Genomic DNA, 56,399 nt, shown 5'->3' with positions numbered 1-56,399 from the left:
TCCGCCGCCGAGCTTCCGCAAGGTCGAGCCGCGCGACGATCTCGAATTCGCCGAATCGCCGCCGCCGCGTCCGACGCCACCCCCGGCATCCTATGCGCCCGTGGACTTCGATGCGCCGCCACTGCCGCCCCAACAGCCGATCCTGGCGCAATCGACGGTCTCGGCGGTCGAATCCGCCTTCAATTCCCTGGCCCACACGGTGCTCAGCAGCAATGCGCGAACGCTGGAGGATCTGGTCAAGGAGATGCTGCGTCCGATGTTGAAGTCCTGGCTCGACGACAATTTGCCGGGCCTCGTAGAACGCATCGTGAAGGCCGAAATCGAGCGGGTATCGCGCGGCGGCAGGTAGATCGGGCCGCAGAGCCCTCATAAAGCCCTGCTTGTGCATCATATTCGGCCTCTCGACCGGACTGGAGAGCCCTGTTGCCGCCTGGCTCTCCTTTGACCTTTCCGTTGACTTGGACCCCGCGCGCGGCTTTCTAGCAGCCCCATGATCGAGAAAAATTACCAGCCCGCCGATATCGAAGCCCGCATGTCCGTCGTGTGGGAGGACAGCCTTGCCTTCAAGGCCGGCCGCCCCGACCGCCGCGACGCTGTGCCCTTTACCATCGTGATCCCGCCGCCGAACGTGACGGGCTCGCTGCACATGGGCCACGCCCTCAACAACACGCTCCAGGACATCCTGTGCCGCTTCGAGCGCATGCGCGGCCGCGACGTGCTGTGGCAGCCTGGCACCGACCATGCCGGCATCGCCACCCAGATGGTGGTCGAGCGGCAGCTGATGGAGCGCCAGCAGCCCGGGCGCCGCGAGATGGGCCGCGAGAAGTTCCTGGAGCGGGTCTGGCAGTGGAAGGCCGAGAGCGGCGACACCATCATCAACCAGCTCAAGCGGCTCGGCGCGTCCTGCGACTGGTCGCGCGAACGCTTCACCATGGACGAGGGCCTGTCCAAGGCCGTGGTCAAGGTGTTCGTCGAGCTGCACCGCGACGGCCTGATCTACAAGGACAAGCGGCTGGTGAACTGGGACACCAAGCTGCTCACCGCGATCTCCGATCTCGAAGTGCAGCAGACCGAGGTCAAGGGCAGCCTCTGGTACCTGCGCTATCCGATCGAGGGCAAGATTTTCAGCCCCGACGATCCCTCGAGCTTCATCGTCGTCGCCACCACGCGCCCGGAGACCATGCTCGGCGATACCGGCGTCGCCGTGCATCCCGATGACGAGCGCTATCAGAAGCTGGTCGGCAAGAACGTGATCCTGCCGCTGGTCGGCCGCAAGATCCGGATCGTCGCCGACGACTATTCCGATCCGGAGAAGGGCTCGGGCGCGGTCAAGGTGACGCCGGCGCACGACTTCAACGACTTCGAAGTCGGCAATCGCCACGGCCTCGCCCGGATCAGCGTCATCGACAAGGAAGGTTGCCTCGATCTCCTCGACAACGAGGATTATCTGCGCGACCTGCCGGAGGGTGCCTCGCAGTTCGCCGAGGAGTTCAACAAGCTCGATCGCTTCGCAGCGCGCAAGCGCATCGTCGAGCGGCTGGAATCGTTCGGCTTCGTCGAGCGGATCGAGCCCCACACCCACATGGTGCCGCATGGCGACCGCTCCGGCACGGTAATCGAGCCCTATCTCACCGACCAATGGTATGTCGACGCCAAGACGCTGGCGAAGCCCGCGATGGCCGCGGTGCGTTCGGGCGAAACCACCTTCGTGCCGAAGAACTGGGAAAAGACCTATTTCGAGTGGATGGAGAACATCCAGCCCTGGTGCATCTCGCGCCAGCTCTGGTGGGGTCACCAGATCCCGGCCTGGTACGGTCCTGATGGCAAGGTGTTCGTCGCCGAGACCGAGGAGGAGGCCGTCAGCCACGCCCTCGGCTATTACGTCGAGCAGGAAGTCATCACGATCGAGCAGGGCCGCGAGATGGCGCTCGATCGTAACAAGCGTGACGGCTTCATCACGCGTGACGAGGACGTGCTCGACACCTGGTTCTCCTCGGCGCTGTGGCCGTTCTCGACCCTCGGCTGGCCCGCAGACGCGCCGGAAGTGCAGCGCTACTACCCGACCAACGCGCTGGTGACCGGCTTCGACATCATCTTCTTCTGGGTCGCCCGCATGATGATGATGGGCCTGCACTTCATGAAGGAGGTGCCGTTCTCGACGATCTACATCCACGCCCTCGTCCGCGACGAGAAGGGCGCCAAGATGTCGAAGTCGAAGGGCAACGTCATCGATCCGCTCAGCCTGATCGACCAATATGGTGCGGACGCGCTGCGCTTCACGCTGGCCGCGATGGCCGCGCAGGGGCGCGACATCAAGCTCGCCACGAGCCGGGTCGAGGGCTATCGCAATTTCGCGACAAAGCTCTGGAATGCGTCGCGCTTCGCGGAGATGAACCACTGCGCCGTGCCCGAGGGGTTCGAGCCGGCGAAGGTCAAGGAGACACTGAACCGCTGGATCGCGCATGAGAGCGCGCACACCACGCGCGAGGTGACCGAGGCGATCGAGGCCTATCGCTTCAACGATGCCGCAGGCAGCATCTATCGCTTCGTCTGGAACGTCTATTGCGACTGGTATGTCGAGCTCGCAAAACCACTGCTGCTCGGTCCCGACAGCCCCGCCAAGGCCGAGACCCGCGCCATGGTGGCATGGGCGCGCGACGAGATCCTGAAACTGCTGCACCCCTTCATGCCCTTCATCACCGAGGAGCTGTGGGAGGTGACGGCCAAGCGCGACGGTCTGCTTGCGCTGGCACCGTGGCCGCTGAAGCCGGCCGCGCCGACGCCGGAGCAGCTTGCGATGCTCGCGGCCACGACGGGGCCGACCGATGCGCTCGTCTCGCCGGTTTGGGTGCTGCCGATCTTCGACCATGCGGACTTCACCGATCCCGCGGCCGAGGCCGAGATCGGCTGGGTGATCGACCTTGTCACGCAGATCCGTTCGGTGCGCGCCGAGATGAACATCCCGCCGGCGACGCTGACGGCACTGGTGCTCGCAAGCGCCTCGGCCGAGACCAAGGAGCGCGCGCCTCGCTGGAGCGACGTCATCAAGCGCATGGCGCGGCTGTCGGACATCGCGTTCGCCGACCGTGCGCCCGACGGCGCGGTCCAGCTCCTGGTGCGAGGCGAGGTGGCTGCGCTGCCGCTGAAGGGCGTGATCGACGTCGCCGCCGAGCGCACGCGTCTCGACAAGGAGATCGGGAAGGCCGACGCCGACATCAAGCGCGCCGAGTCCAAGCTGGCGAACGAGAAATTCGTCGCCAACGCGGCCGAGGAGGTCGTCGAGGAGGAGCGCGAAAAGCGTGAGGCTGCGCTCGCCCGCAAGGCCAAGCTGCTGGAGGCGCTGGAGCGGCTGAAGCAGGCCTCTTAGGCCTATTTCGGAAACGGCTTGCTGAGGAATTTCGAACCCCGGACGCCATAGCGCCAGGGCAGCTCCACGGCCTTGGTGATGCCGATCCGGATTCCGGCCACCACCTCCAAATCCTCCGTCCGCGCATGCAGCGCGATCGGGGGACGGTCCAGCGGCAGGGCATTGTGCGCGATGGTGATGCCGAGCGCTTCGGTCAGCTTGCCCGGGCCCGAGCACAACGCGTGCAAATCCTGGAGATGGCGCCGCCGACGCATCGCGGCCAAGCCGTGGGTCGGCTCCAGCGCGCGGATCAGCACGGCAGCTGCCGAGCCTTCCTCCTCGCAAACGAAGTTCACGCACCAGTGGATGCCGTAGGAGCGGTAGACATAGGCAAAGCCGGGCGGGCCGAACATCACCTGGTTCCGCGGCGTGGGGCCATTGTAGGAATGCGCCGCCGGCTCGGTATGATGATAGGCCTCGACTTCGACAATGAGGCCGCCGACGCCGTCGACCAGCATGGTCGCACCGATCAAGTCGTGCGCGACCTCGCGGACGCTGCGCGCGAAAAAGGCACGCTTCAGGGCTTTGCCGAGCCGGGGAGTAGAGGTCTTCGAGACTGGAGCCATTCGAGGTGAGAATCGCCAGAGAACAGAGCAGGATATTGCCCATATCTGCCATGTTCCCTGAAGCGGGGCGAGCCGGGTTGCGATGCGTGGCGAGACCGACTAGGTAGGACCTGATCAGACCGGACATCCCATGGTCGTTATTGTCGATACCATCTCGAACCCGCTGCGCCCACGTCACCCCGAAAAGGTGAACCGGCCCGATTCCGCTTCGCCGCCGAAGCCGGACTGGATCCGCGTCCGCGCGCCCAACACCCGCGGCTATGCCGACACCCGCAACATCGTGCGCGCCAACGGCCTGCACACGGTGTGCGAGGAGGCGGGCTGCCCGAATATCGGCGAGTGCTGGGACAAGAAGCACGCGACCTTCATGATCATGGGTGACACCTGCACCCGCGCCTGCGCGTTCTGCAACGTCAAGACCGGGATGCCGAACGCGCTCGACGCGGCCGAGCCGCGGAACGTCGGCGAGGCCGTGGCCAAGCTCGGCCTTGCCCATGTCGTCATCACGTCCGTCGACCGCGACGATCTCACGGATGGCGGCGCCGAGCATTTCGCCCAGACCATCCGCGCGATCCGCGCTGCATGCCCCTCGACCACGATCGAGATCCTGACGCCCGACTTCCTGCGCAAGGAGGGGGCGCTGGAAATCGTCGTCGCGGCGAGGCCCGACGTGTTCAACCACAATCTCGAGACCGTGCCGTCGTGCTATCTCACGGTGCGGCCGGGCGCGCGCTATTTCCATTCGATCCGGCTGTTGCAGCGGGTCAAGGAGCTCGATCCCACCATCTTCACCAAGTCCGGCATCATGGTCGGCCTCGGCGAGGAGCGCCACGAGGTGCAGCAGGTGATGGACGATCTGCGTTCCGCCGACGTCGATTTCCTGACCATCGGGCAATATCTCCAGCCGACCCGCAAGCATCACGCCGTGATGCGCTACGTGCCGCCGGACGAGTTTTCGTCCTACGAGAAGGTCGCCTACACCAAGGGCTTCCTGATGGTGTCGGCGAGCCCGCTCACCCGTTCGTCGCACCATGCCGGCGAGGATTTTGCGAGACTGAAGGCCGCGCGGGCCGCGACGGCCCGCTGAACCGCCATGCCCAAATTTTCGAGCAAGCGCCGTGTCGATCACAGCGCGTCCGAGATGTTTGATCTGGTCGCCGACGTCGAGCGCTACCCGGAATTCGTGCCGTTGTGCAGCGCGCTGAAGGTCCGTCAGCGCATGGCGAAACCCGACGGCACCGAGGTGCTGGTCGCCGACATGACGGTGTCGTTCAAGCTGATCAAGGAAACCTTCACCAGCCGCGTGACGCTCGACCGCGCCAATTTGAAGATCCTGGTCGAATATCTGCAAGGTCCCTTCAGCAATCTGGAAAATCGTTGGACGTTCGAGCCCAAAGGCCAAGACAAAGGCCAAGGGGAGGGCAGTGGCGTCTGCGACGTCGGTTTCTTCCTCGCCTACGAGTTCAAGAGCCGCATGCTGGCGCTGCTGATGGGCTCGATGTTCGACGCCGCGTTCGCGCGATTTTCCATCGCGTTCGAGAAGCGGGCGGACGCGATCTACGGACGGCGGAAGCTGGCGTCGTCGTAAGGATCGTTACTCCAATGTTCCGGACGCGGTGCGCGCGTAGCGCTGCTCCGCAGAGCCGGGACCCAAGCCGCACGAACGCCTCGGAAGCATGGGCCCCGGCTCTGCAGCGCACCGCCGAAGGAGCGCTGCGCTGCGTCCGGGGCACGAACTCCTCACTTCAATCCACCGCCTTCACGACATCCGGCGGCTGCGAGGCGTAATACGCCGCGGCCTGCTCGATCTCCTGCGGCGTCATCGCACGCGCAATGTTGCGCATCTGTTGGCTGATGTCGTTGCGGCGCTCGCCTGCGGCGAAGGCCTGCAGCTGCGCCTTCAAGTAGACCTCGGACTGGCCTTCGAGCCACGGGCTGCCGGTCTTGTTGTCGAGACTGCCGTGGCATGCGCCGCAGGGCGCGATGCCGCGCATCGGTGCGCCGTAGATCACGATGTTTGGCTTGGGCAATTGCGGCGTCGGGTGATAGGCCGGCAGCCGCGGCAGGTAAGCGTAATAGTTCGAGATATCTGCGATCTCCTGGTCCGTCAGATTGACGGCGAACGGCGACATCACGGCATTGGTGCGCGCGCCCGAGCGGAAATCGTGCAGCTCCTTGTAGATCACGGCGGCATACTGGCCTGCGAGATTGGGCGAGTCCGCACGGCTGATACCGGTCGGGCCATGACAGATCGCGCAGCGCTGCGCCAGCGTGGCGCCGCGGCCGATCGCCTCCTGGCTCGGGCGTGACAGCGTGCGTGAGGTCAGCACGACCTCCGACAGCCGTCTTGTCTGTTCGGGTGCCGTGACGGTTGCTGCGCGCTGCGGCACGCCGGCGGCGCTGCAGATCGCGTCCCAGACGTTTGCGAACTGAACCCAGGGCTGTGCGAAGGGCAGCACGATGAAGCCGGCGACAATCGTCACGATCAGCATGCCGGCGATGACGCCGACGCCGACAGTGAAATGCCGATTGCGGAACGTGAAGAGGTCGCGCGTGCTCATCACTGCGCTCCCACATAGACGGCCGGCACCGACGTGCCCTCGCTCAGCGCCAGCGTCAGGATCGGGTAGCCGTAATTGGTGAGGGTGAGCGCGATCATCAGCGCCACCCACAGCGCGTGGGTGTTGAGCGCGACCGGCACGGTCGCCGGCTGGTGCACGGCCAGCGCAAAGCGATAGGGGCCGGCGTCGACCTGTGGCGCACGCATGCCGCGGGCCAGGATAACGATGAACATGATGCCCGACGCCAGCAGGATGAAGCCGCCGATCGCGGAGAGGGTGACCGAGAGGGCCTGCGGCGCGATCGCGGGGTCGCCGAAGTCGAAATAGGCCATGCGGCGCGGCATGCCGAGAATGCCGACCCAGTGCCAGGGAAAGGTCGTGACAATCATGCCGACGAACCACAGCCAGAGCTGGGTGCGGATCAGGCGGACATCGATCAGCTCGCGTCCGGTCAGATGCGGCCACAGATCGTAGGCGATCGCAAAATACATGATCACGATGGCGCCGCCGAAGATCAGGTGGAAATGGCCGGTGATCCACTGCGTGTTGTGGATCGACGCATCGAGCTGATAGCTCATGTTGATGAGGCCGCCGGCGCCGCCGAAGCCGAGCATGACGAAGGAAAAGGCGAGGGCCAGCATCATCGGGTTGTCCCAGGGCAGGGCCCTGATCCAGCCGAACATGCCGCAGCCCCCGCGCAGGCGCGCCGCGATCTCGACGGAGGCGCAGATCGTGAACACCGTCAGCAGTGTCGGTAGCGCGACCAGCGCGGTGAAGGCCGAATGAATGAACTTGAAGCCGGCGCCGACCTGCGGATCGGCGAAGGTGTGGTGCATGCCGATTGGCATCGCGACCACCAGGAACAGGATGAAGGAGATCCGCGCCATGCTGTCGGAATAGACGCGGCCGCCGATCGCGCGCGGCACGATGGTGTAATAGGCGATGTAGGTCGGCATCAGCCAGAAATAGACGATGGCGTGCAGCGTCCAGGAGAAGAACACGCGCGCAAGGCCGGCGTCGATGGTGGCCTTCAGCCCGGCCGCGACCGGAATGATCTGCAGCAGCAGCTCGAGCGCGGCGCCGACCGCGGTCCAGGCCCACAGATACGAGCCCGCCACATTGGCGAACATCGCCAGCGGCACCGGCGCGCCGGGATGGGCCTTCCGCCAGACGCGCAGATTGACCGACATCAGCGCAACCCAGATCCAGGAGCCGACCACGACCAGCACGACGCCGAGGTAGTAGAAGACGTTGCCGATCAGCGGCGGATAGAAGGTGTAGAGCACGGAGGCGCGGCCCAGCGCGATCGGGATCACCGCCATGATGCTGCCGGCGACGATCAGCCAGAATCCGGCCCAGGCCCAACGCACGCCGACAAGACGTTGCTCCAGCGCGGACTCGCTGATGGCATAGCCGAAGCTCATCGCGACCAGGGTCGGGAAGACGTAGCCCATCACCGTGCCGTGCGCGGTCAGCGAGCGGTAATAGAGCTCGGGATTGGACAGCCAGGTGCCGATCGGGCTGCGGATGAACATCTGCCAGGCGCCGAGCGTGAGTGCGAGGCCGAACACGGCGAAGGCCAGCCAGAAATGGGCGAGGATGAGCTTCCTATTGACCAACACAGCTCAGCCTCCCGCCACCCTTCGCGCGGTTCGCGAATTCGGTCCTGTCGATCACCTTGACCTTGCCCCACATGCCCTCGTGGCCGAAGCTGCAAAACTCCTGGCAGGGCATCAGATAGTCGCCCGCCCTGGTAAAGCGCATGAGCTGCTCGGAGATGTAGCCCGGCACCAGCATGGTGTTGACGTTGGTGCCCTGGATCAGGATGCCGTGGACGACGTCGGCGCTGGTGGCGCGCAGCGTGATCGGCGTGTCCACGGGCACCACGATGCAGGCCGGCGTGAAGGAATATTGCTGCCCGATCGCGCGCACGGTCACATTGCCATTGGCCTCGAGCACGCTGCCGAGATTGCTCTCGACGAACTCGCCCGAGAGGTGCAGCCGCGACGGATCGGTGGTCTCGACACGCGCCTGCGGCATGGTCGCACGATGGATACCGGCGAACGCCGCCAGCAGCGCCATCATCACGATGATGATCACGGCGATAGTGGCCCAGCGCCGCTCGACGCGGGCGGCGACCTCGGCGCTGGCGCTGCCGTTGCCGTGGGTTTGCTCTGCGCTCATTGCAGCGACCCGCGCGGCAGGAACACGAACAGATAGAAGGCGAGCCACATCGCGACCACGCAGGCCGTGGCGATGCCGGCGAGCACGATCGCGCCCGATGGTCCCTGGGCAACGACCTCCTCGACGGCCTGGTCGGCGGCGGCTGGGCTGGTCGGCGGATCGGAATTGAACATGGCGGCCCTCAGTTCAGCGGTGCCGAGCGCAGCTCGTTGGCCTCGCGCGCCGAGACCGGCGTGCCGCGATTGCCCCAGGCGGTGCGGATGTAGGAGACGACGGCGGCGACCTCGTTGTCGGAGAGAAGGCCGGCGAAGGGCGGCATGCCGTAGGGCATCGGATTGCCCTTGGTGCCCGGAGGATAGCCGCCATTGAGCACCATGCGGATCGGGTTGACCGCCGACTGCATCTCGATCGACTGGTTGTTGGCGAGCGGCGGCCAGTGCGGTGGCTTGCCTTCGCCCTGGGTGCCATGACAGCTCGCGCAATTCTTGTCGTAGACGGTCTTGCCGAGGCTGATCAGCAGGCTGCTCTCGGTGGTCGACAGTGCCGAGCTCGCCGCCGGCGGAGGCGAGGGCTCCGCGATACCCTTGAGGTAGACCGCCATCGCCCTGGTGTCCTCGTCGTTGAGATATTGCAGGCTGTTGTGCACAACCTCGGCCATCGGGCCGTAAACCACGCCGCGCATGGAGACGCCGGTCTGGAGCAAATCCGTGATGTCCTTGATGCTCCAGTCGCCGAGCCCGGCCTCGCGGTTCGAGGTCAGCGAGGGCGCGTACCAGTTCTGCATCGGGATCAGGCCGCCTTTGAACGCGTCCGATTGCGAGGTGCCGCCGAGCGCGTTGATCGGCGAATGGCACATGCCGCAATGGCCGAGGCCCTCGACCAGATAGGCGCCGCGATTCCATTCCGCCGATTTTTTCGGATCGGGCTTGAACTCGCCCTCGCTGAAGAACAGCGTACGCCAGCCGAGGATGAGCTGGCGGTTGTCGTAAGGGAAACGCAACTCGTGCGGCTTGTTCTTCTGGTTCACCGGCGCAATCGAGCGCAGATAGGCGAAGATCGCGTCGCTGTCGGCGCGCGTGACCTTGGTGTAGGACGCAAACGGCATCGCCGGGTAGAGCAACCCGCCGTCCGGGAAACGGCCGTTGTGCATGGTCTTGTAGAAGTCGTCGGCGCTCCACTTGCCGATGCCGGTCTCCGGATCGGGCGTGACGTTGGAGGTGTAGAGCGTGCCGAACGGGGTCGGCATGGCACGGCCGCCGGCAAACAGACGGCCTTCCGGCGCGGTGTGGCAGGCGGTGCAGTCGCCTGCACGGGCAAGATACTCGCCGCGCGCGATGATATCGCCAGTCTTGTCTTTGTCCTGCGCTGCTGCTGCCGTGGTGAACGCGGCGAGGGCGAGCAACTGGATGGATAAGAGTGTGATCGACAGTTTCGAGCCCATCATCCGCCTCGTCAGTTGGGCTGGCTACCGCAGCCGAATGGCAGCGCGTAGGTGCCTTTCGGCACGGGGGCCGGGTTGGCGGGGGCGGGACGCGTCGCAAGCCAGGCGGCGACGGCCGTGACGTCCGCCTCGGTCAGGTGCCCGGCGACGAGCTGCATGCAATCAGGCGATTTCGCGGTGCGGGTGCCATAACGCCAGCCGCCGAGCTGGGCGCTGATATAATTGGCGCGCAGGCCCAGCAGGCCGGGGATGCCCGGCTGCATGCCCGTCAGTCCCGGGCCATGGCAGCTCACGCAGGCCGGAATGTTGCGGCCGGCATCGCCGCTGGTGGCGAGCAGCTCGCCCTGCGCCAGCACGTCCTTGCTGACCTCGCTCGGCGCGGGCTGCGGCAGCGGCGGGTGCTCGCTGGCAAAATATTCCGCCATCGCCTCCAGGTAGGGATCGGGCAGAAACTCCAGCAGATAGTTCATCGGCGGGTATTTGCGCCGGCCGCTGCGGAAGGCGAGGAGCTGGTTGTAGAGATAGCCGGCGGGCTTGCCTGCGAGACGTGGAAAGTAGACGTCGCTGGTGCCTTCGCCCTTGTTGCCGTGACAGGGCGTGCAAGCCTCCACCCGCGCCGCCATCGTATCCGGCGGCTGATTGACGGTTTGCGCGGCCGCACCGTCGACGGCGACCAAGGTGGCCAAAATGGCAATGGCGATTGCTGGTGCGGTGTAGCGAGCGAACACTCTCGTCGCCCTCCAGGAGGTTGGGCCGGGTTGATTCCCGGTCACAACGTAGAGCGGCATTATTGCGCCAATATAGTCGCGCGCAAGACGGGAAGGGACCGATGACGTTTGGTCGCGGTTGCACATTTGCGATCCCGATCGGTTTCGACAAAATTTGCGTGCATTTTGAAAAGCAAACACAGGTTTGCAGTCTCGCGACGCATCTTCGCCCGAGCTTTGCTTTGTCTCGACACCCTCCTGTCAGAGGGCGCAGGGAAGACCGGGTGCCGGCTGGCCCCCCCGGTCCACTGTGCGAAGGTTGCGCTACAAGAGGCTGCACAGCGGCATACAGATGAAGCCAAACAACCGGCCTTCCCTGCGCAGTGGTTTTACGGCTTATGCCGAGCTCTCCCCGGGGAGCGATGCACTATTGCCCCCGTCGCCTCATGGATCGCTGATGCGCGTGCCCGGTCGGGCCGCCCGCATCACCACAAGACTTGACGCACAGACCCCGGGCGTCAGGACGACACGGTTTTGCCGTACGCGAGAGCCGCACCGGTCGTGCGCGCGACGCCTTCGCTCACGGTTTCCCGCCCTGCGAAATCTGCCGCGCCGATGGGACTAGCGTCCACCGCAGCTCATCCCGCGTTTCGTGACGATCGCGATACGCCCCTCTGACAGGGATGAGGTGGCAGGATGATGCGATAAATCAGAATTTCTGTAAAGGCGAATATTTTCGCCGGCCGTGATTGACCGAGCCCCGGCGTATTTTGCCCGACGGGCAACGCAAGGTCTTGTGGCTCGGATGCGCTTCGCTCCATCCGGGCTGCGGGACCGTTCGCGTGGAATGCCGCTCGCGGCCGCGTGAAGGGCTTGGTTTCCCAATCTGGGATATCGTACAAGCGACCTCAACAGGAGACCTCAACAGGAGACCTCAACAGGAGACATGGGCAACATGGTGGGCGACACAAACGTTCGGGCTGGCCAGTGCCATTGCGGAGCGGTGCATTCGAGGTGACGCTCAGTGAGGGCTTCAATTCGATCCGCCGCTGCACTTGCTCTTACTGCCGCATGCGCGGCGCCGTCGTTGTCATGGCGGAAATGGGCGGGATCAAGTTCCTTCAGGGCGAGGATGCGCTCACAAGCTACCGCTTCCATACCGGATCAGCGCAGCACTTCTTCTGCTCCCGCTGCGGAATCTACACGCACCATCAGCGACGATCCGACCAATCTCTCTATGCCGTCAACGTCGCCTGCCTGGACGGGGCAAGCCCGTTCGATTTCACCGAGGTGCCGGTCATGGATGGCATCAATCACACCAACGACACTGGTCAGCCGACGCGGCGGGCCGGCACGCTCCGCTTCATTCCGGCTGACTGACGGTGGCGGTTGCCTGGCTCAACCCCGCGGCGACCGCGGCGTCCTGCGCTTTGCGGCATGCCGGCGCGGCGAGCGGGTGACGCGGGGGCGAAGGCGGGTTGCGGCGGCGGCGCGTTTCGGCTTGGCCTGGGCTGGGCCGCGGGCGAGATCCATCAGCATGCGCAGCGCCTCGACGACCGAGCGCTGACGCACGGCGGTGCGGCCGATGGCGCCGAAGCGATGCTCGCGGTGAACGATGCGACCGTCGCGCGCGGCGGCGGCGAAGTGGACGAGGCCGACCGGCTTGCCAGGCGTGGCGCCGCCGGGGCCGGCAATGCCGGTGATGGCGACCGCAAGATCGACGCCGGCACGCTCCAGCGCGCCGACTGCCATCGCCGTTGCCGTCTCCTTGCTGACGGCGCCGAAATTCGTCAGCGTGCTCGCCTCGACCCCTAACATCGCGCGCTTGGCGTCATTGGAATAGGTGACGAAGCCGCGATCGATGACATCGGACGAGCCGGGGATGTCGGTCAGCGCGCCGGCAACCAGGCCGCCGGTGCAGGACTCCGCGGTCGCGATCGTCAGCTTGCGCATCCGGCACAGATCGAGCAGCGAGCGGGAGAGGGCGCGTGCGTCGCTGCCGGCCATGGCCTAGACACTCCAGGGCAAGCGGATGGTGGCGCTCGCGGTGGCCGCGATGCCTTCCTCGCGGCCGGTGAAGCCGAGCCGCTCGCTGGTCGTCGCCTTCACGGCGACGCGGGAGACGTCGACGCCGGAAATCTCGGCGATGCGCGCGCGCATGGTGTCGCGCAAGGGGCCGATCTTCGGCCGCTCGCAGATCATCGTCACCTCGAGATTGGCGATGCGGCCGCCACGCTGGGTGACGCGCTCGATGGCGTATTTCAAAAACTGGTCGGAGGAGGCGCCCTTCCACTTCGCGTCGCTGGGCGGAAAGTGCGACCCGATGTCGCCGTCGGCGAGCGCGCCGAGGATGGCGTCGACCAGCGCATGCAGGCCGACATCGCCGTCGGAATGGGCCAGGAAGCCCTTGGTGTGCGGCACGCGCACGCCGCAGATCATGAGGTGGTCGCCTTCGCCGAAGGCGTGCACGTCGTAGCCCGTGCCGGTCCTGATGTCGCCGAGCAGGCTGGCCAGCCGCGCTTCCTCGCGCACGAAATCCTCGGGAGTGGTGAGCTTCATATTGGCAACATCGCCTTCAAAGGTTGCAACGGTCAATCCCGCCCATTCGGCAATCGCGGCATCGTCGGTGAAATCGCTGCGCCCGTCCTTGGCCGCGCGACGATGCGCTTCGAGGATGACGTCGAAACGAAAGGATTGCGGCGTCTGTGCGATTCGCAACCGCGCCCGGTCCGGCGTGTCCTCGACATTGCCGTTCGCGCCGGTGACCTTGATGGTGTCGGTGACGGGAACGGCGGGGATCGCGGCGCCGGTGCGGCTGGCCGCATCGATCGCGCGGGTGATCACGCCTTCCGAGACGAAGGGGCGTGCGGCGTCGTGGATCAGGACGATGTCGGGCTTGTGCCTGGCGAGCGCTTCAAGACCGGCGAGCACCGAGGCCTGCCGGGTCGCGCCGCCGCTGGTCGGCGGCTCGTGGCTGAGCCCTGCGACCGCTGCCGTGAACATGGCGCTGTCGTCGGGGTTCACGACCGGCTGAACCGCGAACACATCCGCGTGGCGGCTGAAGGCCTCCATGGCGCGATAGATCACCGGCACACCGCCGATTTCGCGATATTGCTTGGGACCACCGGCGCCTGCGCGCAGGCCGCGTCCGGCCGCGACGAGAACAACTGCGGTGCGCTGTGATTTCGCCATAGGACTCAAATACTCATTTGGTGATGAAGAGAGCCGGGGAGTGGGGTGATTGCCGCATGCCTCTAGCACGGCAGGCCCGCAAAAAAAGGGGGTTTCCCCGGATTGTGGGAAACAGCATTTTGTTGCACTGCACTTGAAAGATTTGCAGAACTGTCTAAACTGTAGGCATGACGCTTGACTGCACAAGAATTGTGCGCAAGATAGGTCATGGCAGGCGCGATGAGGCCCTGCCTACGCAACGAGACCCCTGTGACCGGCTCGGCAGTATCAGGCTCTAAGCCGTTGAAAATTGGCGATATTGATGTCGCCACCCCGGTCTTCCTGGCGCCGATGTCGGGGGTGACGGACTCGCCCGTCCGCCGGCTGGCCGCCGAGCTGGGCGCCGGTCTCGTCGTTTCCGAAATGACGGCCAGCGACGAACTCGCCAACGGCCATCGGATGTCCCGGTTGCGCTGCGAAGCCACCGGAATCGGTCCGCACGTGGTCCAGCTCGCCGGTTGCGAGACGCATTGGATGGCGGAGGGCGCCCGGATCGCCGAAGCCGAGGGCGCCGACATCATCGACATCAACATGGGCTGTCCGGCCCGTCACATCACCGGCGGCCAGTCCGGTTCCGCCTTGATGCGCGACCTCGACCACGCCGTCGGCCTGATCGAAGCGACGATCGCGGCGGTGAAGGTGCCGGTGACGCTGAAGATGCGGCTCGGCTGGGACGACCGCACCCGCAACGCGCCGGAACTGGCGCGGCGCGCGGAAGCATCGGGCATCAAGCTCGTCACCGTGCACGGCCGCACCCGCTGCCAGTTCTACAAGGGCGAGGCCGATTGGGACGCGATCCGCGCCGTGCGCGAGGCGATCTCCATTCCGCTCGTCGTCAATGGCGACATCACGACTTACGAGAAGGCGCTCGCGGCGCTCGAAGCCTCCGGCGCCGATGCCGTGATGATCGGCCGCGGCGCGCAGGGCCGGCCCTGGCTGCCCGGCCAGATCGGCCGCCGCCTCAAGGGCGGGGCGGCGGAAGCCACGCCGTCGCTCGAGACCCAGCTGCATTATGTCCGCACTCTTTATGAAGGCGTCTGCACGCTCTACGGCCTGCGCGTCGGTCTGCGGCACGCGCGAAAACATCTCGGCTGGGCGCTCGACGTCGCGGGCGATGTGAGCCGTGCGCCGGCCGAGAAGCTGAAATCCTGGCGCCAGAAGATCCTCACCTCGGAGGATCCGCGCCTCGTCCACCAGTCACTGCAAGATGCCTTCGACGACTTCGCATGGAGCGCTGCTGCATGAGCTCAGCCGCTGAACATCGTCGGCCGGTTCCGTCCGACAGCGATGCCATCCTGGACGCGCTTCCCAATCCCGTGCTCATGATCGGGCCGGACGGCAAGATCGTCGCCGCCAACATCGCAACCGAAGCCTTCTTCGATATCTCGACGCAATTTTTGAAGCGGCAGTCGCTGAAAGAGCTGGTGCCGTTCGGCAGCCCCTTGCTGGCGCTGATCGACCAGGTGCGTTCGTCGAACGCACCTGTCAACGAATACAAGGTCGATCTGGGCACGCCGCGCATGGGCGGAGACCGCCAGGTCGATCTGCACGTTGCCCCGATCACGGAACGGCCCGGCCATATCGTGGTGATGCTTCAGGAGCGCTCCATCGCCGACAAGATGGACCGGCAGCTCACCCATCGCAGCGCCGCGCGCTCGGTGATCGCGCTCGCCGCGATGCTGGCGCACGAGATCAAGAACCCGCTCTCGGGCATCCGCGGCGCGGCACAGCTCCTGGAGCAGCAGGCCTCCTCGGAAGACCGCATGCTGACGCGGCTGATCTGCGACGAGGCCGACCGCATCGTGACGCTGGTCGACCGCATGGAGGTGTTCGGCGACGAGCGCCCCGTGGTGCGCGGCCCCGTCAACATCCATTCGGTGCTCGATCACGTCAAACGGCTGGCGCAGTCCGGCTTTGCCCGCAACATCCGCTTCGTCGAAGACTACGATCCCTCGCTGCCGCCGGTGCTGGCGAACCAGGACCAGCTGATCCAGGTGTTCCTCAACCTCGTGAAGAACGCCGCTGAAGCGCTGATCGACGTTCCCGACGGCGAAATCCAGCTCACCACCGCGTTTCGTCCCGGCGTGCGCCTGTCAGTCCCCGGTCAAAAATCCCGTGTATCCCTGCCGCTCGAATTCTGCGTGAAGGACAACGGACCAGGCGTGCCTGACGATCTTCTGCCCAACCTGTTCGATCCCTTCGTGACCACCAAGCAGACCGGCTCGGGTCTGGGCCTCGCGCTGGTCGCAAAGATCATCGGGGATCACGGGGGCATCATCGAATGCGAATCTCAGCCGCGGAAGACCACCTTCCGCGTGCTGATGCCGATGTATTCCACATCGGTGAAACATGCCGATCAAAGCAGTCGCGACGGCTCTGCCGGGAAGTCGTCGTCTGCGTCACAGGGGGCAAAATGAGGATTAACGATGCCCGCAGGTAGCATTCTCGTTGCTGATGACGACACCGCCATCCGCACCGTACTCAATCAGGCACTATCGCGCGCCGGCTACGAAGTGCGGCTGACCGGCAATGCCGCGACGCTGTGGCGCTGGGTCAGCCAGGGGGAGGGCGATCTCGTCATCACCGACGTGGTGATGCCCGACGAGAACGCGTTCGACCTGTTGCCGCGGATCAAGAAGATGCGGCCGAATTTGCCGGTCATCGTCATGAGCGCGCAAAACACCTTCATGACGGCGATCCGCGCCTCCGAGCGCGGGGCATACGAATATCTGCCAAAGCCCTTCGACCTGAAGGAGCTGATCGCCATCGTCGGCCGCGCGCTGGCCGAGCCGAAGGAGCGGGTCTCGACGCCGAACGAGGACGCCGAGATGGAGGCGATCCCGCTGGTCGGCCGCTCGCCGGCGATGCAGGAGATCTATCGCGTGCTGGCGCGCCTGATGCAGACCGACCTCACCGTGATGATCACGGGCGAGTCGGGTACCGGCAAGGAGCTGGTGGCGCGCGCGCTGCACGACTACGGCAAGCGCCGCAACGGCCCGTTCGTCGCGGTCAACATGGCGGCGATCCCGCGTGACCTGATCGAGTCGGAACTGTTCGGCCATGAGCGCGGCGCCTTCACCGGCGCCAACACCCGCGCCTCCGGCCGGTTCGAGCAGGCCGAAGGCGGCACGCTGTTCCTGGACGAGATCGGCGACATGCCGATGGAGGCGCAGACCCGCCTGCTGCGCGTGCTTCAACAGGGCGAATACACCACGGTCGGCGGCCGCACCCCGATCAAGACCGACGTGCGCATCGTCGCGGCTTCCAACAAGGATCTGCGCGTCCTGATCCAGCAGGGCCTGTTCCGCGAAGATCTGTTCTTCCGCCTCAACGTCGTGCCGCTGCGGCTGCCGCCCTTGCGCGAGCGCATCGAGGATCTGCCGGATCTCATCCGTCATTTCTTTGCGCTTGCCGAGAAGGACGGCCTGCCGCCGAAAAAGCTCGACACGCTGGCGCTGGAGCGGATGAAGCAGCACCGCTGGCCGGGCAACGTGCGCGAGCTCGAGAACCTCGCCCGTCGCCTCGCGGCACTCTATCCGCAGGACGTGATCACGGGCTCCGTCATCGACGGCGAGCTGGCGCCGCCCACGGTCAGCCCGGGTGCCGCAGTCCAGCATGGCGTCGACAATCTCGGCGGCGCGGTGGAGGCGTATCTCTCCTCGCATTTCCAGGGCTTCCCGAACGGCGTGCCGCCGCCGGGCCTCTATCACCGCATCCTGAAGGAGATCGAGGTGCCGCTGCTCACGGCCGCGCTCGCCGCCACCCGCGGCAACCAGATCCGCGCGGCCGATCTGCTCGGCCTCAACCGCAACACGCTGCGGAAGAAGATCCGGGATCTCGACATCCAGGTGTATCGGAGCGGGGGCTAGCCTTCGCGGAACGAACGGTGGCTCAGCTCCCCCTACCAAAGCGGAGCTGAGCCTGTCCGGATCGCGCTGGCCTTTGTGGCTGACGCGGTGAGCAGAAGTCCCGATCGGACTGAAATGTTCCGATGGAACATTAAAAATGGTCATTCAGCCGCGGGACGCGGCCTCACACCTATCTGACAAATCGGCCTGACACCGGCATCGTGCTGGCGATGTTGGCCATCGGCTCCTGCAAGCCCGGTCCGTTGACCAGCAGGTCCGCGGCCACGATCAGCAGCAGCACGGCCGACACCATCATTGCGAGAAAGAATCTGTCCATGCCCGTCAAGCCGCCGGGGTGGGTATCCGTTCCCGCCATCCGGCATGTCGCTGTGGATGCGCCGGTCGGTCGCGGCGGGGACGCCGCGGAATTGTCGCAATTTGGCAACAATGTGGTACGAATACATCAGTATCCGCCCGCCGCGGCCCCCGTTTTTCAGCACCCATTGTCGGAATGACCAGCGCAGACACCTCGGCCGCATCCTTTGACACGGCCCCAGCGGAAGAGCCCCGGCGTTGGTCGACGCGACGCTGGCTGGCGCCGTTCGCCGTGGCGCTGGCACTGCTGTCGGCCTTCCTGACCTTCATGGTCCTGACCGGCCTCACGTCGATCGAGCCGACGCCGTCGGTTGTCCGTTCGTTCTATCTGATCAATGCGGGAACGATCCTGCTGCTGGTCGGCATCATCATCCGCGAGCTCTGGCAGCTGATCCTGGCGCGACGGCGGGGCAGGGCGGCGGCGCGGCTCCATGTCCAGATCGTCAGCCTGTTCTCGATCGTGGCGGTGCTGCCGGCGGTGCTGGTCGCCGTCGTCGCCAACGTCACCATCGAGCGCGGCCTCGACCGCCTGTTCTCCGGCCCGACCAAGGAGGTGATCCAGAACTCGCTGACGATCGCGCGGGCCTACATGCAGGACCACGCGCAGCTGATCCGCGGCGACATTCTCGGCATGGCCAACGACATCGCCCACGCGCGGCCGCTCTACGACCAGGATCGCCGCTCGTTTCGCGAGTTGCTGACGTCCAGCGCCGCCTCCCGCAACCTGCCGGGCGCGATGATCATCGACAAGAACACCAACATTCTCGAATCCGCCGACACCGGCATGCGGCTGGCCTATTCGCCGCCGGCGCCGGACTTCCTCAGCAACGTCAACGAATCCGAGCCCGAGATCGCGGTGCTGCCCGATGCGAGCTTCGTCGCCGCGGTGGTCCGCTTGCGCGCCTTCAGCGACACCTTCCTCTACGTCGCGCGGCCGCTCGATCCGAATGTCGTCAACCAGCTCAAGCAGACCGAGGTCAGCGTCGCCGAATACGCCCAGATCGAGTCGCGCCGGCTCGGCATCCAGGTCGCGTTCGCGCTGATGTTCGCGGTGATCGCGCTGACCATCCTGATGGCCTCGGTGCTGATCGGCCTCAACTTCGCCAACTCGCTGGTCTCGCCGATCCGGCGGCTGATGAACGCGGCCCAGACGGTCTCGACCGGCGATCTCCATGTGAAAGTGCCGGTGCACCAGTCGGAAGGCGACCTCGCCCAGCTGGGTGAGACCTTCAACAAGATGACGGAGGAGTTGCGCAGCCAGCGCGACGAGCTCGTCAACGCCAGCGACCTCATCGACAGCCGTCGCCGCTTCATCGAGGCGGTGCTGTCGTCCGCAAGCGCCGGCATCATCGGCGTCGATACCTCGGGCAGCGTCGGCATCCTCAACCGTTCCGCCGAAAAGCTGATCGGGCACTCCGAAGCCGAGACGCTCGGCCATCCGCTCTCCGACGTGCTGCCCGAGCTCGAAGAGATGATGAAGACGGCGCGGGAAGGGACCCAGCGCCTGGTGCAGGGGCAGATCACGATCACGCGGGACGGGCAGGAACGCAATCTGTCGGTCCGCGTCAGCGCCGAGAAGACCAGCCAGCCGCACGACAGCTACATCATCACGCTCGACGACATCACCGAGCTGGTCTCGGCGCAGCGCACCTCGGCCTGGGGCGACGTCGCGCGCCGCATCGCGCATGAGATCAAGAACCCGCTGACCCCGATCCAGCTCTCCGCCGAGCGCATTCGCCGCAAATTCGGCAAGGACATCACCGAGGGCAAGGACAAGCAGATCTTCGAACAGTGCACCGACACCATCGTGCGCCAGGTCGACGATATCCGCCGCATGGTCGACGAATTCTCGCGCTTTGCGCGGATGCCGAAGCCGGTGATGGAGGGCGAGGACGTCGTGGACACCGTGCGGCAGGCGGTGTTCCTGATGAAGGTCGCCCACCCCGAGATCGATATCGAGGCCGAGTTCAAGGAAGACCCGCTGCGTGCCCAGTTCGACCGGCGGCTGATCTCGCAGGCGGTCACCAACATCGTCAAGAACGCCACCGAGGCGATCGAGCAGGTCCCCCTGGAGGAGCTCGGCAAGGGCCGGATCGACGTCATGGTCTCGCGCGAGGGCGAGGACGTGCTGATCGACGTCGTCGACAACGGCATCGGCCTGCCCAAGGTGGCACGCTCGCGCCTCCTCGAGCCCTATGTGACAACACGGGCCAAGGGCACCGGCCTTGGGCTCGCGATCGTCGGCCGCGTGCTGGAAGACCATGGCGGGCGCATCGAACTGAAGGACGCCTCCGACTTCCGCGAGGGCCAGCGCGGCGCCTGGATGAGGATGCGTTTTGCGATCTCCGGCGCTCCCGCGAAAAGCGAGGAGGCCGAACCGGCGGCCGAGGCAACGACCAAGCCGGAAATCAGCGAAACCGCCACGCAGTCCGTCAAGCATCCGGAAACAAAAGAGGCAGCCGCCGAAACCAAAGAGCCGGCTGAAAAGACCAATGATTCAACGAAGATCGAAGCCTCAACAGGCAGCTGAGAAAACAGGCGCGACCCATGGCAAGTGAAATTCTGATTGTCGATGATGAGGCCGATATTCGGGATCTCGTTGCGGGCATCCTCGAAGACGAGGGTTTCGTGACCCGGACCGCGCGCGACAGCGATACGGCGCTCGCCGAGATCGCCAACCGCAGGCCGCATCTGGTGTTCCTCGACATCTGGCTGCAGGGCTCCAAGCTCGACGGCTTGCAGCTGCTGGAGCAGGTCAAGAAGGACAACCCCGATCTGCCGGTCGTGATGATCTCCGGCCACGGCAACATCGAGACCGCGGTCGCCGCGATCAAGCGTGGCGCCTACGACTTCATCGAGAAGCCGTTCAAGACCGACCGGCTGATCCTGGTCGCGAACCGTGCACTGGAGAACTCGCGGCTCAAGCGCGAGGTCAAGGAGCTGAAGCAGCTCGCGCCGAGCGCAAGCTCGCTGGTCGGCCGTTCGCCCAGCATGAACCAGCTGCGCCAGACCATCGAGCGCGCGGCCAAGGCCAACAGCCGCATCCTAATCGTCGGCCCCGCCGGTGCCGGCAAGGAACTGACCGCGCGCACGTTGCACACGGCCTCGGGCCGCGCCGACGGCCCCTTCGTCGTCATCAATGCCGCTGCGATCACGCCCGAGCGGATGGAGCACGAGCTGTTCGGCATCGAGCAGTCCAACGGTGAGCACGCGCGCAAGCCCGGCGCGCTCGAAGAGGCCCACGGCGGCACGCTGTTCATCGACGAGATCGCGGACATGCCGCGCGAGACCCAGAACAAGATCTTGCGCGTGCTGGTCGAGCAGTCGTTCCAGCGCGTCGGCGGCAACGGCAAGGTGCAGGTCGACGTCCGCATCATCTCCTCCACTGCGCGCAATCTGGAAGAGGAGATCGCGGCCGGCCATTTCCGCGAGGACCTCTATCATCGCCTCTCGGTGGTGCCGATCCGCGTGCCCGCGCTGTCGGAGCGGCGTGAGGACATCCCGGAATTGATCGACTACTTCATGGAGCAGATCTCGGCGGGCAGCGGCCTGCCCAAGCGACAGATCGGTCAGGACGCGATGGCGGTGCTGCAGTCGCATGTCTGGCCGGGCAATGTGCGCCAGCTCCGCAACAACGTTGAGAGAGTCATGATTCTGGCCGCGGGCGGGCCGGAGGTCATCATCACTGCCGACATGCTGCCGCAGGACGTCGGCTCCATGGTGCCGGCGATGCCGACCAGCAACAATGGTGAGCACATCATGGGCCTGCCGCTGCGCGAAGCGCGCGAAGTGTTCGAGCGCGACTATTTGATTGCACAGATCAGCCGTTTTTCAGGAAATATTTCTCGCACGGCCGAGTTTGTTGGCATGGAACGTTCGGCGTTGCATCGGAAACTGAAGGCGCTCGGTGTCGGCTAGGGCCGCGACGTCGCGGGGATAGGCGAGGAAAATCATCGATTTCCGTAGTTTTTCGGGGCAATACGGCGTCGGCTGCCGCGTGAAGCGGCTTGCCTAATAAGCCCACCTGTCCTCTAATTGAACCGCTGTCCCTTCGAGGGGGATCTCATGAGGGACGGCAACCGGACGAGGACCCCGAATTTTCAAAAGAGGGCCGCAACCGGCGCAATAAAAAGAAACTCAAAGCGAGAAAAAAACAATGGCGGCAGACCGCGCACAAAACCTGCAGGACACCTTCCTTAATCACGTTCGCAAAACCAAAACGCCACTGACGATCTTTCTGGTCAACGGAGTGAAGCTCCAGGGCATCGTGACCTGGTTCGACAATTTCTGTTTGCTGCTTCGGCGCGACGGTCACTCGCAGCTCGTCTACAAGCATGCGATCTCGACCATCATGCCGGGCGCTCCGATCCAGCTGTTCGAAGGCGGCGAGGATCAGCCGGCTTGAGAGTGATCTGATTGGAACCCCGGAATTTCGACGGGGAGGCCGACCGTCCGCGGTCGGCAGGAGGCAAGCAGACGGGGCGGGTGCTTGTCATCGGTCCCTATTTGCGGGTGCGCGCAGGCGGTGCCGACGCGCAGTCGGAAGCTCATGTCCTGCGTGACGTAGAAGCCCGGCTCGACGAAGCCGCCGGCCTCGCGCGCGCGATCGATCTCGTCGTTGCCGACGCCATCATCGCGCCGATCAGCCAGATCCGCCCCGCGACCTATATCGGCAAGGGCAAGGTCGAGGAGATCGCGGGGCTCGCCAAGAGCCTCGACGTCGAGCTCGTGGTGATGGATTGCGCGCTTGCGCCGATCCAGCAGCGCAATCTCGAGAAGGAGTTGCAGGCAAAGGTGCTCGATCGCACCGGGCTCATCCTGGAAATCTTCGGCCGCCGCGCCAAGACCAAGGAAGGCTCGCTCCAGGTCGAGCTCGCGCACCTCAACTACCAACGTTCGCGCCTGGTGCGCTCGTGGACCCATCTCGAACGCCAGCGCGGCGGCTTTGGATTCATGGGCGGTCCCGGCGAGACGCAGATCGAAGCCGACCGCCGCCTGATCCAGGAGCGCATCTCGAAGCTCGAGGGCGAGCTGAAGAAGGTGCAGGCGACGCGGCGCCTGCACCGCGCGGGACGCCAGCGCGTGCCGTACCGCGTCGTGGCGCTGGTCGGCTACACCAATGCCGGCAAGTCGACGCTGTTCAACCGCCTGACCCGCGCCGACGTGCAGGCCGCCGACATGCTGTTCGCCACGCTGGATCCGACCCTGCGCGCGCTCACCCTGCCGCATGGCGGCAAGGCGATGCTGTCGGACACCGTCGGTTTCATCTCCAATTTGCCGACGCAGCTCGTCGCCGCCTTCCGGGCCACGCTGGAGGAGGTGCTGGAGGCTGACGTCATCCTGCATGTGCGCGACATCTCGCACGACGACGCCGAGGCGCAGCAGAGCGACGTCGACGCCGTGCTGCGCCAGCTCGGCATCAATCCCGATGACTCAGGCCGCATCATCGAGGTCTGGAACAAGGTCGACCGCTATGATGCCGAACAGCGCGAAAATCTGCTGAACATCGCGGCGCGCAGGCCGGAGGATCATCCGGCGATGCTGGTCTCCGCCGTGTCAGGCGAGGGGATCGACGCACTGCTCGCTACAATCGAGGAGCGGCTCGCTGCCAAGCGCCACACGCTCGATCTCTCGATCGACGCCGCCGACGGCGCCGGGATCAGCTGGCTGCACCGCAATTCCGAGGTGCTGGTCAAGGAGCTCCACGACGGCCGCTTCGACATGACGGTGCGGGTGGACGAGACCAAGCGGGATATCGTGGTGAACCGGTTCGACGCCGTGCCGCGCGTGGCGTGATATCGCCCTATGTCGTCCCGGCGAAGGCCGGGACCCATACCGCGTGATCCATCGAGGAGGGGCGGTCGTCGTACCGACGAACAAATAACTCCGGGTCTTCGCCAAACTCCAGCCTGTGGTTATGGGTCCCGGCCTTCGCCGGGACGACAGCGGAATTAGTGGTGAGCTTGATTGCGCCCCTCTGAGGCCGGCTTTTCGTCCCCCTTGGCCGCATTCCACAACGCGTCCATCTCCGCCAGCGACGCCTGCTCCAGCGTACGCCCCTGCGCTTCCAGCGCCCGTTCGATATAGGCAAAGCGCCGCTCGAACTTCGCGTTGGTCGCGCGAAGCGCGGCTTCCGGATCGGCATCGACATGGCGGGCGAGGTTGACCAGAGCGAACATCAGGTCGCCGGTCTCTTCCGCCAGGCCCTCGCTGTCGTTGCGGTCGAGTGCGGCCTCGATCTCGTCGGCTTCCTCGCGGATTTTTGCCAGCACCGCGCGCGGATCGTTCCAGTCGAAGCCGACGGTGGAGGCCTTGCGCTGCAGCTCCATGGCGCGCGTCAGCGCGGGCTGGCCGGCCTTCACGCCTGACAACAGCGATTTGTGCGAAATCTCTTCCGGCGGCCGGCGCGCGGCGCGCTCGGCTTTCTCGTCGGCCTTGATGCGGTCCCAGACTTCCTTGACGTGGGAGGCGGCAAGATTGCCGTCCTTGTCGGCGAAGACGTGAGGATGGCGCCGGATCATCTTGCGGGTGATGGCCTCGACGACATCGCCAAAAGCGAAAGCGTTCTGCTCCTCGGCCATCTGAGCGTGGAACACCACCTGCAACAGAAGGTCGCCGAGCTCCTCGCAGAGGTCGTCGAGGTCGCCGCGGCTGATGGCCTCGACCACCTCATAGGCTTCCTCGATCGTGTAGGGCGCGATGGTCGCAAAATTCTGCTCGAGGTCCCAGGGGCAGCCGGTCACCGGCGTGCGCAGCGCCGCCATGATCTCGATCAGGCGGGAAATGTCGCGGGAAGGGGTCATTGCGGGGCGGTCTCCTGGCTCTCAAGCCTTATGCCAAAAGCGGGCCCCCGTTCCCAGCGCGGCGCGGTGGAACGGGCCGATTTCCACCGGTTGGCGGGCCAGATTGGCGAGCAGCGCGCGCAGTGCTAAAGCGCGGGCCATGAGTGACGCATTTTCATCCGAAACCGCGCTGGTGCTGTTCTCCGGCGGCCAGGATTCCACCACCTGCCTCGCCTGGGCGCTGAATCGTTTTGCGCGCGTGGAGACGCTGGGGTTCGATTACGGCCAGCGCCACGCCATCGAGCTTGCCTGCCGCGACCGGCTGTTCGACGGCATCAAGGGCCTGCGCACGGATTGGGCTTCCAGGCTCGGCGAGAGCCACACGCTGTCGATCCCGACGCTGGCGGCGGTGTCCGAGACGGCGCTGACGCGCGACGTTGCGATTGCGATGGGCGCCGACGGCCTGCCGAACACGTTCGTGCCCGGCCGCAATCTGGTGTTTCTGACTTTCGCCGCGGCTCTGGCCTACCGGCGCGGCATCAGCCACATCGTCGGCGGCATGTGCGAGACCGACTATTCCGGCTATCCCGACTGCCGCGACGACACCATCCGCGCCATGCAGGCCGCGTTGTCGCTCGGCATGGCCCGCAAGTTCGAGCTGCATACGCCGCTGATGTGGATCGACAAGGCCGCGACGTGGCAGCTGGCGCACGACCTCGACGGCGAGGGGCTGGTCGACCTCATCCGCGAGCAGTCGCACACCTGCTATCTCGGCGAACGCGGCGCGCAGCATGATTGGGGATACGGCTGCGGAGAGTGCCCGGCGTGCAGCCTGCGCGCGAAGGGGTGGCGGGAGTACGTGGCGGGACGCTGAGGCCACACATTCGGTGTCATCACCCGCGAAAGCGGGTGATCCAGTATTCCAGAGACCGTGCTTGAGCCGAAAAGCCGCGGCGTACTGGATTCCCCGCCTTCGCGGGGAATGACAGCGTTAGGCTTGGCGCAAGTACGCCTCTTACTGGCTTAGCCAAAATCTTCCGGCCTCAGCTCGATCGGTTTGCCGTGCGGGGTGCGATCAGCCGCATGGTCCCAGGCGTCGCGGTAGCGATGCAACGTCTCTGCAGACGCGACGCCCTTGCGCGCGACGAGACCTTCCAGCGTGGCGAGCCAATGGAGATAGTAGGTCTCGCCCGTATCGGGATCGCCGGCCGCCTGCGCGCGCTTGATCTCGGAGGCCAAGGCTGCCGCCCATTCGGGCCAGGTGAACACGCCGCGCTCGTGCAGGGTCAGCGCCATCGCAAACGCGTGCGCCTCCCAGGGCGCGCGGAACACGGGGCCGTCGTCATCGCGGGGAATGCTCGGGATAGCTGCCGTCGCGGCGGTAGCAGCCGTGCTGCTCATCACGCCGGGTCCAGATACGGCTCGAACGCGTCGATCGAGACTTTCGAGGTCGGATCACCGTCCGCACCCCAGAGATCGCGGCCCTCGAACACCACCGTGTAGAGCCATTGCGGGTTCTCGCCGAGCTCCATCGCCGCCGAGTCCGGAAACACGTGACAGCCGTGGTTGAGCTCGACGACACCGGCATGGCCGCGCACGTAGCGCGGCAGCCGCGTGTGCGTCACCGGATGGATGTTTTTCGCGCGCACGCGGTCGCCGATCTTGAACTTGGCTGGCGCCGCGGCAGGGCGAGCGAATTTGCCGCGCACCATGATGCGCTCGACCTGGCCGAGATCGAACTTGCCGTGCTTGAGCGACTTGGCGGGCTGCATCGCGTGGCCGGCGGCGACTTCCTCCCGGGTGAGATAGCCCTTCTCGATCAGCATCTCCTCGAGCCCGAGAAACCATTTCTTGTAGTATGAGCTCGAGAGATAGACATGCGGCGGCAGCGTCTCGCGATAGAAGCGCGAGGTGTCGATGTTGAACGCGCCGGCCGCGCCCATAGCGCGCACCATCGCCAGGACCCGCGATTCCCAATCGGCATGGAACACCGGCTCGTTCGGCTCGGGCTCGACCTTGCCGAACCCGTCCATGCCGCCCATGTCGTGCACGCCGTTCATGACGGCGCTCCGGGAAAGCCGGTGCCGATCATGGAGTCGCGAGTGACGAGCCCGGCGAGCTGTTCCTCGCTCCAGCCGTCCGTGCCTTCGGGGCGCATCGGCAGCACCAGGAAGCGGGTTTCGGCGGTGGAATCCCACACGCGGATCTCCATGTCCTCGGGCACCGCGACGCCGAAATCGGCGAGCACGCCGCGGGGGTCCTTCACCGCGCGGGAGCGGTAGGGCGCGGCCTTGTACCAGACCGGAGGCAGCCCGAGCATTTCCCAAGGATAGCAGGAGCACAGCGTGCACACGACCATGTTGTGACGCTGCGGCGTGTTCTCGACCACGACGAGATGGTCGCCGACGCGGCTGACATGGCCTAGTGTGCCGATCGCCTTCGAGCCGTCCTCCAGCAGCGCCTTCTTGAACGCCGGATCGCTCCAGGCCTTGGCGACGACGCGCGCGCCGTTATGCGGACCGATCCGGGTCTCATAGGCCTGGATGATGGCGTCGAGCGCGGCCGGCTCGACATAGCCTTTTTCGGTCAGGATCGTTTCGAGCGCGCGCACGCGCAGCTCGGTCTCCGACAGCTCGGAATGGTCGTGATCGTGGTGATGATGATGGTCGCTCATGGGGCAAAGATAGTCCCAGAATCCGGGCCTTGTCGAGGCGAAGACTCTGCTAACATCACACCATGGGCTGGGTCGCACGAACCGGAATAACCGCCGCAATCGCGGCTTTTATCGCACTCGCGACGCAGGATGCGCGCGCCGCGAATGGCGCCTATGCGGTGGATGCCGCCGATATCTCCGAGGTCGGCTCCTGCAAGGTGGAAAGCTGGATGTCGACTGCTTCCAACACGGATTTTTCGGCGGTCGCCAATCCCTCCTGTGTCGTCGATCCCTTCAGGCCGATCGAGCTGAGCCTGCAGACCATCCGGGCCCGGAGCGATGGCGACTGGAGCACGACGGTCGCTCCAAAAGCCAAGACCAATTTCGTCCCGACCGGAATAGGCCGGTGGGGATTGTCGGCGTATGGCGGCGGATCATTCGACGCGGCGACCGGCGAGGCGCTGTCGGCCTTTGCCGTCATTCCCGCAACCTTTCGCTTGTCCGAGACCATGCGGATCAACGTCAATGGCGGCTGGCTCTGGGACCGCACGGCGGATCGCCACTACCTGACCTACGGCGTCGGCTTCGATTGGAAATTCACCGACACCCTGCAATGGACGATCGAGGCATACGGGCAGGCCGGCGCCGCCGAGATCGCAAGCGTCGTGCAGCCGCGTTTCCAGACCGGTGTCCGCTACCGACCGAACGAGATATTCTCCGTCGACGTGATTTACGGCCACAACATCACCGGCGAAAATGCCAACTGGATCACCATCGGGACCACGTACCGATTTCCCGTCCCCGAGGCGCAGCCCGAGCATCGCCGCACCGGTCATCTCTAGCGGCAAGACCAACAAGAACAGGGAGGTTGCGTTGACCGACTATGTCAAGATCGAGAAGGGCCTCGGGCCGGAGGGGCGGATTGCGGTGGTGCGGTTCGACCGCGGCGACGGCATCAACGCGCTGTCGCCGGAGGCGCTGCGCCAGCTCACCGCCGCCGCGCGCAGTTTTGAGGATGACGCCGCAACCTCTGTCGTGGTGCTGACAGGCAGCGCGGCTGCGTTCAGCGCCGGCTTCGACCTCAAGGATGCCGAAGGGCGCTCGCGCAAGGACATGGACCTCGGCGCGCTGCGCCGGCATCTCAAGCTCGGACCGCGCCTGACCCACGCCTGGCAGGAGAGGGAGCAGATCACGATCGCCGCCATCGAGGGCTTTTGCGTCGGCGGCGGCGTGGCGCTGGCCGTGGCGCTCGACTTCCGCGTCATGGGACGCGATGCCCATCTTCGCGTGCCCGAGATCGGGCTCGGCATGAACATGAGCTGGCAGAGCATTCCGCGCATGCTGCATCTGATCGGCCCGGCTCGCACCAAGCAGGCGGTGATCCTGGCCGATCAGCGCATCAGCGCGGATGAGGCCTATGAGTGGGGCCTGGTCGAGCAGGTGGTCGATCCCGGCCATGCGTTCGATGCCGCGATGGAGCTTGCGCGCAAGGTGGCGGCGCAGCCGCCGCTCTCCGTTGCCATGACGAAGCTCACGGTCAACCGGCTCGCGCATGCGCTGGATAGTCTCGCGAGCCACATGGACGTCGATCAGTTCGCCCTCGCAAGCCTCAGCGAGGACCACAAGGAGGGCGTCGAGGCGTTCCTGACGCGCCGCAAACCGAAGTTCAGAGGGCGGTAGAAGCCGGCTCGGGCCATTGATTGCGCCGCGGACAATCCGTATACGCCGCGCTGGGACAAAAGCGGCTCGGTCAACGGGCCGGTAGAACACGACGGCAATCGAGGGGGAGGGCCCATGACCGCTAGCTCGCAGGCGCCTGAGGCGAAAGGGTTTCGCTGGAAGCTGTTCGCACCGATCGCGGTGTGGCTGGTGATCTATCTGTGGCCGGTGCCGGTTGGGCTCAACGTCAATCAGTGGCACTATTTTGCCGTCTTCGCGGCCGTCATCACCGGGCTCATCCTGGAATCGATGCCGGTCGGCGCGGTCGGCCTGATCGGGCTGACGGTTGCCGGCGTCGGCGGCTATATCGATCCCGATCCGACCAAGTCGCTGCGCTGGATGCTGGCCGGCTTTGCCGAGAGCACGGTGTGGCTGATCGTCGGCGCCTTCGTGTTCTCGATCGGCTATCGCAAGAGCCAGCTTGGCCGGCGCATTGCGCTCATGCTGGTGCAAAAGCTCGGCCGCAACACGCTCGGCCTCGGCTATGCGGTGGCGATGTCGGACTTTTTGCTGGCGCCGGCGACACCGTCCAACACCGCCCGCAGCGGCGGCATCGTCTATCCCATCATCAGCAACATCCCGCGCATCTATGGCTCCGAGCCGGGGCCGACCGCCGGCAGGATCGGCACCTACGTGATGTGGACGGCGTTCGCGTCGACCGCCGTCACCAGCTCGCTGTTCTTCACCGCGCTCGCACCCAATGCGGCGGCGCTCGCCATCGCCAAGAAGACCGTCGGGGTCGATGTGAGCTGGGCGCAGTGGTTCGTGGGCTTTGCGCCGCTCGGCCTCCTCCTGATGGTGCTGGTTCCGCTGCTGAGCTACCTGGTCTGCCGTCCCGAGGTGAAGAGCAGCCCGGAAATTTCCGAATGGGCGGCAAGGGAGCTCGCGGAGATGGGCCCGATGTCACGCAACGAGTGGATCATGCTGGCGCTGATCGTGCTCGCGATGTTCCTGTGGATCGCGGGCTCGAGCCCGGACATCCGCGTGCCCGTGCTCGGCTCGAACTTCGTCAACGCCACCACCGTGGTGTTCATCGTGATCTCGCTGATGCTGGTGACCGGCGTGATCGAGTTTGCCGACATCGTCAGCGAAAAGAGCGCCTGGGAGGTGTTCTTCTATTTCACCTCGCTGTTGACGCTGGCCTCGGGCCTCAACGAGATCGGCTTCATCAAATGGTTCGCGACCGAATATGCAAAGCCGCTCGCCGGGCTGTCGCCGTCGACCGCGATGCTCCTGCTGGTCGCGCTGTTCTTCTGGATCCACTATTTCTTCTCGAGCATCACCTCGCATGCCGCCGCCGTGCTGCCCGTGGTGCTCGCGGTCGGATCCGGCATCCCCGACCTGCCGGTCACGACGCTCGCCATGCTCTGCATGTATTCGCTCGGCCTGATGGGCGTGATCTCGCCTTACGCAACGGGGCCGGCGCCGATGTATTTCGGCAGCGGCTATATCGGCAAGGGTCAGTTCTGGGGTTTTGGGCTGATCTTCGGGGTGCTCTATTTCACGGGGCTCCTGCTGATCGTATTGCCCTGGTTGCAGGTTCGCTGAGCCGGGCGGGAGGCCAATACGCCGGCAGATGAATTTTCTTCAGCGGGGAGAAATTTGGAAAACTTCGTCCAACTCACCGCAAATATCTGACATTGCAAGCGAGACCTGAAAGGGCGATGGTGCGTGCTGCGGTGCAGCGCGCTCCAGTCGAGTCCTCATCGTGGTTTCACTCTCCGTCGCTTGATGCGACCCGGTTCCCGGATGCCCCAGGGGCAAGCGGAACTATTGTGCATGAAGGCCGCCTCCATGAACGCCCACCCGTCGCTCGCGATCGGACAGCCGATCGAAACGCTTGAGGCGATATCACCTGCCGCGACTGCGCCTGACGCGATGGTCCGCTTCGAAGGCATTTCGAAAACCTATCCGGCCTATCGCGGCAAGCCGGGCGTCAATGCCCTGCAAAACATCGACTTCGCGATCCCGCGCGGTTCGATCACCGGCGTCATCGGTCGCTCCGGCGCCGGCAAGTCGAGCCTGGTCCGGCTCATCAACGGGCTGGAGAGGCCGACCTCGGGCCGCGTCGTCGTTGATAACAGCGACATCTCGGCGCTCGCGGGCCGCGACTTGCGGCTGGCGCAGCGCTCGATCGGCATGATCTTCCAGCACTTCAACCTGCTGTCCTCACGCACGGCAGCCGACAACATCGCGCTGCCGCTCGAGATCGCCGGCTGGGCCAAGGCCGACATCCGCGCGCGCGTGGCCGAGCTGCTTGCGCTGGTGGGCATCGCCGACAAGCACGACCGCTACCCGTCAGAACTCTCCGGCGGCCAGAAGCAGCGCGTCGGCATTGCGCGGGCCTTGGCGACGCGGCCGAGCGTGCTGCTGTCGGACGAGGCGACCTCTGCGCTCGATCCGCAGACCACGCGGGCGATCCTCGATCTGCTCGCGAACATCAATCGCGAACTCGGGGTGACCATCGTCCTGATCACCCACGAGATGTCCGTGGTGCGCCAGCTCGCCAGGGACGTCGTGGTGCTCGACGCCGGCCACGTCGTCGAAAGCGGCCATGTCGCCGACATCTTCACCCACCCAAAGCATCCGATCACCCAATCCTTCCTCGCGGAGGTCATCGGCGACAGCCTGCCGGTGTCGCTGGCGAGCCGGATCGTTTCGGAGCCGCCTGCGGGCGGACAGGCGGTGATCCGCGTCCAGGTGCGCGGGGCAGGGGCCGGCGACACGCTGGTGGCGCGGCTCGCGCGCGAGCTCGGTCTCGATGTGTCGCTGCTGTCGGCCCGCATCGACGAGATCGGCGGCCAGCATGTGGGCTCGCTGACGCTTGGTATCCCTCTCGGCATTTCCAGCGGCGAGGACGCGACGACGCGCACGCTGGCCTGGCTCTCACAATATCAATTCCCCGCGGAGCATCTCGGCTATGTCGCCTGAACTCATCAACCTGATCGTCCAGGCCACCGGCGAGAGCCTGTACATGGTCGGGCTCGCGGCGCTGATCGGCACCGCCTTCGGCCTGCCGCTCGGCGTCTTTCTCGCGACCAGCCGGAAAGGCGAGCTGTTCGCGGCGCCCGTCGTCAATCGCGTGCTCGGCATCGTCGTCAACGCGACGCGGTCCACGCCCTTCATCATCCTGGTCGTCGCCATCATCCCGTTCACGCGGCTGGTGGCCGGCACCTCGATCGGATCGACGGCCGCGATCGTGCCGTTGACGATCGCATCGGCGCCGTTCATCGCGCGCCTGGTCGAGGCCGCGATCCGCGAAGTCGATGCTGGCCTGATCGAGACGGCATCCTCGTTCGGGGCCTCGCCGATCCAGATCGTGCTCAAGGTGCTGATCCCCGAAGCGCTGCCGGGTCTTCTGCTGGCGCTGACGCTCGCGGTGGTCAGCCTGCTCGGCTATTCCGCCATGGTCGGCGCTGTCGGAGGCGGGGGCCTGGGCGATCTCGGCATCCGCTACGGCTATCAGCGCTTCATGCCGGAGATGATGCTCGCCGTCGTCGTCGTGCTGATCGCGCTGGTGCAGCTGGTCCAGAGCGCCGGCGATTATCTCGCGCGCCGGGTCAATCGCCGACTGCGACATCGCTGACGGCACAAGCTGCCGACTTCTTGGCGGCCGCCGCTACTCTGCCGGCGGGTAGTAAAGAAACTCGATCATCAGGCAGCCGTCGCGGGTAAAGAACGGCCCGTGCTCGACGTGGGCCGGCCGCACAGCGTAGGTGCCGGCCTCCAGCAATCGCGCTTCCTGTGACGCTGTGCCGATCGAAAGCGAGCCCGAAATCAGAAAGACTTCCTCGCACCAATCATGCGAGACCGGGCGCTCCACGGACGCACCGGCGGCCCAGCGTGACAGCCGCGTCACGGCACCCGTCCGCTCCGGATGATCGAAGCGCCCGGACAGGATCTTTTCCTCGACGCCGACATAGCCGGGGACGGCCCGCCATCCATCGTCGGCCAGCGCGTTGAAAAACTCCCTGTGGTCCTTCATGAACCGACCGAAGCCTGGCTCCGCCATTGCGATCCTCTCCCGCCCCTGATCCCGATACGAGCCCGACGCTACAGCAGGCCGATGGCGTTTCCCACTTGATCCCGATCGCCCACCTCCAATGGACGGGCGCTTTCGTCGCACATGCTGCACACATGTCTGGAGAGATTCTAGGGCCGTTCCTATCGCACTGGGAAAGCGCCTGAGTTAGGGCGAGGCATCAAAAATCGTACCGGCGAAGCCGGCAACTGTGGAACCTCGATGAGAGCGATATTCGGCAAGCTGCATCGCTGGGCCGGCCTGCTCACGGCCGGATTCCTGTTCTTTTCCGGCATCACCGGGGCGATCATCTCCTGGGATCACGAGATCGACGACGTCCTCAATCACCACCTGTTCGACGTCACCAGCAAAGGCCCGGCCATTCCCTCGATCGATCTCGCGAAGATGATCGAGCAGCGCGATCCCCGTGCGCGCGTGGTCTACCTGTTCATGACGCCGGAGGAGGGCCACTCGCTGTGGTTCTTCGTCATGCCGCGGATCGATCCCGCGACCGGCAAGCGCTACGCGCTCGACTACAATCAAATCTTCCTCGACCCCAACACCGGCGTGGAGCTCGGCCGGCGCTATTGGGGCGCGGTGTGGCCGGTGACGCGAGAGAACTTCGTCTCGTTCCTCTACAAGCTGCACTACACCATGCACATCCCGGAATTCTGGGGCAGCGACCGCTGGGGCATGCGCCTGCTCGGAATCATCGCCATCATCTGGACCATCGACTGCTTCGTCGGCTTCTACCTGACGCTGCCCTCGCGGCGGCGCACCAGGGCGGCGCGGGCGCCCCAAGTCACGCGCCAGCTCGAACGCGGCTTCTGGGCACGCTGGGCGCCGGCCTGGACCATCAAGACCTCGGGCAGTGCCTACCGGATCAATTTCGACATCCATCGCGCCTTCAGCCTGTGGACCTGGGGCGTGCTGTTCATCATCGCCTTCACGGCGTTCTCGCTGAACCTCTATTTCGAGGTGTTCTCGCCGCTGATGAAGATGGTGTCGAACTACACGCCGACGCCCTATGAGCAGCGGCCGTATCGCGATCTCGACGATCCCATCGAGCCCAAGGTCACCTTCGCCGACATCGCCGCCCGCGCGGCGGCCGACGGCAAGGGGCGAGGGTGGACCGTCCCGGTCGGCTCGATCAATTACGGCCCGGCCCACGGTGTCTATGCCGCCGCCTTCTTCCATCCGGGCGACGATCACGGTGCCGGCGGCGTCGGCCCGGCGCAGCTCTATTACGACAGCGAGGACGGCCGTCCGATCGGCGAAAGGCTGCCCTGGGTCGGCACCGCCGCAGACATCTTCGTGCAGGCGCAATTCCCGCTGCATTCGGGCCGCATCGTCGGGCTGTTCGGCCGCATCCTGATCTCGGTCATGGGGCTGGTGGTGGCGGCACTCTCGGTCACCGGAATCGTGATCTGGTGGCGCAAGCGCCGCGCCCGCGTCCGCGCGCGGGAGACGGCTGGGACGCGCCTGAGAGGGCAGCTCACGCCGGCGGAGTAGGGCGCTCACGCCCCCGCCGGTGAACGCCACGGCGTACACGTTTGATCGGAATCAAATCCGCCCATGGGAACCTTCGCTAGCTTCACGGGGTGTTTAACTCGATTTGCGTTCCCCAGGGCTGATGGCCCCTGTTTGCTTTCCTCTCCGATAGGTTGGCCAAGCACGCCAGGACAGATGGACGCGAGAGGATACTGATGCTGCGCACCTACTATTTCGACATGAAGGATGGCGTTCCGGCTCGGGACAAGTCAGGTCTGGAATTTGGAAGCGATGGCGCTGCCATTGCCCACAGCAAGAGCTTGGCGGAAGACGTTCGCGCGAAGCGGCCGGGAGGACATCCAGATCTCCGGATCGTCGTCATCGATGAGAACGGTCGGGAGGTTCATCGCGAACCGGTCTATTCGAAGAACAGCTGACCATCGCGAATGAACCTTCCCGCGAAACAGAGGCACAAAGACTGAAGACAGCTCTTGCGTCGTGGGATCGCCATGAAGTGCCTTGCCTTCCTCTGCCTGCTTGTCCTGGCCACGAGCGCAAATGCGGCCACGCCCGAGCAGCACTATCTCGACCTGCGCGATCGCTACATCGCAAAGTTCTCGAAGGCTGCGGAGAGCGAAGAGACCAGCAAGCAGCACGATGCGGCTCTGAAGGAGCTGACAAATGTGCTGCGCGGCCTGGTGGGGCCGGTCACGATCAAGGGGCTGCCGGCAGACGGCCAGTCGAACGCCGACACACTCTTCAAGGGCGATTCCGGCTTCGGCCATCTCGACGGGCTCGGCTTCGCCTCCGAGGGCGACAAGATGCAAGCCGTGGTGACCACCACCACGCTGCTCAAGCACTGGCTGCGCGAGCACGACGGGGACGGGATGCCGCAGGAGCTCGGCGCCGCGTTCAAGTCGGACCGCTTCTACTATCAAGCGATCCAGGACTCCGCCTTCGCCAAATATGCCGAGCTGCCGATCACCAAGCCCGCGGGGGCGAGCGCCGCGGTCGCCGTGCTCGGCGTACGTGGCAATGGCGATCTGAAGGGACCGCCGCATGAAATCGACGTCGTCGCGATCCAGGGCGAGAAGGTCTTCTTTCTCGCCGTCACCGACGCCGTGAAGACGGCCGAGATCCCGGCCTGCGAGAAGGTCTGGAAGCAGATGATGGCAAAGCCGATCGACAAGAAGGACCCGCGCGGCGACATAACCCGCGAAGACAATGCCATGACCGCCTTCACAGACTGCTTCGCCAAGGCGGCGCCAGGCCAGAGCTGGTTCGCGGCGGCCGTCAAGAAGGCGCAGAGCCAGCTGGACTTGCTGCTGGTGCGTTAGTTTCGCGGCGCCGCGACACGTCGCCCAGCCAAGGCTCTTGCGCGTCGGGAGACATTCGAAGCCAGCACGACGGCGCGGCTGGGCGGGCGCTCACCAGAGGCCGGATATCCATTTGGCGCCTCGGACGGTCTCCCAGACCATCGTCGACTCAACCGCCAACACGACGATGCTGGCCAACAGCGCGATCGAGAGCAGGAGACCGTCCTCCTCAAGATAGGCCAGCGAGATCAGGGCGATCACGAGCGCGGGGACGACGTTGCTCAGAGGGATCGGCGTGAAGAGCAGGGTGATGTTCAGCAGCACAACGACGGCGCCGACAAGACGCTTGGTCGCATCAAGCGGAGTCGGCCAGCGCGGACGAATGACTCTCTCAAGATACCTCAGCACGGGCACAGCTCGCTGCACCAGCGCGGCAAGGTGCCGCGTCGGCAGTGGACGGACGGCGATGCGACGCGGGAACACCGGCATGTTCTGGCCCACGATCATCTCGAATGCGGGGATCATGAGCAGCAGGCCCGCGACGATCGAGACGCCCGGTGCAATAGCGACCACAGCGAGCAGCAACATGATGAGGCCGAAGGAGCGCTTGTGCAGACGGCCCATCAGCCAGCCCAAGGTAAAGTGACCCGCCGGCGCTTCGTCGTGCAGACGCTGCAGCAGGACCGAAGCGGGCACAAGCCCCGCTTCATCGGCGGGTGTTGTCAGCTTCGGCTGGCGCATCCCGATCTCCGGTCGTGCATGGTCGGGCTCGTTGGGACCCGGTCCGCTGCTGAAGGATACCTGGAATTGCGCCCGATCGATGCGGCCGATCCCGACGGGATCAGAGCCGACCCAGCAGCAGCAACACGACGAGGATGACCAGGATGGTACCGATGACACCCATCCCGCCGTGGCCAAAGCCGTAGCCGTAACCGCCAAAGCGGCCGCTGAAACCGCCAAGCAGGAAGATGACCAGGATAATGATGAGGATAAGTCCGATCGACATTGTCTGACTCCCTTGGTGGACCTTGTGGATATTGGGTCTTCGGTCGTCCGAGCTTCGTGCGCGATTGTCATGCATACGGCGACGACTGCGAGCGGCGTCACCGGGAAAGAGCCGTGCTACTTCTTCTCGATTGAAACGCCGCGCTCGCCGATGCTGATCTCGACGCCAGTGGTTTTCTGTCGTTCCCGGTAGACTTGATAACCCAGGACCGCCACCACGACGGCGAGCGCGCCGGTGACGAGATAGAGTATGTTGCGAGACATTGTCCGGGAATCCCAGTTTACGTGCTTCGCTTTGATGCCATTGCCCCGATCAAGGTTCGCCGGCGGCCGATCCCAAGCAAGTTCCTGATGATCTTGTGACGAGGTCGGCGAAGCCTAGTTGACTTACATCAAAGATGGAGGCGGTTCGAAACGACACCCTCACCGTGTTCGGATCGTCAGCAGCCAGTCGTCGAGCCGTTGCAGCCAGCGCCGAGGCGGAGGTGGAGCAGGGGGCGGTTTGAGCTTGAGGCGGTCACCGTCACGTCCATGAACGAGCTGGAGCGTTCGGGTGTGGTAGACGGCAAGATCCGGCCGGTGACCAATGCTCAACACGGTGGTCTGCTTCAGCTCGTCATCAAACAGGCGCATGACGCGGCGCTGGCTGTCTTCGTCGAGCGCGGCTGTCGCCTCGTCGAGAAAGACCCACCCCGGCTTGTGCAGGAGAAGCCGCACAAAAGCGAGGCGCTCCTGTTCGCCAAGCGAAAGCTCCTTGTCCCAGCGCTCAGTGATGTCGAGCTTGGGAATGAGACCGCCGAGATCGCACCGCTCCAGGGCTTGTCGCACATCCGCATCGACGAAGGCGTCGGGCGGGCTCGGATAGCTCAGGGCGTTTCGCAGCGTGCCCAGCGGCAGGTAAGGACGCTGCGGCAGGAACGCCATGGCGCCTGGCGCAGGCGTGAGGATGACCCCGGACCCCCACGGCCAGAGGCCCGCCACCGCGCGAAACAGGGTCGATTTTCCTCGTCCGGTGTCGCCAACTATCAGCACCCGCTCGCCGGGAGTGATGCTGACGGTCGCATCATCGATGACGATATGCCCATCCGGCAGGAGGATGCGCACGCCCTCGAAAGCGAGATGCCCCTCCGGGTGCAGCGCGCGCTTGATTTCCTCCGCGCCCTGTTCGATCGCAGGCAGGTTGTCGAGGGCCTCGCGAAACCGTGCGACCCGGTGGACCGCTGCACGCCAGTCGGCGAGCCGTGAAAAATTATCGACGAACCATCGCAGCGCCAATTGTACCTGGGTGAACGCGCCCGCCACCATGATCAGGCCGCCCAGCGTCAGCTTGCCGCCGAAATAAGCCGGTGCGGCCACCAGGATCGGAACGACCAACGACAGCCAGCCAATGCCCGACGTGATCCAGGTCAGGTGAGCGAGCGAGGAGGATATCCGCCGCATCGTGTCCACGACAGCCGCGAGCGCGACCTCGAGATGCCGCCGTTCGTCATTTTCCCCGCCATGCAGCGCGATGCTCTCGCCGGACTCGTTGACCCGAACCAGCGCGAAACGGAATTCCGCCTCACGTGCATATCGCTCGCCGTTCAGGGCAATCAGCGGCCGCCCCACGATCCAGGTCAGGCAGGAGCCGATCGAGGCATAAGCGAGCGCGCACCAGACCATGTAGCCGGGAATGGCGATGTCGTAGCCCGCGACCTGGAACGTGACTTGCTCCGAGAGAGTCCAAAGCATGCCGACGAAAGCTATGAGCTGAAGCAGGGAATAGACGATACCGCAGCCGAGGTCGGCGGTGTAGTCGCCCAAAAGGCGCGTATCCTCCTGGATGCGCTGGTCCGGGTTGTAACCATACTCGCCGGCAAAGCCGAGCTGATAGACGCGCAACGGCTTGAGCCACTCGGCCAGGAGGTGACGGGTGATCCATTCGCGCAGTCGAAACTTCAGACGCTCCTGGAGAAAGGTGTTTGCGACCGTGAGCGCCAACAAAATAGCGATGATGACGACGAACGTCTGGAGATCGTGAACGAAGCCCGACAGGTCCTTGCGGCCGACGGCGTCGAAGAACCGGCCGTTCCAATCGTTGAGTTGGACTTGTCCAAACATGTTGGCAATGGTGACGACCGTCGAGGCCACGAAGATCGCGATCACGCGCCGTCCGCCTTCGGCACGTATACGCGCGAACACGCCCATGTCCCGGGCAAGATTGAAATCGTGCGTTGGCGCAGCCTTGATGCGTGCGTCCGCGAGAGGGGGTCTGGCCGCCGCGTCCGGCATGATAGGTATTAGAGGACGGGCGGCCTGCGGCATGCCATCCTCACGGGCAGGGATGTCGCCGACCGTCGTAGCCGAGATATCTGCCGGAATACGGGTTGTTCATGACAGCAATCCCAAGTGCGTTTTCGGGTGGCACGGCCGTCTTCAGTGCAGCCGGCGCCTTCGGAAAGAACGCGTCATAGTGATCCGGCAATGCTTACGCGAATTGATCCAGCGCAACGTGCGAGCCTCAATCGGACGGACTTGATTTTGCTCATCGGAGACGTTTGCGAAGCGACTCATTGCGCCCGAGCGAGAGCCGATCCTTCAACGGCTGTTGCCGCTGGCGGGGATCAATTGGCGATAGCTCTAAGACGTGACAAGAACTTCTACGAACATCCCGGCGAAGGCTCCGGTGCTACCGACGAAACTGCCGGACACCGGGATCGTCTGCCGGATATCGCGCGCGACCGCGACCGGGATCAGATTGAAGCCGCCAAGGCTACGATTCGTCGGGTCGAAGGTGATCCAGCCGGCTCCCGGTACGAAGACCTCCGCCCACGCATGGGTTGATCCCGCACCGCTCGATCCGACGCTCTGTTGTTCCGGATTGAAAAGGTAGCCGGAGACGATTCTGGCTCCGAACCCGAGCATGCGTGCCGCTTCGGTGAACAATACCGCGAAATCGCGGCATGACCCCCAGCCACGATTCAGGGTTTCTATCGGCGTTTGAGTGCCTTCATCCTCGCGGCTCTGATACCGCACAGCTTCGGAGACACCAACGCTGAGGTCCTTTAGGAGCGACAGCGTGTCAGTCCGAGTTCCTCGAACGAACATTCCTGCCCAATTTCGCAGGACCCCCGCCGGGTCCGGGAACTGGGGGAGGGCCAGGGCGCCGAGATCGGTCCAATCGTCGTCAGAATAGCGAAATGGGTAAGACATGGCCGAGACAGCGATATCGAACACCGGCCATGCAACCGCGTCGAGCTGAAGCTCCGCGACGCTGGCGATCACCAGATTGGAGGCTGTCGTCTGAAACGTGGCGATCGCGATTGCATTGCCGAACACATCGTGCGCCCAGGTCAAGGCCGCATGCGGCGTCACCGTGACGTTGCTCGAAATCAAACGAAGTTCGCGGCTTTCGCGCGGACGAAGCATCAAGCGGTGAGGCGACAGACGCACATGTTCGTTGAATCGATAGGTTGTCGTGTGAAGAACCTTCAGCTTCATCAACGAAAGCTCCAATCGACGGCAGCGTCGGATCAGGACCCTGATCGGTGGTCCTCTCGGGCCGTGCTGAACCTACCTATGCAAATTTCGATCCAGGCGATCGCTGCGCTAAAGCGCGCCGCCTCCGAGATTCCAGCCGCGGCCGCCTTCGCCAAAAATCTCGTAGCCCGTCGCCGTCACTGCAACCGTATCCTCCAGCTTGATAAACCCGCGCTTCGGATGCTTCATCGTGGTCTCGATCGACACCACCATGCCGGGCTCGAGCGGAAGCCGCGCATCCGTGTCGTCGTAGGGGATCGGACCTTTGGCAGTCAGGCGAGGGGCCTCGTGGCTGACCAGGCCCATGCCGTGGGCCAAAAACTCCGTGCAGTCGCGCTGGGTGATCTGGGCAAGCTGCCGCTCCGCCGCGACGTAGATGTCGCCGCCCATGGCGCCGGGCCGGACCGCGGCGAAGGCGGCGCGCTGGACCGCCTCGATCTCGGCCAGACAGTCCTTCAACTCGGCGTCGGGGTCACCGAGCACGGCCATACGCGCGAGGTCGCCGATATAGCCGTGATAATTGCCGCCGGAATCGAGCGACAGCACGTCTCCTTGCTCCCAGCGCTGCGCCGACGGCGCCCGATTGTGGCTGTTGCCGCAGGCGAGCAGGCAGTACTCGAAGGTCAGCCCGCGGTTGGCTTCGGCGATCCGCAAGGCGTCCGACAATTGCTGCTTGGTCGTGCCCGGCCCGTGCCCGGCGATCACCTCAAGCATCGAGGCGATCACCAGCTCGGACGCGGTCTTGAGTTTTGCAAGCTCGTCCGCCGACTTCACCGCGCGCAGCCGCTCCAGCACCAGCAGCGCGTCCTTGAGCTCGGCGCCGGGCAGGGCGTCACTGAGCGCCCGGCCCGCGTCCATCGGCAGGAACGCCATCTCGACCCCGACCCGCTTCAGGGGCACGCCGGCGTCGCGGATCAGGCTTACGGCCCGCGTGATCGCATCGACCGAGCCGTTGGACTCGGTCCGGACCTGCGCCACCCATGGCGGCGCAACGCCGCGCTGATGGGTCTCCAGCCGATGCCCGACATAGACCGCTTTGCCGGGCGCGCCCTTGGGATAGACCAGGACCGGCAGATAGCGGCTGACGCCGAGCGCATCCATGTAGTCGAAGAAGATCGCGCGCTCGGCACCCAGCAGGTACTGCACATTGTGCTTGGAGGTCGCGACCAGGACGTCGAGGCCGGCGGCCTCCATCAGACGGTCGAGCTTGGCGGCGTCGAATGGAATGGCGCGCGAGCGGTCTGCGCGGCCGACGTTCTCCTGCATGACAAACCTCCCAATGCTGCCGTGGCACCAACCGCTGCGTCGGTTTGCCCGGGGCTTGTTGACGGCAAGTGTGAGCCGAGAGAGGGGTTCTGGGTAGGTGCGGATTTCTCTGGCCTGATCTGCACAGCCATATCCATGATTCGCATAAGGTATATTATGGAATATATTTATATACAATCAGATCAGTTATTTAGCGGGAATTCCTACCACAGCGCCTTCGCTCGTCGTCCGTTTTCGATCCGGCCGTCGCACGTTGTCCCGGCTCCCGACGGCTACGGCCCTTGCCTCCGAAAGCCGATATTGCCGTGACGATGTCTGACTGCAATAAGCGAAGCTTCGCGAGATCGCAGATGACCTTCTGACCTTCCGTCCGTATAGGTTTGCATCTCAGAACAACAACAAACTTTCCGAGGAAGCAGACCCATGAGCTTTTCCCGCCGCACGCTTCTCAAGGCCTCCGCCGCGACCGCGGTCCTGGGCGGCCTCAGTGCGCCCCATGTGGCCCGCGCCCAGAGCGCCGAGTTCTCCTACAAATACGCCAACAACCTGCCGGACACCCATCCGCTGAACGTGCGTGCCAAGGAAATGGCCGCGGCGATCAAGGCCGAGACCAACGGCAAGTTCGACCTCCAGATCTTCCCGAATAACCAGCTCGGGTCCGACACCGACATGCTGAGCCAGATCCGCTCCGGCGGCGTCGAGTTCTTCACGCTGTCGGGGCTGATCCTGTCGACCCTGGTGCCGGCGGCCTCCATCAACGGCATCGGCTTCGCGTTCCCGGACTACGATACGGTCTGGAAGGCCATGGACGGCGATCTCGGTGCCCATGTCCGCGGCGAGATCAAGAAGGCCGGCCTCGAGGTCATGGACAAGATCTGGGACAACGGCTTCCGCCAGACCACGTCCTCGTCCAAGCCGATCACCGGTCCTGACGACCTCAAGGGCTTCAAGATCCGCGTGCCGGTGTCGCCGCTGTGGACCTCGATGTTCAAGGCGTTCGACGCAGCGCCAGCCTCGATCAATTTCAGCGAGGTCTATTCCGCGCTCCAGACCAAGATCGTCGAGGGTCAGGAGAACCCGCTGGCGATCATCTCGACCGCCAAGCTCTATGAGGTGCAGAAGTACTGCTCGCTGACCAACCACATGTGGGACGGCTTCTGGTTCCTGGCCAACCGCAAAGCCTGGAGCAGCCTGCCGGAGGATGTGCGCGCCGTCGTCGCCAAGAACATCAATGCCGCCGCGGTCAAGGAACGTGAGGACACCGCCAAGCTCAATGCCAACCTCCAGCAGGAACTCGCGGGCAAGGGCCTGACCTTCAACCAACCGACGGTCGCGCCGTTCCGCGACAAGCTGCGGACCGCCGGCTTCTATGCCGAGTGGAAGGGCAAATATGGCGATCAGGCCTGGGACCTGCTGGAGAAGGCGGTCGGCAAGCTGTCGTAACGCGTTGGGGCCGTCATGGCTCATGTCGAGGTTCAGGTGACCGAAGTGGTGGGCGAGGCGACTGTTCGGTCCCCTCGCCGACCTTCGTTGCTGGCCTCAACGGAGCGCGCACTCGGCCTTCTCGTCGAAATCCCGGCGGCGATCCTGGTCGTCGCCGAGATCGTGATCCTGTTTGCCGGCGTGGTCGCGCGCTACGGCCTGCACCGGCCGCTGATCTGGTCGGACGAGCTCGCCTCGATCCTGTTCCTGTGGCTCGCCATGCTGGGCGCGGCGGTCGCGTTCCGCCGATCCGAGCACATGCGCATGACCGCGGTCGTCGCCAGCGCCAGGCCGGCAACGCGGGCCTGGCTCGATCTGGTGGCGACCTGCGCGGCGCTGAGCTTCCTGGCGCTGATCGTCTGGCCGTCCTGCGACTACGCCTACGAGGAAAGCTTCATCACCACGCCGGCGCTCCAGATCTCCAACATGTGGCGCGCCGCGGCACTCCCGGCCGGTATCTGCCTGATGGCGGCGTTCGCGCTGTTGCGGCTGCTGCGCGCAGCCGACTACCGCATGGTGCTGACGGCCGTGGTGACTGTTGCTGTCGTCGTCGGCTTGTTCTGGCTGGCACAGCCTTATCTGCGGCCGCTCGGCAACCTCAACCTCGTCATCTTCTTCGTCGGCGTCGCCGGCTTCTGCGTCTTTGCCGGCGTTCCCATCGCGTTCGGCTTCGGGCTCGCCATCTTCGGCTATCTGGCGCTGACCACACGCACGCCGGTCATGGTGCTGGTCGGGCGGATGGACGAGGGCATGAGCCACCTCATCCTGCTCTCGGTGCCGCTGTTCGTGTTCCTGGGGCTCCTGATTGAAATGACCGGTATGGCACGGGCCATGGTGGCGTTCCTGGCGAGCCTGCTTGGCCACGTCCGCGGCGGGCTGCATTACGTCCTTGTCGGCGCCATGTATCTGGTCTCCGGCATCTCCGGCGCCAAGGCCGCCGACATGGCGGCGGTCGCGCCCGTGCTGTTCCCGGAGATGAAGCAGCGTGGCGCCAAGCCCGGCGACCTCGTCGCGCTTCTTGCGGCCACCGGCGCGCAGACCGAGACCATTCCGCCGAGCCTCGTGCTGATCACGATCGGATCGGTCACCGGCGTCTCGATCGCCGCGCTGTTCACCGGCGGCCTGTTGCCCGGCGTGGTGCTCGCGATCACGCTGTGCATGCTGGTGTGGTGGCGCTACCGCCACGAGGACATGAGCCATGTCCGCCGCGCCACAGGTGGCGAGATCGGCAAGACCTTCATCATCGCCCTGCCCGCGCTCGCGCTGCCCTTCGTGATCCGCTACGCGGTGGTCGAAGGCATCGCGACCGCCACCGAAGTCTCCACCATCGGCATCGTCTATGGCGCCCTGGTCGGCCTCCTCGTCTACCGCCGCTTCGACTGGCGGCGGCTGTTTCCGATGCTGGTCGAGACCGCCGCGCTGTCGGGCGCGATCCTGCTGATCATCGGCACGGCCACCGGCATGGCCTGGGGCCTGACCCAGTCCGGCTTCTCGCGCTCGCTGGCGTCGGCCATGACCGGATTGCCGGGTGGCGCGGCGACCTTCATCGCCGTCTCGATTCTGGCCTTCACCATCCTCGGCAGCGTGCTGGAGGGCATCCCGGCGATCGTGCTGTTCGGGCCGCTGCTGTTTCCGATCGCGCGAGCCGTCGGCGTGCACGAGGTCCACTATGCCATGGTGATCATTCTCGCCATGGGTATCGGGCTATTCGCCCCGCCCTTCGGCGTCGGCTATTATGCCGCCTGCGCCATCGGACGCGTCGATCCGGCCGAAGGCATCAGGCCGATCTGGGGCTATTTGCTGGCGCTGTTGGCGGGATTGATCGTCGTCGCTGTCTTTCCGTGGATCTCGATCGGATTCCTGTAAGCCGGCGCGTGAGGGAGGTGTCGATGAGCGAGCGGCAGAACCAGTACAATATCGGCCTCGAGAAGACGCCCGCCAACTACGTGCCGCTCAGTCCGTTGAGCTTCCTCGCGCGCAGTGCCGCGGTCTATCCCGATCACGTCAGCACGGTCTACGAGGGGCGCAGCTTCACCTGGCGCGAGACGCATGAGCGCTGCAGGCGCTTTGCTTCGTATCTTGCCGGCAAGGGCATCGGCGTCGGTGACACCGTCGCGGCGATGCTGCCGAACATTCCGGCGATGAACGAGGTGCATTTCGCCGTCCCCATGACGGGTGCCGTGCTCAACGCACTGAACATCCGGCTCGATGCGCCTTCGATCGCATTTCAGCTCGGCCATGGCGGCGCCAGGATCATCCTGGTCGATCCGGAATTTTCGGAGGTGATCACCGATGCGCTCGCCCAGATGACCGGACCGAAGCCGCTCGTGATCGACGTCGACGACGCCGCATTCAAGGGCGGCAGGCGCATCGGCGAGATCGAGTATGAGGCTGCCGTCGCGCAAGGCGATCCGAACTTCGCGGCGATCCCGCCCGGCGACGAATGGGACGCGATCGCGCTGAGCTACACCTCGGGCACCACGGGAAATCCCAAGGGCGTCGTCACCCATCATCGCGGCGCCTATCTGAATGCGGTCAGCAATATCCTCGCCGGCAATCTCGGCCAGCATCCGGTCTATCTCTGGACGCTGCCGATGTTCCATTGCAACGGCTGGTGCTTCCCCTGGACCATCGCGGCCGCGAGCGGCGTCAATGTCTGCCTGCGCAAGGTCGAGCCGACGAAGATCTTCGAGCTGATCAAGCAGCACGGCGTCACCCACATGTGCGGCGCGCCGATCGTCTACAACACGCTGATCAACGCGCCCGATGCTCCGAAGGGCGGTGCCGCGCGCCGCGTCGTCGGCCTGATCGCCGGTGCCGCGCCGCCCGTCGCGGTGCTCGAAGGCGCCGAGAGCATTGGGATCAAGCTGACGCACGTCTACGGCCTGACCGAGGTCTACGGCCCCGCCTCCGTCTGCGCCGAGCAGCCCGGTTGGGACGATCTGCCCGCAGCCGAGCGCGCCAGCCTGAAGCGGCGGCAGGGCGTGCCCTACCCGCTCGAGGAAGGCGTCACCGTCATCGATCCGCAGACCATGAAGCAAGTGCCGCGCGACGGCGAGACCATCGGCGAGGTCATGTTCCGCGGCAACATCGTGATGAAGGGCTACCTCAAGAACGACAAGGCGACGAAGGAAGCCTTCGAGGGCGGCTGGTTTCACACCGGCGACCTCGGCGTGCTCGACGCGCACGGCTACGTCATCATCAAGGATCGCTCCAAGGACATCATCATTTCCGGCGGCGAGAATATTTCCTCCGTCGAGGTCGAGGACATCCTCTACAAGCACCCGGCGGTGCTGTTCGCCGCCGTGGTCGCAAAGCCCGATCCGAAATGGGGCGAAGTGCCCTGCGCCTTCGTCGAGCTGAAGGACGGCGCGAGCGCGAGCGAAGCCGATATCATCGCCTTCTGCCGCTCGCATATGAGCGGCTTCAAGACGCCGAAGGCCGTCGTGTTCGGGCCGATCCCGAAAACGTCGACGGGAAAGATCCAGAAATTCCTGCTGCGCAACGAAGCGGGATCGGCGAAGGCGATCTCGGCCTAAGCTTGGCTCGACCTCCGCGGCGGTTGGATGTCGCCGCGAAGTCGTTGCGCAGTTTTGGCGACTCGGGTTCGCCGAGGCCCGTCGTCCTCACATCTTCTTGTAGGCGTCAATCAGCGCCTGGCCGTCGGGCCCTGCCTTCTTGAGCCAGTCGGCGGTGAGCTGTTCGCCGATCTTCTGGAAGCCGGCCTTGAGCGCGGGGGTCGGCGGCTCGACAGTCATGCCCTTGGCCTTGAGCTGATCGATGTACCAGGTGCTTTTGTCCTCCCAGGCCTTCCAGCCGCGCGTTTCCGCGGTCGCGGCGGCCTTGAGGATGGCCTCCTGGGTCGGCTTGTCGAGCGCGTCGAACGCGGCCTTGTTGACGAAGGTGTAGTCTTTCGGGATCCAGGCTTGCACGTCATAGAAGTACTTCAGCGACTCCCATGCCTTCGCATCGTAGCCCGTGCCGCCCGACGACATGAAGGAGTTCACGACGCCGGTCGCAAGTGCCTGCGGCAGCTCGGCGGCCTGGATGGTGACGGACTGTGCGCCGACCAGCTCGCCAATGCGCGCGGTTCCAACGTTATAGGCCCGCCATTTCAGGCCCTTCATGTCTTCGATCGTCGCAAGCGGCTTGCCGACATAGACGCCCTGCGGCGCCCACGGCACGACGAACAGGAGCTTGAGACCCTGCGCATCGAGCTTCTTGGCGATCAACGGCTTCGACGCCTGATACAGCTTCATTGCATCCGGGAAGCTGGTCGCCAGAAACGGCACGACGTCGACCCCGAATACCGGATCCTCGTTCTCGTGGATCGACAGCAATACTTCGCCCATCTGCGCCTGCCCGGTCATCACCGCGCGCTTGATATCGGGTGCCTTGAACAACGAAGCGCCGGGATGAACCGTGATCTGGAGCTTTCCGGACGTGGCGGCTTCGACGTCCTTGGCGAATGCGACCAGATTTTCCGAGTGCGGATTGTCGGCCGGATACGCTGCCGGCAGATTCCATTTGGTCTGAGCCAAAGCGGGTGTCGCGGCCAGCATGACGCCGGCTATCAGGCCTGCACGGGCAAGACGAGACTTCATCGGACTTCTCCTCACGGTCAATTTGAAATTTGGCGCGATCAGTCGGGGAAAGCGAGCTTGGGCAGAAACAGAACGATCTGCGGATACTCCGTGATGATGAACACGGCGACCAGCAGGAGGACAAAGAACGGGAATGCCGCCCGCGCAACAGTGAAAGTGTCGCGCCCGCTCATGTTCTGGAGCACGAACAGATTGAAACCCACCGGCGGCGTGATCTGCGCCATCTCGACGTGAATGATGAGATAGACGCCGAACCAGACCAGGTCGAGACCGGCCTGCTTGACCATCGGCAGCACGATCACGGCGGTGAGGACGATCATCGAGATGCCGTCGATCAGGCAGCCGAGGATGATGTACATGATGCTCAGATACAGCGCGAGCATGCCCGGCGTGAGCTGTTGGCCCTGGACCCAGGTGGCGAGTGCCGCGGGAATGCCCGTATAGGCCATCGCAGCCGTGGTGTAGGCCGCGCCCGCCAGGATCAGCATGATCATGCAGGTCAGGCGCGTCGCGCTCATGATGCTTTCGAGGAAGTTCCTGCGCGTGAGCGTGCCGCTCCACCACGCCAGCAGCAGCGCGCCCGTGACGCCCCACGCGGCGCATTCCGTCGCCGTCGCAAAGCCGAGCACGAGCGAGAGGAAGACCGCCAGGATCAGCAACAGGCAGGGCGCAAGCCTGGCCGACTCGCGCAGCTTCTGGCGAAACGGCATCGGAGGATCGCGCGGCGGAATCTTCTTCGGGTTCAGCAGCGACCAGATGATGATGTAGCCGGAATAAAGCACCATCACGAGCACCCCCGGCAGAAAACCGCCGAGGAAGACCTGAAGCACGGAGACATTCGCCGTGACCGCATAGACCACCATCGGGATCGACGGCGGGATCAGGAGTCCGAGCGTGCCGGAGCCCGCGAGCGAGCCGAGACTCAAGCCCTTGTCGTAGCCGCGCTTGTCCAGTTCGGGCAGCGCGATCTTGCCGATGGTCGCACAGGTCGCCGCCGACGAGCCCGACACCGCCGCGAAGATGCCGCAGCCGATCACGTTGACATGAGTGAGGCGCCCCGGCAGCCATTGAACCCAGGGCGACAGGCCCCGAAACATCTCCTCGGATAATTTGGTGCGGAAGAGGATCTCGCCCATCCAGATGAACAGCGGCAGCGCGGCCAGCGTCCACGACGAGCTGGCGCTCCAGGTCGTGGTAGCGAGCACCGCGCCGAGCGGCAGACTCGTGGTCAGCGCCATCGCCACGAATCCGACGAGGCCGAGCGAGACCGCGATCCAGACGCCGCTTCCCAGCAGCAGGATCATGACGCCGAGCAGGACGAACGACAGCTCGATCATGCCGAGATTGGCCATCGTCAACCTCCGCCGCCCTGCGAGATGCGTTCGATGAATTCGTCCGGTGTCTCGTCCGGCGAGCCCTTCTCGTAGCTCGGCCGGTTGCCGCCGACAACACTGACCATTTCATCAATGAGCGCGATCGACAGGATCACAAGTCCGCCGGCAAACCCGAGCTGCGGAATCCACAGCGGAAGCGCGACGACGCCCTGCGCCACGTCGTTGAAGCGCCAGGAATCGTAGGTCATCTGCACGGCATGCCGGGTGAAATAGAGGATGAAAGAGGTGGCAATACCGAGCGCCACGACCTCCGCAACCTGCTTGGTGCGCCCGTGCAGGCGCTCCAGTAGCAGGCCGACGCGGATCATCTCTCCGCGCTTGAAGGTGTGAGCGAGGCCGAGGAAAGCCATCGCGGCCATGCACCAGGAGGCGAAGTCATCGCCGGCGGGAATGTTGATCGCAAACTGGCGCCCGACCGACATGATCATCATGATCGCGAAGATCGCAACCATGAAGACGCCGGCGGCGTAGCCCGCACCGAGATAAAGGAGATCCAGCGCGCGCCGCACCAGTCCCCGGTTCGTTACATCGTCCCCTGCCAACGCGATCCCCATCCTCACACGAGGCGATTCAAACGGTCCCGGCTCAAACGGTCCCGGAGACGGCACATCGCGCGCCAGTCCTGCATGAATATCGCCCCTGCCCCAGCGCCTGTCTTTCAGACGTTAGATCAACATGATGGGGCCGGCGCAAGCAAGGAGTATGCCGGCCTGTGCCGGAATGACCACCGCAGGTTCAGCGCGTCTCCAGCCGCAGCCCGTCATACGCGGGCACCACGCCCGCCGGCAGCGACTGGCGGATCACCTCGTAATCGACGTCGGCGGTCATGTTGGTGATGACGGCGCGCTTCGGCTTGAAGCGCTCGATCCAGGACAACGCGTCGTTGATGCTGAAATGGCTGACATGGCTGGTGTAGCGCAGGCCATCGACGATCCAGAGATCCAGATTTTCCAGTGCACCCCAGCTCTCGCGCGGGATGTCGTTGAGGTCGGGTGTGTAGGCGGCATCGCCGATGCGATAGCCGAGCGCGGGAATGTTGCCGTGCTGCACCAGGAAGGCGGTCATCGTCACTGCGCCGCCCTTCCCCAGGATGGTCTGGCTTTCACCGGCCTCGATCGAATGCCCCGTCAGGATCGGCGGATAGTCGCTGCCCTCCGGCGAGACGAAGCAATAGGAGAACCGCGACATGATGTCGTTCGCAGTCGACTGATTGAGATAGGTCGGAATCCGCCGGCGCATGTGCATCACGACCGAACGCAGATCGTCCATGCCGTGGGTCTGGTCGGCGTGCTCGTGGGTCAGGAACACTGCATCGATGTGGTCGACATTGGTCGAGAGCAATTGCTCGCGCAGGTCAGGCGAGGTGTCGATCACGATACGCGTGGTGCCGTCGCCCGATGTCTGCTCGACCAGCAGCGAACAGCGGCGGCGGCGGTTCTTGGGATTGTTGGGATCGCAGGCGCCCCAGCCGAGTGCCGGGCGCGGCACGCCAGCGGAGGAGCCGCAGCCCAGGATCGTCAGCGTCAGCGTCATGCGGCCCCCAGTTCTAAGCTTTCACCCTGGAGAACAGGCGAAAGAAGTTTTCGCTGGTCTGGCGCGAGATCTCGTCGAACGACACGCCACGTGTTTCGGCCAGCACTTTTGCGACTTCGACCACATAGGCCGGTTCGTTGCGCTTGCCCCGGAACTTGCCGGGCGCAAGGTAGGGCGAGTCCGTTTCAACCAGAATACGGTCGGACGGCAGTTCGGCCGCAAGCGCGCGCAAGGCCTCGGATTTCTTGAAGGTCAGGATGCCCGTGAAACCGATATAGAGCCCGAGCGACACCGCCTTCAACGCCAATTCGCGCCCGCCGGTGTAACAATGCAACACCGCGCGAAACGATCCCTTCGTAGCTTCCTCTTCCAGGATGCGACCGCAATCCTCGTCCGCCTCGCGGGTGTGGATCACCAGCGGCAAGCCGGTGGCGCGGGCGGCGGCGATGTGGGCACGAAAGCCCCTCGCCTGCGCCTCCGGCGAGCCGTTGTCATAGAAATAGTCGAGCCCGGCTTCGCCGAGCGCGACGACCTTGGGATGCTGCGTCAGCGCGATCAGCTCGTCCGGCGCGATGCCGTCTTCCTCATCCGCGTTATGCGGATGGGTGCCGACCGAGCAATAGACGTCGTCGTAGCGCTCGGCGATGGCCAAAAGCTGGTTCAGCTTTCTCACCCGCGTCGAGATCGTGACCATGCGGCCGATGCCGGCCGCTCGCGCGCGCGACACGATCCCGTCGAGATCTTCCGCAAAGTCCGGAAAATCCAAATGGCAGTGGCTGTCGACCAGCATCGCGCGAGCGCCTTACGCCGCCGGCTCGATGTAGCGCGGAAACGCCGGTGTCGGCGCCGGCAGCGTCGATCCCGGCGCGATGCGCCTGGCGCCGCCGAGCATGACGAAGTTGCGCTCGGACTCGGGGACGCCGAGGCTGTTCAACAGCAATCCCGAGGCCGTCGGCATCACCGGTTGGGCCAGGATCGCGATCTGGCGCACGACTTCGGCGGTAACGTAGAGCACCGTTCTCTGCCTGACAGGATCGGTCTTGGCGAGCGCCCACGGCGCTTCGCCCGCGAAATAGCGGTTGGCTTCCGCGACCACGGCCCACACGGCATTGAGCCAGTGATGGATCTGCTGGCTCGCCATCGCCTCGCGTGACGCGGCGAGCATGCCGTCCGCCATCGTCAGGATCGCCTTGTCGTTGTCGCTGAATTCGCCGGGCTCCGGGAGCACGCCACCGAGCTGCTTGGCGATCATCGACAGCGAGCGCTGCGCGAGGTTGCCGAGATCGTTGGCGAGATCGGCATTGATGCGCGCGACGATGGCCTCGTGATTGTAGTTGCCGTCCTGGCCGAACGGCACCTCGCGCAGAAAGAAATAGCGCATCTGGTCGACGCCGTACTGGTCGGCGAGGTTGAAGGGATCGACCACGTTGCCGACCGACTTCGACATCTTCTCGCCCCTGTTGAACAGGAAGCCATGCGCATAGACCCGCTTCTGCACGGGAATGCCGGCCGACATCAGGAACGCGGGCCAGTACACCGCGTGGAAGCGGATGATGTCCTTGCCGATGATGTGCACGTCGGCAGGCCAGTAGCGCCAGTTCTTGTCGCTCTCGTCGGGGAAGCCGACGCCGGTGATGTAGTTTGTGAGCGCGTCGACCCAGACATACATCACGTGCTCTTCGTCGCCGGGGACCTTGACGCCCCAGTCGAACGTCGTGCGCGAGATCGAGAGATCGCGCAGGCCGCCCTTGACGAAGCTCACCACCTCGTTCTTGCGGGAATCCGGCCCGATGAAATCGGGACGATCCGCGTAGAGCTTGAGCAGCTTGTCCTGATAGGACGACAGGCGGAAGAAGTAGCTCTTCTCCTCGACCCATTCGACCGGCGTGCCCTGCGGTCCGAGCCGCACGCCGTCGTCATTCAGGCGCGTCTCGTCCTCGGCGTAATAGGCTTCGTCGCGCACGGAATACCAGCCGGCATAGGTATCGGCATAGATGTCTCCGTTCGCTTCCATGCGCCGCCAGATCTCCTGGCTGGAGCGATGATGCTGCTCCTCGGTGGTGCGGATGAAGCGGTCGAACGACACGTTCAGGCGCTCGTCCATCTCCTTGAAACGGCCGGCATTGCGGGCCGCCAGCGCCGACGGGGTCAGGCCCTCGCTCTGTGCGGTCTGGATCATCTTCAGACCGTGCTCGTCGGTGCCGGTCAGGAAGAACACGTCCTTGCCGTCGAGGCGCGCGAAGCGCGCCAGCGTATCGGTCGCAATCGCCTCATAGGCGTGGCCGATATGCGGACTGCCGTTGGGATAGGCGATCGCGGTCGTGATGTAGAAGACGTTGTCGCGCGCGGGGACGGCCACGGGCGTGTTGGCCTGCGGCGCGGCGACGGGCTTCGGCGCGCGCGGTGCCTTGGGTTTGATAACCTTCGGCGGCGTGGCGACAGGAGCCGGTGCTGCGATCACGGGAGGCGCAATCACCTTTGCCGTCTTGGCCGTTTTTTTCGCCGGAGCCTTGTTCTTCTTTGGGGCCTTGTTCCTAAGGGCCTTGGCTGGCTTGCTGGCGGCCTTTTGCTTTGAGACCTTCCTTGCGGCGACAACCTGTTTCTTCGCAGCCTTCTTGCCGGTCCTTCTTGTCGCCTTCGCACCGCCTTTTTTCACGCCCTTCTTGGCGGCGGCCTTCTTCGTCTTCTTGACCTTCTTGGCAACCTTGCGCGCCTGCGCCTTCACAGCCTTCGCGGCTTTCTTCGCAGCCTTCTTCTTGCTGCTCTTGCCTTTGGCGGTTTTCTTAGCTCGCGCTGCCACGACGAATTCCTTTACCGGCTTCTCGAAATTTGGAAACGAACCTGCGCCTAGCGCGTTGCGTCCGCCAGCCAGCCGAACACCGAGAAAACCAAGGGCTTTCGCTCCAGATTGTAGGTTTCGGTGTCGCGCGCGGCGCGGACGATCTTTTCCCATACCTCAGCTAGGCGCGCAAGGCGCGGCAGGTTCTGGTTGGCATTGGCCTCGTCGGCGTGCAGGCGTTCCGCGATCCAGCGATCGATACCGTCGATGAAGGCGGCAAGCGCAACGCGGTCGCTGGTGCCAAGCGAATCGCCGAGTGTGTGCAATTCGCGCGGATCGACCTGCGGCAGTCGCGCCAGCAGCGCGGCCGTGCGTTGCTGGAGCTTCAGGGCGTCACCGCCGAGCAGCGTCAGCGTCCGCGCGACGCTGCCCTCGGAGACCTCCGCTGCTTCGCGCAACGCCGGATCGTTCGGGTCGAGATCGGCGGCTGCGGCGGCTGCACCAATCACATCGTCGGTTGCGAGTGCGCGCAGGCGCAGCTTGCGGCAGCGCGACTGGATTGTGGCGAGCACGCGCGCCGGCGCGTGGCTCACCAGCAGGAACAGCGATTGCTGCGGCGGTTCCTCGAGAATCTTCAGCAGCGCGTTGGCGGCATTCGGATTGAGCTCGTCGACGGTGTCGACGATGCAGACACGCCAGCCTTCGGCCGCTGCAGTCGAGCCGAAGAAGCCGATCGTCTCGCGCGTCTCGTCCACGGTGATCACGGTGCGCATCACGCCACGGTCGTTGGCGGTGCGCTCCAGCGTCAGCAGGCCACCATGCGAGCTCGCCGCAACCTGCCGCGCCACGGCATCGTCCGGGTTGATGGCGAGGTCTTCGGCGCGCTGCACGGCGGACGCCGACGGCTGCCCGTGAGCAAGCACGAAGCGCGCCATCCGATACGCCAGCGTCGCCTTGCCGATGCCTTGCGGCCCGCCAATCAACCAGGCATGCGGGATGCGCCCGCTGCGATAGGCGACAAGCAGCGCGGTCTCGGCCTCGCGATGGCCGAACAGAAGGCTCGTCTCGCGCGGATGAGAAATGGCGGTTTCGCGCTCGGTCTGACGCGGGCTCATACCGACACCACCGATGCCGGCGTCGGCAGGAGGCGATCGCGCAGCGCGGTCCAGACGCGTCCGGCAACCGTATCGGGATCGGAATTGGCGTCGATCAGCACGCAGCGCGCGGGATCGTCCGCCGCGATCTTGCGATAGGCTTCGCGCAGGCCCTGATGGAAACCGAGCTTCTCGGCCTCGAACCTGTCCGGCGTGCCGCTGCCGCGGCGTGCGGCCGCGCGCTGCAAGCCGATCTCGACCGGCAAGTCGAGGATGATGGTGAGGTCCGGCTTGAGATCGCCGATCGTGACCCGCTGCATTGCGTTGATCAGCGCCGCCGGCACGCGGCCGAGGCTGCCCTGGTACGCCCGCGTCGAGTCGGCGAAGCGGTCGCACAGCACCCAGGTGCCCTGGTTGAGCGCGGGCTGGATCAGGGTGCGAACATGGTCGTCGCGGGCGGCCGCGAACAGCAGCGTCTCGGCCTCAGGTCCCAGCAGCTTGCCCATGCCTGACAGCACCAGATGCCGCATGATCTCGGCGCCCGGCGAGCCGCCCGGCTCGCGCGTGACGAGGATGCGCATCCTTGCCGCCTTGAGACGGTCGGCGAGCTTCTTGATCTGGGTCGACTTGCCCGTCCCCTCGCCGCCTTCAAAGGTGACGAAGCGTCCGCGTCCGGACGGCCACTTTACCGCGCTTTCACTCATGATCAGAGCTTCTCGGCGCCCGCGCGGAACATGCCGATCACGAGCTCGCTGGCGCCGTCGATTGCGCGCCGCATGGTCGAGCCGGTGCCGATCGCGTCAGCGGCATAGACCGGCGTCTCCACCGCGATGTTGCCGCTGCGCCAGACCCTCACCACCCCGACCTTCTGGCCGGCCTCGACCGGCGCGCGCACCGGACCGCTATAGACGACGCGCGCGATCAGCTTGTCGCTGCCGTTCTTGTGCACCATCACCTTCACGGGCGTCTTGGCGACCAGTTTCACCGAGCGGCTCTCGCCGCCGAACACCTTGGCGTAGCCGACGGGCTGATCGGCCGCGATCAGCGTGCGGGTCTCGAAATTGCGAAAGCCCCATTCCAGCATTTTCTTGGCTTCCGTGGCACGATCTTCGGGGTCTTCCAGCCCGTTGACGACGACCACGAGCCGCGTGCCGTTCTGCACCGCCGAGCCGACCATGCCGTAGCCGCCTTCCTTGGTGTAGCCGGTCTTCAGACCGTCGGCGCCTTCCATCGAATTGAGCAGCGGATTGCGGTTGGGCTGGCGGATCTTGTTCCAAGTGTACTCCTTCTCGCCGAACAGTTTGTAGAATTCGGGGAAGTCGAGAATGATGTGCCGGGCGAGGATGCCGAGCTCGCGCACCGTCATCTTGTTGCCGGGGTCGGGCAAGCCGTTGGAATTGCCGAAGGTCGACTTCGTCAGGC

The 56,399-nt window shown here is 64.9% G+C and carries 54 protein-coding genes and 1 pseudogene (2 of these 55 only partly in view); 24 read left to right on the top strand and 31 right to left on the bottom strand.

What is annotated here, in order from left to right; all coding sequences use genetic code 11:
* Window positions 1–349 carry the 3' end of a PopZ family protein gene (locus JQ591_RS10110; RefSeq protein WP_211395856.1) on the top strand. It extends 428 nt beyond the left edge of the window, so the window shows 349 of its 777 coding nt (coding positions 429–777); its start codon lies off the left edge, out of view; it ends in the stop codon at window positions 347–349.
* A 141-nt stretch (window positions 350–490) separates the two neighbouring features.
* Window positions 491–3,367: a valine--tRNA ligase gene (locus tag JQ591_RS10105; protein ID WP_211395855.1), complete on the top strand. Its 2,877-nt coding sequence runs from the start codon at window positions 491–493 to the stop codon at window positions 3,365–3,367.
* A 2-nt stretch (window positions 3,368–3,369) separates the two neighbouring features.
* Here JQ591_RS10105 and JQ591_RS10100 read toward each other — a convergent pair whose 3' ends face one another.
* Window positions 3,370–3,972, bottom strand: coding sequence for a DNA-3-methyladenine glycosylase (locus tag JQ591_RS10100; RefSeq protein WP_211395854.1), 603 nt, complete (start codon window positions 3,970–3,972; stop codon window positions 3,370–3,372).
* Window positions 3,973–4,102: 130 nt separating this feature from the next.
* On the opposite strand from JQ591_RS10100, the gene lipA reads away from it, so the two are divergent.
* Both lipA and JQ591_RS10090 read left to right on the top strand, forming a co-directional pair.
* Complete coding sequence (gene lipA / locus JQ591_RS10095; RefSeq protein ID WP_211395853.1) at window positions 4,103–5,059, top strand: lipoyl synthase; 957 nt, start codon at window positions 4,103–4,105, stop codon at window positions 5,057–5,059.
* A gap of 6 nt (window positions 5,060–5,065) precedes the next feature.
* Window positions 5,066–5,560, top strand: coding sequence for a type II toxin-antitoxin system RatA family toxin (locus tag JQ591_RS10090; RefSeq protein ID WP_211395852.1), 495 nt, complete (start codon window positions 5,066–5,068; stop codon window positions 5,558–5,560).
* A gap of 157 nt (window positions 5,561–5,717) precedes the next feature.
* Here JQ591_RS10090 and JQ591_RS10085 read toward each other — a convergent pair whose 3' ends face one another.
* The 6 genes from JQ591_RS10085 to JQ591_RS10060 are packed head-to-tail and all read right to left on the bottom strand — an operon-like array spanning window position 5,718 to window position 10,886.
* Window positions 5,718–6,533, bottom strand: a complete 816-nt coding sequence (locus tag JQ591_RS10085; protein WP_211395851.1) for a c-type cytochrome — start codon at window positions 6,531–6,533, stop codon at window positions 5,718–5,720.
* Complete coding sequence (locus JQ591_RS10080) at window positions 6,533–8,155, bottom strand: b(o/a)3-type cytochrome-c oxidase subunit 1 (RefSeq protein WP_211395850.1); 1,623 nt, start codon at window positions 8,153–8,155, stop codon at window positions 6,533–6,535. Before JQ591_RS10080 ends, JQ591_RS10085 begins: the two co-directional genes overlap by 1 nt.
* Entirely contained in the window at window positions 8,142–8,717 is a 576-nt protein-coding gene (locus JQ591_RS10075) for a cytochrome C oxidase subunit II (RefSeq protein WP_211395849.1), read from the bottom strand. The genes JQ591_RS10080 and JQ591_RS10075 overlap by 14 nt, the downstream gene beginning before the upstream one ends.
* On the bottom strand, window positions 8,714–8,890 hold the full coding sequence (locus tag JQ591_RS10070) for a hypothetical protein (protein ID WP_211395848.1): 177 nt from the start codon (window positions 8,888–8,890) through the stop codon (window positions 8,714–8,716). Before JQ591_RS10070 ends, JQ591_RS10075 begins: the two co-directional genes overlap by 4 nt.
* Window positions 8,891–8,898: 8 nt before the next feature.
* Window positions 8,899–10,158, bottom strand: a complete 1,260-nt coding sequence (locus JQ591_RS10065) for a cytochrome c (protein WP_211396423.1) — start codon at window positions 10,156–10,158, stop codon at window positions 8,899–8,901.
* A gap of 11 nt (window positions 10,159–10,169) precedes the next feature.
* On the bottom strand, window positions 10,170–10,886 hold the full coding sequence (locus tag JQ591_RS10060; RefSeq protein ID WP_211395847.1) for a c-type cytochrome: 717 nt from the start codon (window positions 10,884–10,886) through the stop codon (window positions 10,170–10,172).
* A 934-nt stretch (window positions 10,887–11,820) separates the two neighbouring features.
* On the opposite strand from JQ591_RS10060, the pseudogene JQ591_RS10055 reads away from it, so the two are divergent.
* Window positions 11,821–12,245, top strand: a pseudogene (locus JQ591_RS10055) (GFA family protein).
* 18 nt (window positions 12,246–12,263) lie between these two features.
* Here JQ591_RS10055 and JQ591_RS10050 read toward each other — a convergent pair.
* A complete protein-coding gene (locus JQ591_RS10050; protein ID WP_211395846.1) occupies window positions 12,264–12,872 on the bottom strand; it encodes a CinA family protein in 609 nt (202 codons plus the stop codon).
* A gap of 3 nt (window positions 12,873–12,875) precedes the next feature.
* Window positions 12,876–14,057 carry a bifunctional 2-C-methyl-D-erythritol 4-phosphate cytidylyltransferase/2-C-methyl-D-erythritol 2,4-cyclodiphosphate synthase gene (locus JQ591_RS10045; RefSeq protein WP_211395845.1) on the bottom strand — a complete coding sequence of 394 codons (1,182 nt, stop codon included), beginning with the start codon at window positions 14,055–14,057 and terminating at the stop codon, window positions 12,876–12,878.
* A gap of 282 nt (window positions 14,058–14,339) precedes the next feature.
* Here JQ591_RS10045 and dusB point away from each other — a divergent pair, with 282 nt between their 5' ends.
* From dusB to ntrC, 3 genes are read left to right on the top strand one after another with little or no spacing between them, the layout of a single operon-like run.
* Window positions 14,340–15,341 (top strand): tRNA dihydrouridine synthase DusB, encoded by a 1,002-nt coding sequence (gene dusB / locus JQ591_RS10040; RefSeq protein ID WP_211396422.1) that lies wholly within the window; start codon window positions 14,340–14,342, stop codon window positions 15,339–15,341.
* Entirely contained in the window at window positions 15,338–16,513 is a 1,176-nt protein-coding gene (locus tag JQ591_RS10035) for a two-component system sensor histidine kinase NtrB (RefSeq protein ID WP_211395844.1), read from the top strand. The genes dusB and JQ591_RS10035 overlap by 4 nt, the downstream gene beginning before the upstream one ends.
* 9 nt (window positions 16,514–16,522) lie before the next feature.
* A complete protein-coding gene (ntrC, locus tag JQ591_RS10030) occupies window positions 16,523–17,965 on the top strand; it encodes a nitrogen regulation protein NR(I) (RefSeq protein WP_007610301.1) in 1,443 nt (480 codons plus the stop codon).
* 169 nt (window positions 17,966–18,134) lie between these two features.
* Here the strand turns inward: ntrC and JQ591_RS10025 are convergent, their stop codons facing one another.
* The gene (locus JQ591_RS10025; RefSeq protein ID WP_211396466.1) at window positions 18,135–18,281 is read right to left on the bottom strand and encodes a hypothetical protein; all 147 of its coding nucleotides are present in this window, start codon (window positions 18,279–18,281) and stop codon (window positions 18,135–18,137) included.
* A gap of 174 nt (window positions 18,282–18,455) precedes the next feature.
* Between JQ591_RS10025 and JQ591_RS10020 the strand changes: the two genes are divergently transcribed.
* The 4 genes from JQ591_RS10020 (at window position 18,456) to hflX (ending at window position 24,115) form a co-directional block, all read left to right on the top strand.
* On the top strand, window positions 18,456–20,849 hold the full coding sequence (locus tag JQ591_RS10020) for a sensor histidine kinase (protein ID WP_211395843.1): 2,394 nt from the start codon (window positions 18,456–18,458) through the stop codon (window positions 20,847–20,849).
* 17 nt (window positions 20,850–20,866) lie between these two features.
* On the top strand, window positions 20,867–22,237 hold the full coding sequence (locus JQ591_RS10015) for a sigma-54-dependent transcriptional regulator (protein ID WP_007591127.1): 1,371 nt from the start codon (window positions 20,867–20,869) through the stop codon (window positions 22,235–22,237).
* 238 nt (window positions 22,238–22,475) lie between these two features.
* Complete coding sequence (gene hfq / locus JQ591_RS10010; protein WP_007591126.1) at window positions 22,476–22,724, top strand: RNA chaperone Hfq; 249 nt, start codon at window positions 22,476–22,478, stop codon at window positions 22,722–22,724.
* An 11-nt stretch (window positions 22,725–22,735) separates the two neighbouring features.
* Window positions 22,736–24,115 carry a GTPase HflX gene (hflX, locus tag JQ591_RS10005; RefSeq protein ID WP_211395842.1) on the top strand — a complete coding sequence of 460 codons (1,380 nt, stop codon included), beginning with the start codon at window positions 22,736–22,738 and terminating at the stop codon, window positions 24,113–24,115.
* Window positions 24,116–24,270: 155 nt separating this feature from the next.
* Here the strand turns inward: hflX and mazG are convergent, their stop codons facing one another.
* Window positions 24,271–25,122, bottom strand: a complete 852-nt coding sequence (gene mazG, locus JQ591_RS10000; RefSeq protein WP_211395841.1) for a nucleoside triphosphate pyrophosphohydrolase — start codon at window positions 25,120–25,122, stop codon at window positions 24,271–24,273.
* A 139-nt stretch (window positions 25,123–25,261) separates the two neighbouring features.
* Here mazG and queC point away from each other — a divergent pair, with 139 nt between their 5' ends.
* The gene (queC, locus tag JQ591_RS09995; RefSeq protein WP_211395840.1) at window positions 25,262–25,975 is read left to right on the top strand and encodes a 7-cyano-7-deazaguanine synthase QueC; all 714 of its coding nucleotides are present in this window, start codon (window positions 25,262–25,264) and stop codon (window positions 25,973–25,975) included.
* Between the two features lie 149 nt (window positions 25,976–26,124).
* Here queC and JQ591_RS09990 read toward each other — a convergent pair whose 3' ends face one another.
* From JQ591_RS09990 to nthA, 3 genes are read right to left on the bottom strand one after another with little or no spacing between them, the layout of a single operon-like run.
* Window positions 26,125–26,502, bottom strand: a complete 378-nt coding sequence (locus JQ591_RS09990; protein WP_211395839.1) for a nitrile hydratase accessory protein — start codon at window positions 26,500–26,502, stop codon at window positions 26,125–26,127.
* Window positions 26,502–27,161 (bottom strand): nitrile hydratase subunit beta, encoded by a 660-nt coding sequence (gene nthB, locus JQ591_RS09985; RefSeq protein ID WP_211395838.1) that lies wholly within the window; start codon window positions 27,159–27,161, stop codon window positions 26,502–26,504. The genes JQ591_RS09990 and nthB overlap by 1 nt, the downstream gene beginning before the upstream one ends.
* A complete protein-coding gene (gene nthA / locus JQ591_RS09980; protein ID WP_211395837.1) occupies window positions 27,158–27,775 on the bottom strand; it encodes a nitrile hydratase subunit alpha in 618 nt (205 codons plus the stop codon). The genes nthB and nthA overlap by 4 nt, the downstream gene beginning before the upstream one ends.
* 62 nt (window positions 27,776–27,837) lie before the next feature.
* Between nthA and JQ591_RS09975 the strand changes: the two genes are divergently transcribed.
* The 5 genes from JQ591_RS09975 to JQ591_RS09955 all read left to right on the top strand — a co-directional run bounded on the left by JQ591_RS09975 (window position 27,838) and on the right by JQ591_RS09955 (window position 33,059).
* Complete coding sequence (locus JQ591_RS09975) at window positions 27,838–28,596, top strand: hypothetical protein (RefSeq protein ID WP_211395836.1); 759 nt, start codon at window positions 27,838–27,840, stop codon at window positions 28,594–28,596.
* Window positions 28,597–28,627: 31 nt separating this feature from the next.
* Window positions 28,628–29,434: an enoyl-CoA hydratase/isomerase family protein gene (locus JQ591_RS09970; protein ID WP_211395835.1), complete on the top strand. Its 807-nt coding sequence runs from the start codon at window positions 28,628–28,630 to the stop codon at window positions 29,432–29,434.
* Between the two features lie 114 nt (window positions 29,435–29,548).
* A complete protein-coding gene (locus JQ591_RS09965) occupies window positions 29,549–31,021 on the top strand; it encodes a DASS family sodium-coupled anion symporter (protein ID WP_211395834.1) in 1,473 nt (490 codons plus the stop codon).
* Window positions 31,022–31,252: 231 nt separating this feature from the next.
* Window positions 31,253–32,404, top strand: coding sequence for a methionine ABC transporter ATP-binding protein (locus tag JQ591_RS09960; RefSeq protein WP_211395833.1), 1,152 nt, complete (start codon window positions 31,253–31,255; stop codon window positions 32,402–32,404).
* Window positions 32,394–33,059, top strand: a complete 666-nt coding sequence (locus JQ591_RS09955) for a methionine ABC transporter permease (protein WP_211395832.1) — start codon at window positions 32,394–32,396, stop codon at window positions 33,057–33,059. The genes JQ591_RS09960 and JQ591_RS09955 overlap by 11 nt, the downstream gene beginning before the upstream one ends.
* Window positions 33,060–33,092: 33 nt before the next feature.
* Here JQ591_RS09955 and JQ591_RS09950 read toward each other — a convergent pair whose 3' ends face one another.
* Entirely contained in the window at window positions 33,093–33,485 is a 393-nt protein-coding gene (locus JQ591_RS09950; protein ID WP_211395831.1) for a cupin domain-containing protein, read from the bottom strand.
* A gap of 231 nt (window positions 33,486–33,716) precedes the next feature.
* Between JQ591_RS09950 and fsrB the strand changes: the two genes are divergently transcribed.
* From fsrB to JQ591_RS09935, 3 genes are all read left to right on the top strand, one after another.
* Window positions 33,717–35,006 carry a siderophore utilization protein FsrB gene (fsrB, locus tag JQ591_RS09945; protein WP_211395830.1) on the top strand — a complete coding sequence of 430 codons (1,290 nt, stop codon included), beginning with the start codon at window positions 33,717–33,719 and terminating at the stop codon, window positions 35,004–35,006.
* A gap of 197 nt (window positions 35,007–35,203) precedes the next feature.
* Window positions 35,204–35,422: a DUF6894 family protein gene (locus JQ591_RS09940; RefSeq protein ID WP_211396421.1), complete on the top strand. Its 219-nt coding sequence runs from the start codon at window positions 35,204–35,206 to the stop codon at window positions 35,420–35,422.
* Between the two features lie 72 nt (window positions 35,423–35,494).
* A complete protein-coding gene (locus tag JQ591_RS09935; RefSeq protein WP_211395829.1) occupies window positions 35,495–36,322 on the top strand; it encodes a hypothetical protein in 828 nt (275 codons plus the stop codon).
* 90 nt (window positions 36,323–36,412) lie between these two features.
* Here the strand turns inward: JQ591_RS09935 and JQ591_RS09930 are convergent, their stop codons facing one another.
* The 7 genes from JQ591_RS09930 to JQ591_RS09900 all read right to left on the bottom strand — a co-directional run bounded on the left by JQ591_RS09930 (window position 36,413) and on the right by JQ591_RS09900 (window position 42,091).
* The gene (locus JQ591_RS09930; protein ID WP_211395828.1) at window positions 36,413–37,042 is read right to left on the bottom strand and encodes an exopolysaccharide biosynthesis protein; all 630 of its coding nucleotides are present in this window, start codon (window positions 37,040–37,042) and stop codon (window positions 36,413–36,415) included.
* A 100-nt stretch (window positions 37,043–37,142) separates the two neighbouring features.
* Window positions 37,143–37,307 carry a DUF3309 family protein gene (locus JQ591_RS09925; protein ID WP_211395827.1) on the bottom strand — a complete coding sequence of 55 codons (165 nt, stop codon included), beginning with the start codon at window positions 37,305–37,307 and terminating at the stop codon, window positions 37,143–37,145.
* A 116-nt stretch (window positions 37,308–37,423) separates the two neighbouring features.
* Window positions 37,424–37,570 carry a hypothetical protein gene (locus JQ591_RS09920; RefSeq protein WP_211395826.1) on the bottom strand — a complete coding sequence of 49 codons (147 nt, stop codon included), beginning with the start codon at window positions 37,568–37,570 and terminating at the stop codon, window positions 37,424–37,426.
* 159 nt (window positions 37,571–37,729) lie between these two features.
* A complete protein-coding gene (locus JQ591_RS09915; protein ID WP_211395825.1) occupies window positions 37,730–39,487 on the bottom strand; it encodes an ABC transporter ATP-binding protein/permease in 1,758 nt (585 codons plus the stop codon).
* A 130-nt stretch (window positions 39,488–39,617) separates the two neighbouring features.
* Window positions 39,618–39,680 (bottom strand): BA14K family protein, encoded by a 63-nt coding sequence (locus JQ591_RS35735; protein ID WP_433995202.1) that lies wholly within the window; start codon window positions 39,678–39,680, stop codon window positions 39,618–39,620.
* Between the two features lie 245 nt (window positions 39,681–39,925).
* Window positions 39,926–40,789: a transglutaminase family protein gene (locus JQ591_RS09905; RefSeq protein WP_211395823.1), complete on the bottom strand. Its 864-nt coding sequence runs from the start codon at window positions 40,787–40,789 to the stop codon at window positions 39,926–39,928.
* A 105-nt stretch (window positions 40,790–40,894) separates the two neighbouring features.
* Entirely contained in the window at window positions 40,895–42,091 is a 1,197-nt protein-coding gene (locus JQ591_RS09900) for a M24 family metallopeptidase (RefSeq protein ID WP_211395822.1), read from the bottom strand.
* Between the two features lie 423 nt (window positions 42,092–42,514).
* Here JQ591_RS09900 and JQ591_RS09895 point away from each other — a divergent pair, with 423 nt between their 5' ends.
* From JQ591_RS09895 to JQ591_RS09885, 3 genes are read left to right on the top strand one after another with little or no spacing between them, the layout of a single operon-like run.
* Complete coding sequence (locus JQ591_RS09895; protein ID WP_211395821.1) at window positions 42,515–43,534, top strand: TRAP transporter substrate-binding protein; 1,020 nt, start codon at window positions 42,515–42,517, stop codon at window positions 43,532–43,534.
* Between the two features lie 15 nt (window positions 43,535–43,549).
* Window positions 43,550–45,439 carry a TRAP transporter large permease gene (locus tag JQ591_RS09890; protein ID WP_211395820.1) on the top strand — a complete coding sequence of 630 codons (1,890 nt, stop codon included), beginning with the start codon at window positions 43,550–43,552 and terminating at the stop codon, window positions 45,437–45,439.
* 23 nt (window positions 45,440–45,462) lie between these two features.
* Entirely contained in the window at window positions 45,463–47,112 is a 1,650-nt protein-coding gene (locus JQ591_RS09885; protein WP_211395819.1) for an acyl-CoA synthetase, read from the top strand.
* An 87-nt stretch (window positions 47,113–47,199) separates the two neighbouring features.
* Here the strand turns inward: JQ591_RS09885 and JQ591_RS09880 are convergent, their stop codons facing one another.
* From JQ591_RS09880 to JQ591_RS09840, 9 genes are all read right to left on the bottom strand, one after another.
* Window positions 47,200–48,177 carry a TRAP transporter substrate-binding protein gene (locus JQ591_RS09880; RefSeq protein WP_211395818.1) on the bottom strand — a complete coding sequence of 326 codons (978 nt, stop codon included), beginning with the start codon at window positions 48,175–48,177 and terminating at the stop codon, window positions 47,200–47,202.
* A gap of 38 nt (window positions 48,178–48,215) precedes the next feature.
* Window positions 48,216–49,529: a TRAP transporter large permease gene (locus JQ591_RS09875; RefSeq protein WP_211395817.1), complete on the bottom strand. Its 1,314-nt coding sequence runs from the start codon at window positions 49,527–49,529 to the stop codon at window positions 48,216–48,218.
* Between the two features lie 2 nt (window positions 49,530–49,531).
* A complete protein-coding gene (locus tag JQ591_RS09870; RefSeq protein WP_211395816.1) occupies window positions 49,532–50,125 on the bottom strand; it encodes a TRAP transporter small permease in 594 nt (197 codons plus the stop codon).
* Between the two features lie 181 nt (window positions 50,126–50,306).
* A complete protein-coding gene (locus JQ591_RS09865; protein WP_211395815.1) occupies window positions 50,307–51,104 on the bottom strand; it encodes an MBL fold metallo-hydrolase in 798 nt (265 codons plus the stop codon).
* Between the two features lie 13 nt (window positions 51,105–51,117).
* The gene (locus JQ591_RS09860) at window positions 51,118–51,894 is read right to left on the bottom strand and encodes a TatD family hydrolase (RefSeq protein WP_211395814.1); all 777 of its coding nucleotides are present in this window, start codon (window positions 51,892–51,894) and stop codon (window positions 51,118–51,120) included.
* A 12-nt stretch (window positions 51,895–51,906) separates the two neighbouring features.
* A complete protein-coding gene (metG, locus tag JQ591_RS09855; RefSeq protein WP_211395813.1) occupies window positions 51,907–53,904 on the bottom strand; it encodes a methionine--tRNA ligase in 1,998 nt (665 codons plus the stop codon).
* Between the two features lie 47 nt (window positions 53,905–53,951).
* Complete coding sequence (locus JQ591_RS09850; RefSeq protein WP_211395812.1) at window positions 53,952–54,998, bottom strand: DNA polymerase III subunit delta'; 1,047 nt, start codon at window positions 54,996–54,998, stop codon at window positions 53,952–53,954.
* A complete protein-coding gene (tmk, locus tag JQ591_RS09845; protein WP_211395811.1) occupies window positions 54,995–55,681 on the bottom strand; it encodes a dTMP kinase in 687 nt (228 codons plus the stop codon). Before tmk ends, JQ591_RS09850 begins: the two co-directional genes overlap by 4 nt.
* A gap of 2 nt (window positions 55,682–55,683) precedes the next feature.
* Window positions 55,684–56,399: the 3' portion of a D-alanyl-D-alanine carboxypeptidase family protein gene (locus JQ591_RS09840; RefSeq protein ID WP_211395810.1), read on the bottom strand. The gene runs 547 nt beyond the window's last position; the window shows 716 of its 1,263 coding nt (coding positions 548–1,263); its start codon lies off the right edge, out of view; the stop codon is at window positions 55,684–55,686.

This window comes from Bradyrhizobium canariense (assembly GCF_018130465.1).
In the GTDB taxonomy this organism is placed as follows: Bacteria; Pseudomonadota; Alphaproteobacteria; order Rhizobiales; family Xanthobacteraceae; genus Bradyrhizobium; species Bradyrhizobium canariense_C.
This window is presented reverse-complemented; position numbering and strand designations above follow the sequence as displayed.

Excerpts from the sequence above, each read along its gene's own strand:
- JQ591_RS10105 (WP_211395855.1), top strand. The coding sequence starts at position 491 with ATGATCGAGAAAAATTACCAGCCCGCCGATATCGAAGCCCGCATGTCC.
- JQ591_RS10100 (WP_211395854.1), bottom strand. The coding sequence starts at position 3,972 with ATGGCTCCAGTCTCGAAGACCTCTACTCCCCGGCTCGGCAAAGCCCTG.
- lipA (WP_211395853.1), top strand. The coding sequence starts at position 4,103 with ATGGTCGTTATTGTCGATACCATCTCGAACCCGCTGCGCCCACGTCAC.
- JQ591_RS10090 (WP_211395852.1), top strand. The coding sequence starts at position 5,066 with ATGCCCAAATTTTCGAGCAAGCGCCGTGTCGATCACAGCGCGTCCGAG.
- JQ591_RS10085 (WP_211395851.1), bottom strand. The coding sequence starts at position 6,533 with ATGAGCACGCGCGACCTCTTCACGTTCCGCAATCGGCATTTCACTGTC.
- JQ591_RS10075 (WP_211395849.1), bottom strand. The coding sequence starts at position 8,717 with ATGAGCGCAGAGCAAACCCACGGCAACGGCAGCGCCAGCGCCGAGGTC.
- JQ591_RS10070 (WP_211395848.1), bottom strand. The coding sequence starts at position 8,890 with ATGTTCAATTCCGATCCGCCGACCAGCCCAGCCGCCGCCGACCAGGCC.
- JQ591_RS10065 (WP_211396423.1), bottom strand. The coding sequence starts at position 10,158 with ATGGGCTCGAAACTGTCGATCACACTCTTATCCATCCAGTTGCTCGCC.
- JQ591_RS10050 (WP_211395846.1), bottom strand. The coding sequence starts at position 12,872 with ATGGCCGGCAGCGACGCACGCGCCCTCTCCCGCTCGCTGCTCGATCTG.
- JQ591_RS10045 (WP_211395845.1), bottom strand. The coding sequence starts at position 14,057 with ATGGCGAAATCACAGCGCACCGCAGTTGTTCTCGTCGCGGCCGGACGC.
- JQ591_RS10035 (WP_211395844.1), top strand. The coding sequence starts at position 15,338 with ATGAGCTCAGCCGCTGAACATCGTCGGCCGGTTCCGTCCGACAGCGAT.
- ntrC (WP_007610301.1), top strand. The coding sequence starts at position 16,523 with ATGCCCGCAGGTAGCATTCTCGTTGCTGATGACGACACCGCCATCCGC.
- JQ591_RS10025 (WP_211396466.1), bottom strand. The coding sequence starts at position 18,281 with ATGGACAGATTCTTTCTCGCAATGATGGTGTCGGCCGTGCTGCTGCTG.
- JQ591_RS10020 (WP_211395843.1), top strand. The coding sequence starts at position 18,456 with ATGACCAGCGCAGACACCTCGGCCGCATCCTTTGACACGGCCCCAGCG.
- JQ591_RS10015 (WP_007591127.1), top strand. The coding sequence starts at position 20,867 with ATGGCAAGTGAAATTCTGATTGTCGATGATGAGGCCGATATTCGGGAT.
- hfq (WP_007591126.1), top strand. The coding sequence starts at position 22,476 with ATGGCGGCAGACCGCGCACAAAACCTGCAGGACACCTTCCTTAATCAC.
- mazG (WP_211395841.1), bottom strand. The coding sequence starts at position 25,122 with ATGACCCCTTCCCGCGACATTTCCCGCCTGATCGAGATCATGGCGGCG.
- queC (WP_211395840.1), top strand. The coding sequence starts at position 25,262 with ATGAGTGACGCATTTTCATCCGAAACCGCGCTGGTGCTGTTCTCCGGC.
- JQ591_RS09990 (WP_211395839.1), bottom strand. The coding sequence starts at position 26,502 with ATGAGCAGCACGGCTGCTACCGCCGCGACGGCAGCTATCCCGAGCATT.
- nthB (WP_211395838.1), bottom strand. The coding sequence starts at position 27,161 with ATGAACGGCGTGCACGACATGGGCGGCATGGACGGGTTCGGCAAGGTC.
- nthA (WP_211395837.1), bottom strand. The coding sequence starts at position 27,775 with ATGAGCGACCATCATCATCACCACGATCACGACCATTCCGAGCTGTCG.
- JQ591_RS09975 (WP_211395836.1), top strand. The coding sequence starts at position 27,838 with ATGGGCTGGGTCGCACGAACCGGAATAACCGCCGCAATCGCGGCTTTT.
- JQ591_RS09965 (WP_211395834.1), top strand. The coding sequence starts at position 29,549 with ATGACCGCTAGCTCGCAGGCGCCTGAGGCGAAAGGGTTTCGCTGGAAG.
- JQ591_RS09960 (WP_211395833.1), top strand. The coding sequence starts at position 31,253 with ATGAAGGCCGCCTCCATGAACGCCCACCCGTCGCTCGCGATCGGACAG.
- JQ591_RS09955 (WP_211395832.1), top strand. The coding sequence starts at position 32,394 with ATGTCGCCTGAACTCATCAACCTGATCGTCCAGGCCACCGGCGAGAGC.
- JQ591_RS09950 (WP_211395831.1), bottom strand. The coding sequence starts at position 33,485 with ATGGCGGAGCCAGGCTTCGGTCGGTTCATGAAGGACCACAGGGAGTTT.
- fsrB (WP_211395830.1), top strand. The coding sequence starts at position 33,717 with ATGAGAGCGATATTCGGCAAGCTGCATCGCTGGGCCGGCCTGCTCACG.
- JQ591_RS09935 (WP_211395829.1), top strand. The coding sequence starts at position 35,495 with ATGAAGTGCCTTGCCTTCCTCTGCCTGCTTGTCCTGGCCACGAGCGCA.
- JQ591_RS09930 (WP_211395828.1), bottom strand. The coding sequence starts at position 37,042 with ATGCGCCAGCCGAAGCTGACAACACCCGCCGATGAAGCGGGGCTTGTG.
- JQ591_RS09925 (WP_211395827.1), bottom strand. The coding sequence starts at position 37,307 with ATGTCGATCGGACTTATCCTCATCATTATCCTGGTCATCTTCCTGCTT.
- JQ591_RS09920 (WP_211395826.1), bottom strand. The coding sequence starts at position 37,570 with ATGTCTCGCAACATACTCTATCTCGTCACCGGCGCGCTCGCCGTCGTG.
- JQ591_RS09900 (WP_211395822.1), bottom strand. The coding sequence starts at position 42,091 with ATGCAGGAGAACGTCGGCCGCGCAGACCGCTCGCGCGCCATTCCATTC.
- JQ591_RS09895 (WP_211395821.1), top strand. The coding sequence starts at position 42,515 with ATGAGCTTTTCCCGCCGCACGCTTCTCAAGGCCTCCGCCGCGACCGCG.
- JQ591_RS09890 (WP_211395820.1), top strand. The coding sequence starts at position 43,550 with ATGGCTCATGTCGAGGTTCAGGTGACCGAAGTGGTGGGCGAGGCGACT.
- JQ591_RS09885 (WP_211395819.1), top strand. The coding sequence starts at position 45,463 with ATGAGCGAGCGGCAGAACCAGTACAATATCGGCCTCGAGAAGACGCCC.
- JQ591_RS09880 (WP_211395818.1), bottom strand. The coding sequence starts at position 48,177 with ATGAAGTCTCGTCTTGCCCGTGCAGGCCTGATAGCCGGCGTCATGCTG.
- JQ591_RS09875 (WP_211395817.1), bottom strand. The coding sequence starts at position 49,529 with ATGGCCAATCTCGGCATGATCGAGCTGTCGTTCGTCCTGCTCGGCGTC.
- JQ591_RS09870 (WP_211395816.1), bottom strand. The coding sequence starts at position 50,125 with ATGGGGATCGCGTTGGCAGGGGACGATGTAACGAACCGGGGACTGGTG.
- JQ591_RS09865 (WP_211395815.1), bottom strand. The coding sequence starts at position 51,104 with ATGACGCTGACGCTGACGATCCTGGGCTGCGGCTCCTCCGCTGGCGTG.
- JQ591_RS09860 (WP_211395814.1), bottom strand. The coding sequence starts at position 51,894 with ATGCTGGTCGACAGCCACTGCCATTTGGATTTTCCGGACTTTGCGGAA.
- JQ591_RS09850 (WP_211395812.1), bottom strand. The coding sequence starts at position 54,998 with ATGAGCCCGCGTCAGACCGAGCGCGAAACCGCCATTTCTCATCCGCGC.
- tmk (WP_211395811.1), bottom strand. The coding sequence starts at position 55,681 with ATGAGTGAAAGCGCGGTAAAGTGGCCGTCCGGACGCGGACGCTTCGTC.